We start from the raw sequence: 57,671 nt of genomic DNA on the forward strand, positions 1-57,671 counted from the left end.
CCTGATAGCTCAGTTGGTAGAGCACTCGACTGTTAATCGAGTTGTCACAGGTTCGAGTCCTGTTCGGGGAGCCATTTGCTCTCATAGCTCAGTAGGTAGAGTGCATCCATGGTAAGGATGAGGTCACCGGTTCGATCCCGGTTGAGAGCTCTGCAAATGGGGCCCGTTGGTCAAGGGGTTAAGACACCTCCCTTTCACGGAGGTAACAGGGGTTCGAATCCCCTACGGGTCATAGTTTTATCTAATGTTTTAATTAGGGATGAACATCCCAAAGATGGAGGCTTAGCTCAGCTGGGAGAGCATCTGCCTTACAAGCAGAGGGTCGGGGGTTCGATCCCCTCAGCCTCCACCATCTATTTTTGGGGATTAGCCAAGCGGTAAGGCAACGGACTTTGACTCCGTCATGCATAGGTTCAAATCCTATATCCCCAGCCATCTTAATATGAGTCATTAGCTCAGTTGGTAGAGCACCTGACTTTTAATCAGGGTGTCGAAGGTTCGAATCCTTCATGACTCACTTTTACTACATGCGCGTGTGGCGGAATTGGCAGACGCACTAGACTTAGGATCTAGCGTCTTTGACGTGGGGGTTCAAGTCCCTCCACGCGCATCCCTTATTTTGCGGAAGTGGCTCAGCGGTAGAGCATCGCCTTGCCAAGGCGAGGGTCGCGGGTTCGATTCCCGTCTTCCGCTCCAATATTTGCGCCCTTAGCTCAGCTGGATAGAGCGTTTGACTACGAATCAAAAGGCCGGGAGTTCGAATCTCTCAGGGCGCGCCATGATTACCTTTCATATCGGGATGTAGCTCAGCTTGGTAGAGCACCTGGTTTGGGACCAGGGGGTCGCATGTTCAAATCGTGTCATCCCGATTTTTGTTTATGCGGGTGTAGTTCAATGGTAGAACTTTAGCCTTCCAAGCTAATAGCGTGGGTTCGATTCCCATCACCCGCTTACTGATTCAAATTAAAGTCACTGCACTTAGTGCAGTGACTTTTTTGCATATTTCGATAACGAATCTGAAATGTCGATATATCGTGTTAGGGGGCGATCTAAGGCACAGATCGCCTTATATGTATTCAAGAGCCGAACCCGTTGTGTGTTGCTTCACACAATGGGTTCGGCTCTTTTATAGTTGCTTTACGCTAAAGGTCAGTGATGACCAGCTTGGGAGCGGAGGTCCTTTTTTTACAAAAATACAATCAATTAACGCTCGTGATGATCAGTTGCTCTCTTACGCATACCGGCCAGTCCCAGCAATCCTAGCAAACCAAGCCATCCCCAGTCCATTCCGTTGTCGCGGTCTGTTGTTGTAGCTGCATTTGTACGTACACTGTTAGTGCGGTAATCCCCATTGTTTCGGTAATCACCATTCGTACGATAGTTACCATCCATATTCATGTTCAAGTTGCTGTTTGTACGGTCCATGTAGTTGCTATTCTGATAAGACTTGACACGTGAACCGTTGGTATCCATTCCGTTGGTCATATGGCCTTCAGCACCTGCAGAACCAGCCATTGCGGCAACGACTAACATGGAAGCAATAATGGTTGTGGCTTTTTTCATGATGTGAACTCCTCCTTTATGTTGTACGAACTATCAAGTAATCTGCCCAAATACACAAGAACATTATGTAGCAGGAGGAGTGTTAAGTTATGGGGGACAAACAAATTTACTATAAAATACATAAGAAATAAGTCAAAAGACAACGGTAAGTGTTAGAAAATCGAAATTTCTCTTTAATTCATTGCGTCAGTGTGGTAAAGTATACAAAAGCTTGCTTTGCCGGTCATGTTTCTTTGGAACGTCTGTTTATCAATGAATGCTAAAGCTGGAAAATTGAAAGCACCTTCCGTATTTTAAACCTAGAACATTCAGACTGCATAATTATGAATTTTTTAGATTAGTTATAAGATGTTCAAGGTGTAAAAAGTACGTGAAAAAGGTATCATGCGACAGCATATGGCTATTCGTAGAAGCAGAACAAGAAAATGAATAAAAAAGCGTGTTTTTGTGATGTATTTCGGGGATAATCCCCATTTTTACTAGTAGAAAAATAAAGATTTTCGTACCATTTTATTGTATGATGTTATGAAGGTGTCAAATTTACGTGTACGAATGGAACGATCAGATGGGAGGATAAGCATGACTGAAACTATGGTAACCGCCAGCAAAAGCCAATCCAACAACCTGCTTCGGCGAGACGTGCGGTTCCTGGGCAATATACTCGGAGAAGTTCTTGTCCATCAAGGAGGCACGGAGCTTCTAGATGTCGTTGAGAAGATTCGGGAAACGAGCAAATCGTTGCGTGCAGAGTTTTTGCCAGAACTGTATGAAGAGTTCAAAACGATGATCCAGGAATTAGACTCGGACAATCGTCATCAGGTTATTCGAGCTTTCGCTATTTATTTTCAATTAGTTAATATTGCTGAACAAAACCATCGGATTCGGCGTAAACGGGATTATGAGCGTTCCGCGGGAGATGCTGTACAGCCAGGTTCGATTGAAAAGGCCGTGCAGGACCTAAAAGAACGTGGATTGTCTCATACCGAAGTAGAGGAGATTCTGGATGATCTATCACTGGAACTCGTGATGACAGCTCACCCGACAGAAGCGATGCGCCGGGTTATTCTGGATATCCATAAACGGATTTCTGAAGATGTCATGCTACTGGACAATCCTACGCTGACGTTGCGTGAACGTGAACAACTGCGTGAGAAACTGTTGAATGAGGTTATTACGCTCTGGCAGACAGATGAGCTTCGCGATCGCAAACCGACTGTACTCGACGAAGTGCGGAACGGAATGTATTACTTTCATGAAACGTTGTTCCACGTACTTCCGGATGTATATCAGGAACTGGAACGTTGCCTGAATAAATTTTATCCAGACCATGACTGGCATGTGCCGACGTATTTGCGTTTCGGTTCCTGGATTGGTGGAGACCGGGATGGAAATCCATCGGTAACTTCAGATGTAACATGGCAAACACTTCTGATGCAACGCAAGCTCGCTTTGCGTGAGTATCAGCGGATTATGATTGAACTTATGGGTCACCTCAGCTTCAGCACCAACATCATTCGTATCTCGGATGAACTGGCGCAGTCGATTGAGCAGGATCGCAACTGTGTTACTTTGAAAAAAGTGGACATTTGGCGTAATGAAAAAGAGCCGTATCGCATTAAACTGGCTTACATGATTGCCAAACTGAACAATGTTCTTGATGAGAACAAGGTTGGTCAGCCGGATCGCTACCAGAACGCTCAAGGCCTGATTGACGATCTGTTGATTATCGACCGTAGCTTGCGTCATCATTTTGCTGACTATGTAGCGGATACAACGGTTCGTAAAATGATTCGTCAGGTTGAACTGTTCGGATTCCATACGGCTTCTCTCGATGTGCGTCAGCATAGCAAGGAGCATGAAAGTGCAATGTCGGAAATTTTGGCAAAAATGAATATTGTAGATGATTACGCCCGTCTGACAGAAGACGGCAAAATCGACCTGCTTTCTCGTTTGCTGGATGATCCAAGACCACTTACTTCTCCTTACCATCAGTACACGGAAGGAACGAGAGAGTGTCTGGATGTCTTCCGGGCAATCAAGCGCGCACAGAATGAGTTCGGTACAGGCTGTATCACGAGTTACTTGATCAGTATGACACAGGGAGCAAGTGATTTACTTGAAGTAATGGTATTTGCCAAAGAGGTTGGTTTGTTCTCCAAAGGGGCAAACGGTGAAGTGATCTCTACATTGCAAGCTGTTCCATTGTTTGAAACGATTGACGACCTTCATGCAGCATCGGACATTATGCAACGGTTGTTTAACTTACCTATATATCGTGCAAGTGTGACTGGACGTAATGAGTTACACGAAATTATGCTTGGATACTCCGACAGTAATAAAGATGGCGGTGTAGTTACGGCAAACTGGGAACTGCGCGTAGCGATGAACGCGATTACGGCTGTGGGCAATGAGCATGGCGTGAAGCTCAAGTTCTTCCACGGACGCGGTGGAGCATTGGGACGTGGCGGTATGCCACTGAACCGTAGTATTCTAGCGCAACCTCCCCATACGATTGGCGGCGGGATCAAGATTACCGAACAAGGTGAAGTTATTTCTTCTCGTTATTCTCTCCAAGGGATTGCTTACCGCAGCTTGGAGCAGGCGACTTCGGCGCTGATCACAGCTGCTCTGAACGGTCTGGAGCCGCAAGAGTCGGCGTCTGAGCAAGCTTGGGATGAGATTATTAAAGACATCTCGGAAGTGTCATTGACGAAGTATCAGGATCTCATTTTCCGTGACCCGGACTTCTTCACGTTCTTTAAGGAGTCTACGCCGCTTCCGGAGGTTGGTGAGCTCAATATTGGTTCAAGACCATCCAAACGGAAGGGCAGTGACAAGTTTGAAGACTTGCGTGCGATTCCTTGGGTATTTGCCTGGACGCAAAGCCGTTACCTGCTTCCGGCATGGTATGCGGCAGGTACGGGGTTGCAAAGTTACTATCAGGGCAAAGAGGAAAACCTGAACGTCCTGAAAGACATGTATGCTAACTTCCCGTTCTTCCGTACGCTGATTGATACGGTACAGATGGCGGTTGCCAAAGCAGATCTAGTGATCGCTAAAGAGTATTCGGCCATGACTTCCAATAAAGAAGCTCGTGACCGTATCTTCGGTCAGATCGAATCGGAGTTTAAGCTTACCAAAGAGCTGATTCTGAAAATTACAGGCGAAGCTGAAATTCTGGATGATGTGCCTGTGATTCAGGAATCGATTCGTTTGCGTAATCCGTATGTTGATCCACTTTCCTACATGCAAGTACAGTTGCTCAGTGAACTGCGTGATATGCGTGAACGTGGTGAGGATGATACCGAACTACTTCGGGAAGTATTGTTGACCATTAATGGTATTGCAGCAGGACTACGGAATACAGGTTGATGTATGATCAGAGATCATTCACAATACTCATATGATGAATGATTTATGTAATAAACTAAATATCCATCTCTTCTTATGAGAGGAGAGATTAGACGGGACTCCTCAGGGAGTTCCCGTTTTTACTGTTTTTGGAGGATATTTGTCATACAGTCTTGATTTTTGACCAAAGTTGATTTACGATTTGATTGGTGAATTACAAGTGTGGACGGGTATCAGAAGACGGAAGACCCATCAGCATGTCTGGGGGAATCAGGGTGGACAATTTGGAGAACAGGCTTGTGAAGCTGGTACTCAAGGGAGACCAGAGAGCCTTCGCAGAAATCGTTGAACTATACAAGGACAAGCTGTTTCATTTGGCATATCGGATGCTGAGCAACCGTCACGAAGCGGAGGATGTTGTTCAGGAGACGTTTTTGCGTGTGTTTCGAAATATGGAAAAGTATGATCCGAATCAGAAATTCTCGACCTGGATCTATCGGATTGCAACGAATTTGTGCATCGACCGGTTACGTAGAAAGAAACCTTCCTACTCGCTAGATGCTGAGCTGAATGATCAGGAAGGATCTGATGGTTACGCGATGCTTCCGAGTGATGATCGAACACCAGAGAGTGAAGCACTGCTTTCCGAAACACAAACCCTCATCCGTGAGGCGATTGATAGCTTACCAGCCAAGTATAAGTCTGTTATGGTATTGAGATACTTACAGGACTTGTCATTACAGGAGATCAGTGATGTCACAGGTATGCCCGTAACAACGATTAAGACAAGGGTGCACCGGGGCCGTGATTTTCTGCGCAAAAAACTGGAATATAAGCTATAATCACAAACACCCGAAATTTTGGGCAAAATTATTTGAAACATATCCGAAACGGATGCGTATGAAATGTATGCAAGTCTTATGCATGCTTTTTGCAGGTGCATGGACTAAGTGTCTAAGGAAAGGATTGGCTCTCATATGGATTGCAACTCGGCCGTCTCTTTAATGCATGAATGTTTGGATGAGTCGTTGTCCCCGGAACAGAAGACTGAATTGAAAAGCCATTTGTTGATCTGTCCGGATTGTCGCATGCGCTTTAAAGAGTTGGAACAGACGGAAATGCTACTCTTTGCCATGAAACATTATTCACCGTCTGCCTCGGATGAGCTGACCAATCGAATTATGAATGCTCTGCCACAGCCCAAGAGACAGCAAGTATGGCTCAGATGGGTCAAAGGACATCCCGCGCTGACGGCGGCAGCCTTCTTTTTGGTCGTGATGCTCTTTAGCGCCTTCAATTTCTGGAATCAGAACAACGAAATGGTCGTTAAGGGGAACAGTCTGGATCAGCTCGTGATTCAAGGCAACACGGTTATTGTTCCAGAAGGTAAGTCAGTTGCTGGCGATCTTACGATAGAGAATGGAACCGCTCAGGTGTATGGTGATGTGAATGGCAATCTGACGGTCATCGACGGACAACTGTTTCAAGCTTCTACAGCGCACGTGTCAGGTCAGGTAAAAAGTATTGATCAGGCGCTGGATTGGTTTTGGTACAAAATAACCAATATGGTAAATGAAGTAGCATACCGCTAAGTCAGGGTATAGCTTCACGGGTATATACCAAGCAGGGTACCTCCAAATTGCGTGGGGTACTCTTTTTTTATTGCCTGAATGACAGAAAAAGTGCGAAAAGGAAGCTTGTATGCAGTTTGTGACTGGAGTAACTTGCAACATGAACGGTAACGTTATAACCTAGATAGTAATGAGAACATACTACATATAGATAAGCATTGAATAAATGCGAAGAAGGGATTATGTAAAATCCCAAATGGTTAATATGAGATCAGAGTTTACTCATCAATGGGGATAGCGGGGGCTGGCTTATGAATTATTTTGCTGACTTAACGTGGAAAGAGTCCATTAAGGACGTTATCGATATATTGATCGTTACCTATATTATGTACAAACTGATTTTGCTTGTGCGGGGTACACGTGCGGTTCAGCTTCTGAAAGGAATTTTGTTCCTTGTGTTGATCTGGGCGTTAAGCACATGGCTAAATCTGTATACACTTAAATGGCTAATGAACCAGATGTTTACGTTTGGGGTTGTTGCGGTATTTATCATATTCCAGCCGGAACTCCGTCGTGGTTTGGAACAATTGGGTCGAGGTAAGCTGTTTGGGCGCTCGGCCGCTGCAAGTGATGAAGAGTTAACCGTGTTAATTGGTGAGATTATTAAGTCCGTTAACTATTTGTCTCGCCGTAAAATTGGTGCACTTGTCGTCTTCGAGCGTGAAACAGGGCTGAATGACTACACGGAATCCGGGATCAAGATGCAATCTCTTGTCAGTTCTGAACTAATGATTAACATTTTTATTCCCAACACGCCGCTCCATGATGGGGCAGTCATCATTCAAGGGAAACAAATATCTGCAGCAGCCTGTTATCTGCCATTATCCGAGAATCCGTTTATCAGTAAGGAATTGGGAACGCGCCATCGCGCGGCAATCGGAATAACGGAGGTGGCCGATGCAATCTGTCTGGTTGTTTCGGAGGAGACAGGGCAAGTTTCTCTGGCGATGAACGGACAGGTAGTTCGTGATATTAAGGAAGAGTCGCTGATTGCCAAGCTGTATGAGGAATTGCGTCCGACCTCCAATCTGAGCAAAAAGAATGCATGGTCAACCTTCTGGAAACGGAAGGGGGGACGTAACAATGGATAAATGGTTTAATAACAATAACTTTGCGAAAATACTTGCACTGGCGGTAAGCCTGCTTCTCTGGTTCATGATTCATCTGGATGAGGTACCCACTACGCCAACCATCACAACGGGGATATCGAGCAAGGTTGTGGAGCGTACTGTGCCTGTTCAGCCATATGGGCTGGATAGTAATGCTTATGTTCTTACTTCACTTAGCACAGATGAGGTGCGGCTGGAGATCAAAGGACAGCGTTCGATGCTGACGTCCATTTTTACCAATGATGATTATAAGGTTCTGGTTGATTTGAGTCAGGTTAAGGATGGTTCGAATACACTGCCGCTTGTCCCTGATCTGCCTTCAGGCGTTGAAGTCGTCAGTATGGAACCGTCCATGGTGACAGTGAATGTAGAGAAGTTGGGCACCAAATCGTTTAACGTGAATATTGTACCCGAAGGAGAGCCTTCGGCTGGATATACGGCTGGAACGCCTGTGGTTGAACCATCCGCTCCAGTTAAGGTAACTCTGCCGGAAGGACAGCTTGATGCTGTAGTGAGTGTTCAGGGCAGTGTCAGTGTGAAAGATGCGAAGGAAGATGTCATCCAGAAAAAAGTGAAGCTTCAGGCATATGATGCTGAGGGTAAAGTGATCGAAAATGCAACCATATCACCTCAAACGGTCGAAGTTCGAGTACCAGTCAATCAGCCCTACACAAAAGTTCCCTTGAGGATCAAATATTCAGGACAGTTACCAGAGGGCCTGGTGCTCTCCTCGGTCGAGCCTAGCGTGAAAGAAGTCTCGATTTATGGGAGTGAGGGAGCACTTGCAGGTATACAGTCCTACGACCAAGCTACTCTTGATCTTGCGCAATTCACGGAGTCTGGTACCTCTACAGTTAACGTGGACTTGACGCCGCCCTCTGGTTCTGAGAAAATCGAGCCTAGTTCGATTCAGATCAAGGTAACGGTGTCCACATATGATGAGGTCGAAACAACGACCAAAGTCTTTCCCAACGTGCCGATTCATTTAACTGGTGCGGGGAACGGGTTGGAAGGTGAGTTGGTTACTCCTAAAAGTGGTGGACAGAACATTACACTAAGTGGGTCAAGAACCATGCTTGAAGGTCTCAGTGGTGATGACATCAAACTTACAGCCAATCTCCAGGGACTTGGTGTGGGCACACATGAGATTAAACTGGAAGCTGATTTGCCCAGGTTTGCCAAGCTGGATGAGGCGTCTAATAATTTAAGTGCCACGGTGAAAATCAGTGAAAAAGCCGAGGATGCGACTGCTCCTCCAGAGCAAAACTCTGGTGAGGATAATCCATCGGGACCAGATCCATCACCAGCCGAAGTTGAGAATGGGCAACCCAACGCGGATCCTGTAGAAGAGCAAAACGAATCGAATACGGAACAGCAGGATCAAAGCCAGCAGGGAAGTCCTGCAACAAATCGCGGTAGTGTAAACAACGGTTCAAATAATAACAACAACGGGAGTAAATCAGGCTCTAATCCGTAATGAAGCCATTTTTTATCTATTTTCAATTTTAAAATTATACTGATGTGCTCATATATGATGCAAATAGAAGGAGTTAGATCATGGGTAAATATTTTGGTACAGATGGTGTAAGAGGGGTTGCGAATAAAGAGTTGACGGCGGAGCTTGCGTACAGCATCGGACGCTGTGGTGGTTACATGCTTGCAGGTGGTGTAGAAAGACCCAAAGTAGTTATTGGCATGGATACACGCATTTCCGGGCTTATGCTGGAATCAGCGCTTGTAGCGGGTCTGTTGTCTATTGGAGCGGACGTGATTCGTTTGGGTGTTGTGTCTACTCCAGGTGTCGCTTATATTACTCGTTTGCTCAAAGCGGACGCGGGTGTAATGATCTCGGCTTCCCACAATCCTGTTGAGGATAACGGTATAAAATTTTTCGGTGGAGATGGCTTCAAGCTATCGGATGAGACGGAGAACCGGATCGAAGAACTGATGGATGCGGTAAAAGATGAATTGCCACGCCCCGTTGGTGCAGGTCTTGGAACCGTGACGATGGATGAGCAATCTCGCTATCGTTATCTGGATTATCTGAAAACAACTGTGTCTGAATCGTTCTCTGGTCTCAAAATTGTACTCGACTGTGCCAATGGTGCGGCATATGAACTGGCGCCAAAATTATTCCGTGAACTTGGGGCTGAAGTTATTGCCATTGGCGCTGAGCCCAACGGTCTGAACATTAACGAACAGTGCGGTTCGACTCATCCAGAGCATCTAAAGCAAGAGGTGCTGAAACATCAAGCGGATCTTGGTCTTGCTTTTGACGGGGATGCCGATCGTCTGATTGCTATTGATGAAACGGGTGCTGAAGTCGATGGTGACTTTATTCTGTGTATTTGCGGAGACGCGATGAATCGGGCAGGCAAGCTGAAAGATAGCACGGTGGTGTCTACCGTAATGAGTAATATTGGCTTCTACAAAGCAACAGAGAAACTTGCGCTGAAAACAGCCAAAACGGCTGTTGGTGACCGCTACGTGATGGAAGAAATGCGTCGTGGTGGATATAATCTGGGCGGCGAGCAGTCGGGTCACGTTATTTTCCTGGACTACAATACAACGGGAGATGGCATGCTAACGGCGATTCAACTCGTCGACACACTGAAAGCTTCAGGTAAAAAGCTGAGTGAGTTGAAGGCAATCATGACACAGTATCCGCAAGTGCTGGTTAACGTTCGCGTTGAAGACAAGAGCAAATACGAAGGCAATGTTGCCATCGGAGAAGCGATCGCCGCAGTAGAAGAAAAACTGGGGGATAATGGTCGTGTGCTTGTTCGTGCATCGGGCACCGAGTCCCTGATCCGTGTTATGGCTGAAGGGCCAGATAAGGATGAGCTGGAGCAGTTTGTATCCCAGATTGCTGATGTTGTGCAGAAAGAACTGGTATAGTCTCCGGAGAAAAACTTGTTGTCATGCGATTTGAGTGTTATTTTTCACAAAATTGATTTCTTGGCATATGGTTATACAGAGACTGCTTTAATTCCATATATTAACGATTCATTCATTGTTCCTGCGTCCTGGCCAGATAAGACTATGGGTCTGATTATTTGGCCAGGAGCGTGGGTAAATATGCTGAAATGGTTACAGGTACTTTGCTCCATTGCAAAATGGACTTAAGGTGCATATAATGAGTGGAGTCGTCATTCAGACACGGAAAGTGAGGATTGTAAGGTTACAGTTTACACAAGCGCCAGAGCTTGGAGTTGCGCGGGACGCATGTTGATCAATGTCTCTTTTGCTAATCAGGAGAGAATATGGTCAACATGGACGGCAATCAAGCTGACGAGGTGGAGGTGTTCGGATTGTTCGGCGGGGACCTCCCGGTGATGCACCAGAGCCGTAAACCGGATTGCGGAAAATGGATGGGTGACTGTCCACACAACGCGCCGGTAGGTGCAGAGGATCAGATAAAATTTAAAATGAATGTGCGCGAAGAGCGTAAACAGTGCGCGGACGGGAAAATGATGTACATTCATGATTGCATTCGTAATAGAGCATGAACACAACAGGGCGGCAGAAGGCCTTCTGATCATTGATAACTGAATAGGAAATGATATTCATGATACGGTAAGCAATCTATCATTTTCCAATACGTCCACCTCTGCCTGTTTCTCTTCCAGACACAGTATTCATATACAAACGGAGGAACTAAATTATGTGCGGTATTGTTGGATATATTGGTAATAAGAACACTCAATCGGTATTGGTCGAGGGATTGAAAAAGCTCGAGTATCGTGGTTATGACTCTGCAGGGATCGCTGTATTTACACCGCAAGGTCTGCAAATTACGAAAGCTCTTGGACGTTTGGCGAACCTTGAAGCAAAGTTGGATGGTGCTCCGCTGGTAGGTAATGCCGGAATCGGACACACTCGCTGGGCTACGCATGGTAAACCATCGGACGAGAATTCCCATCCACATACGGATGGAAGCCAGAAGTTCTCCGTTGTGCATAACGGGATTATCGAGAATTATCTGGAGCTGAAGGATGAGCTGATCTCCCAAGGTCACACGTTTACTTCCGAGACGGATACTGAAGTCATTTCTCACCTGGTTGCACGTGAATACAATGGTGACATTGTTAAAACTGTGCAAAAAGTGATTACGTTGTTGCGTGGTGCATTCGCACTGGGTGTATTGACAGAGCATGAGCCTGAGAAACTCGTTGCTGTGCGTCAAGCTAGCCCATTGATTATTGGTGTTGGTGAAGGCGAGAACTTCATTGGTTCCGATATCCCGGCAATTCTGGAACATACACGTAATGTGTACATTCTGAATGATGGTGAAATGGCTGTATTGACACATGATGCTGTCGAATTGATGACGATTGAGGGCAATTTTATTTCTCGGGAAATGATTCGTGTCGATTGGGACGCGGTAACCGCGGAAAAAGGCGGATTTGAGCACTTTATGTTGAAAGAGATTCATGAGCAACCAAAAGCATATCGTGATACAATGCTGGGCCGCATCGACAATGAAGGCAAGAAAGTGCAACTTCCTGAGCTCAAAATGACAGAAGAGCAAATTAAAAATATTCGTAACATTCAGATTATTGCATGTGGTACGGCGTACCATGCAGGTCTGGTTGGACGTACAGTGATTGAGCAATTGGTGCGTATTCCGGTTGAAACGGATGTAGCCTCCGAGTATCGTTACCGTTCACCAATTGTAAACAAAGATACACTTGTTATTGTAGTGAGCCAATCCGGTGAAACAGCAGATACGCTGGCAGCACTGCGTGAAGCTCAATCTAACGGTGCGCATGTACTGGCGATTACAAATGTTGTGGGTAGCTCGATCGCACGTGACGCAGACGATGTAATTGCTACATTGGCTGGACCAGAGATCGCAGTGGCTTCCACTAAGGCTTACACTTCCCAGTTGATCGCGTTCAACCTGCTTGGTCTGTACCTTGCACAAGTACGTGGTACACAAACACAGGATGAGATTGCACATACTTTGGCAGCGATGCAAGCACTGCCTGAGCAAGTGGAATCCATGCTGAAGCAGGCAGATGCAATCAAAGGATATGCGGAGCAAATCTCTAAACATCAACATCTCTTCTTCATCGGCCGTGGTCTTGATTACGCGGTAGCTCAAGAAGGATCGTTGAAACTGAAAGAGATCTCTTATATTCACTCTGAAGCTTATGCTGCAGGTGAGTTGAAACACGGTACACTCGCGTTGATCGAAGACGGTATCCCTGTTATTGCCTTGGCAACACAGGAGAACGTACTGGAGAAAACGGTAAGTAACATCAAAGAAGTAAAAGCACGTGGCGCAGACGTACTGGCGATTACGTACGAAGAGCACGTAGCTCCGTTGCTTAAATCCGTTGACCAGGCGTTTGCGATTCCTAAGACATTGCCACTTCTAAGCCCAGCTCTGTCTGTTGTTGCGTTGCAATTGCTGGCATATTACGCTTCCCTCGCTTTGGGTCACGATGTCGATAAACCGCGTAACTTGGCGAAAAGTGTAACGGTTGAGTAAAATCCTGGCTTGAATGAACAAACAAGAGTGTCAGGATCGAAAGGTATGAACCAGTAAAAGAGATTTGAATCGTATGGTATGATAAATGGTTTTAGTATCGAAAAGGGAGCCCGAGAGATTGACTCGTGGCTTCCTTTTTTAGTTCTCAAAAATACACTATACAGCCTTAATTATTCGTTGTAGTGAAAATGAAAGAAGGAGACAAAGCCAGAAGAAGAAGAGGGAGCCTTCCACGTATGGAAATCGCAAGTAAATGCACTTCGTAAAATAGTTGTTAAAGCGACATCAATGTAATTTTTAGATCTGCTAATCTTTACAAAACAAAAGCAAATTAAAATGAAAAGTATAACTTCTTACATTCTTCTGTTTACATAAGGTAACGAGATCAATTTAGGACAATCATGTTAAATTTTTGTAAAGTGAAAGGATTCGGAGTTTTGATAGAGAACATGTAGGTAATATATACCATTATTACCATTCGTGAAATTGGTAAATTACTCCTGTTAAATTCCTCGATTGATGACAAACTCTGCTTATTTCCCTCCTAATTGTGTTAATTTAAGGCAAAATATTAACGATTTATACTTCAAAGATCTAATTTAACCAAAATTTTACTATACATTCTTTGGAAATTTGATATAATTCTACGCAGGTCGACCTTCCAATTATTGAAAAAAATAGAATTGGTGGGTTTTTATACATACCTAAGCTGTGTGCGAGAGACCAGTCTACTGGATACCCAGCAAGCCGGCATGCGAGGACCGACAATTGTGGTAACGACAGCCAAGAATTTTTTGCTCGATGACGCCAGAAGTTTCAGAAAGAATGAAGCTAACCTTATCCCAATTACGATGGAGGATGAAGCGCGTGAGCATTTTTGAAAAGCTGGAATCTAACGTAAGATCTTACTGCAGAAGCTTTCCGGTAGTATTCGACCGGGCCAAGGAAGACCTGTTATATGCTGAGGATGGAAGAGCATACATTGATTTTTTTGCAGGTGCTGGAGCACTGAACTATGGTCATAACAACGATTATATTAAAGGTCGGATTCTAGATTATCTGACCTCCGATCGGATTATGCATGGTCTCGATATGTACACAATGGCCAAGCGCGAATTCATCCAGAGCTTCTCGGAACGGATCTTGGAGCCAAAGAAGCTGAATTACAAGCTTCAATTCTGCGGTCCGACGGGTACAAATGCGGTGGAAGCGGCACTCAAGCTTGCACGCAAGGCGAAGAAAAGAACCGGCATCTTTGCATTCATGGGTGGTTTCCACGGTATGTCACTTGGCAGCCTCTCGGCAACAAGCTCTAAGTCGATGAGGGAAGGAGCGGGGCTTCCTCTGGATGGAGTTACATTCATACCACATCCGAGTGGAGCTTTCGCAGAGATAGATACACTTGGTTATATTGAAAATATTCTAACGGATTCCCACTCCGGAGTTGATAAACCGGCTGCCATTCTGCTGGAAACAGTTCAAGCTGAAGGTGGCATTCATGTCGCTGAAGCACAGTGGCTACGTGGATTGCAACAGATTTGCCGCAAGCACGATATCCTGCTCATTACCGATGAGATTCAAGTCGGTTGCGGCCGAACTGGAGAATTCTTCTCCTTCGAACGTGCGGGGATTGAGCCGGATCTGGTTACACTGTCAAAGTCGATCAGCGGGTACGGCCTGCCAATGTCCCTCCTGCTCCTGAAGCCTGAACTGGATCTCTGGACGCCAGGGGAACACAATGGTACCTTCCGCGGCAACCAGCTTGCTTTTGTGGCTGCCAAGGCTGCTCTTGAGTTTCGGGATAGAACATCTTTGGAAGAACAAGTGAAGCAGAAGGAAGAGTTCGTGCGCTCTTTCCTTGATAAAGAAATCAAACCTCTACATCCATCCATCACTATCCGCGGGATCGGCCTGATCTGGGGCATTGACGTTTCCGGCTTTACGGATGAAGCAGGGGCGAAGCGGATGTCGGAGATCAGTTTCGAGAACGGACTGATTATTGAAAGGGCTGGCAGAGGGGACCTCGTCCTGAAGATTATGCCTCCGCTGACGGTTTCCATGGAGAATCTGGCTGCTGGTTGCGATATTATCAAATCTAGTATTCAGCAGGTGATCTCACAAGAGACCCAGCGTTTGCTGGTAACGACCTAAGCTTAATCAGACTGACAGCTGCCCTGGCAAAGGAATAGTACTTCTGCCGGGGGCGGCGCTTAATCTGGTGTTGAAGATGAATTTTGTTCCCATAGGAATATTTCAATCGAAAATTCCTTGGCACCGTCAGGTAACAGGGGAATTTACTGCTGATTCTAGAGCTAACCCATTCATCTAATACAAAGCATTTTTGAGAGCAACATGAAACACCATCTTCACATGTAATCGCCCGGGAAAAGATCACTACCCCGCAGCCTGATCTTGACTTATCCACATTAGGGCTGCGGGGAATGCACTAATCGTACATAGAGTGTATCCATGCCCTTTAACATAGGTTTCAATCAAGGCAACTCCGTTGCAAAATGCGAAGGTACGGCTGAATTCTTACTGGCCTACTGGAATCCTGCAGCACGTCTTACATCAATGGGAGGAGCCTCCCTTGTCCACCTCTAATCCCAATTCCGAATCCAAGGTTAAATTCAAGGTCCGTTTTCGGGCATCTGTATTCACAGTAAAGTTGTCACATTTTGAAAAGGCGGGGAGCATTGCTGCGGCATAGGCTCTGCCGGATTGCTTTTACCGATGAAGAGAGGGGAACGATCCAGGTGGCTTTTGAAAAAGAAACGTTGTTTTGGAATGAAAAACTCGGTAGTGATGATGATATTTTGACGCGCTTGCCTTACAGCAAAACTCAAAGCCCTTTAAGTCCCATAATGACAACCGTTAGTGGTTCGCTTTCAGAGAAAGCGTCGCAACGTATCCTTCAAATGAGTAAGGGAGCTCCGCTGGCGACGTTTATGATTATGCTTGCTGGTGTTCAGTCACTTTTATATAAATATACAGGCGCTTCCGACATTTTGGTTGGTATGCCAATCGTACCGAAAAAGACGGAACAGCGCCGATCCATTAATCATACTGTCATATTAAAAAACTCGTTTTCGGCGGGCACGACGTTTAAAACACTTCTGAGTGAACTCAGGACTTCCTTACCGGAAGCGATTCAGCATCAACATATTCCGTTCTCGAAAATGACGGAGAAGCTGGGTCTACAATATGCGGACGGGAAGCCCATCATTCATACATCAGTCTCTCTCAAGGAGCTACATACGGATGAAATCGCACAATATGCGGTTACGGATTGTTCTTTTGAGTTCAGCATAACCGGCGGGAACATACAGCTAGACCTGTTATACAACGAGCATTTATATGATTCTAAATTCATGACTCGGGTTGTTGGTCATCTCAACAGCCTGCTAAATGTAGGTCTTCACGAGCTGGAACTGGACATCGTGAAGATTGATATGTTGTCTGAAGAAGAGAGATTTCAATTGCTCCAAAGCTTTAACGATACCAAGCGGGACTATGCCCGGGAATGGACAATTCATCAACTCGTAGAAGAACAGGTACAGCGGGTGCCAGAAGCGACGGCAGTTGTTTTTGAGAATCAGCAACTTTCCTACGCGGAGTTGAATGAACGGGCCAACCGGCTGGCGAGAACGCTACGATCCGTCGGTGTGTTACCCAATCAATTGGTCGGATTGATGGTAAGGAGATCCCTGGAGACGGTAGTTGGTATTCTGGCGGTTCTAAAAGCTGGCGGTGCTTACGTGCCCATTGATCCCGAATACCCCGAAGAACGAATCCGTTACATTCTGGAGGACTCTAACGCGCAGCTGCTGCTGACTCAAAGGGAACTGATGCACCAAGTACCTTTCAAAGGGACTGTTCTTGCACTGGATGACGAGAACTCCTATGACAACGATGGGGCGGATCTTGAGCTCGCTAGTGGCCCGAATGACCTCGCTTATGTCATCTATACGTCAGGTACAACAGGCAAACCCAAAGGGGTCATGCTGGAGCATCGGGGCTTGGTAAGCTTGAAATTGATGTTTGCGGACAGGCTTGGTATTACGGAGCGAGACCGAATTGTTCAATTCGCCAGCCTGTCATTCGATGCATCCTGCTGGGAAATGTTCAAAGCGCTTTACTTTGGTGCGACTTTGTACATTCCCACAGCCGAAACGATTCTCGACACTCGTTTGTTCGAGAATTATATGAATGAGCATGCAATTACAGCGGCGATTTTGCCGCCAACGTATAGCGCTTATTTGCAACCGGAACGGCTCCCTAGTTTAACGAAACTCGTAACGGGAGGCTCGGCGGTATCAGCCGAATTTGTGCAACAGTGGAAAACGAAGGTTCACTATTTCAATGCTTATGGCCCTACTGAAGCATCCATTGTTACGACGCTTTGGGATGCAAATGAGGAGCAACCGGAACACAGAGTGATTCCGATCGGGCGGCCACTGGCGAATCACCAGATTTTTATTTTGGATGCTCAACTGCAACTTGTACCTCCAGGAGTGGACGGCGAGTTGTGCGTGGCAGGAGTCGGGCTTGCAAGAGGTTATCTGAACCAACCAGAGCTAACGAAAGAGAAGTTCGTGGAACATCCGTTTGCACCAGGAGAACGCCTTTACCGGACGGGAGATCTGGCCCGCTGGCTTCCAGACGGAAATATGGAGTATTTGGGGCGGATAGACCATCAGGTGAAAATACGTGGATTCCGAATTGAAATTGGGGAGATTGAAGATCAACTTCTGAAGATTGACTCCGTGCAGGAGACAATCGTGATAGCTCGGGAAGGTAAAAGTGGCCAAGAACTGTGCGCATACCTGGTCGCAAGCCAACCGCTTACATTAGGTGAATTGAGAAGCACGCTGGCGCAAAACTTGCCGAATTACATGATTCCTGCACATTTCGTTCAGCTTCCACGGATGCCTCTTACACCGAACGACAAAATTGACCGCAAGGCTTTGCCTGCCCCAGAAGGAAATGCACTGATTGGAGGCGAGTACGTAGCTCCCCGAAATGAAGTGGAGCGGACTCTTGCTGATGTATGGCAGGCCGTATTGAACGCTGATCGCGTTGGGGTAACGGATCACTTCTTTGAGCTTGGTGGAGACTCGATTAAGTCCATTCAAGTATCTTCGCGTCTTCATCAAGCCGGGTACAAGCTGGAAATCCGGGATTTGTTCAAATATCCGACGATCTCACAGCTCAGTCTGCATGTGAAACCGATTGGACGTACCATCGATCAAGGAGAAGTTACGGGTGAAACAGTACTGACGCCGATCCAGCAATGGTTTTTCGAGAGCTCCTTTGTGGATTCCCATCATTTCAATCAGTCGGTGATGCTGTACCGAAAGGACCGATTCGACGAAGAAACGGTAGGACATGTACTGCAAAAGCTGGCCGAACATCATGACGCTTTGCGAATGGTATTCCGTAAGACGGAACAAGGGTTCAGCGCCCGGAACCGAGCAATTCAGGAAGGCGGGTTGTTCACGCTGGATGTGTTCGACTTCAAGGATGAGCAACACACCGGGCAGGTTGTGGAAGCGAAGGCAACGGACATTCAAGCAGGTATTGATCTGGAGAATGGGCCTCTTATGAAAGCAGGACTGTTTCAGTGTGCGGATGGGGATCATCTGTTACTGACGGTTCACCATGCCGTGGTGGACGGTGTGTCTTGGCGTATTTTGATGGAGGATTTCGCACTGGGTTACGAGCAGGCCGTCAAAAACGAGAACATTCGTTTCCCGGCGAAAACGGATGCGTACCGCACTTGGTCAGAACAATTGGCCGCTTACGCACAAAGTGCAGAGCTTGCGAAGGAGCGAGCCTACTGGCAGGACGTGGAGCTCATTGAGGTTCCGGCCATACCGAAGGATATGGAGACGGATATGACGACACAACAAGACAGCGAATCACTATTCGTCCGTTTAACTCCCGAAGAAACAGAGCTGTTACTGAAGCGGGTTCACCGAGCTTATAACACGGAAATGAATGATATTTTAATTACGGCGCTCGGCATAGCCATTCGCAAGTGGACAGGACACGAACGTGTGCGGATCAATCTCGAAGGACATGGACGTGAATCCATCGGAACTGATATCGACATTAATCGCACAGTTGGCTGGTTTACGACCAAATTCCCAGTGGTCCTGGAGCCGGAAAGCGATCGGGATTTGGCCTACCAGATTAAACAGGTCAAGGAACGCTTGCGCCGCATTCCTAACAAAGGTCTTGGCTATGGCGTATGCCGTTATCTCTCCAAGTTGGAGGATAGCTTGGTTTGGGGCGCAGAGCCGGAAATTAATTTTAATTACCTCGGTCAGTTCGACGATGATGTCAATCAAGATGAGATCGGCATATCTGCTTATTCCAGTGGTAGCCCGGCTAGTAATCGGCAGGCCCGCAGCTTTGTGCTGGATATTAACGGCATGGTGCTGGACGGAGCTCTATCGCTTGATCTTAGCTACAGTCGGAAGCAGTATCGGAAGGAAACGATGGAATTTTTCGCTCAAGGCCTTGAGCAAAGTCTCCGAGAACTCATAGCGCACTGCATAGGGAAAGAACATACCGAACTGACACCAAGCGACGTACAATTTAAGGGTTTGACCATTACAGCATTGGAGCAAATCGCTCAGCGTTCCGGTCATCTCGGGGAAATCGAAAATATTTACTCGCTTACTCCGATGCAAAAGGGTATGTGGTTCCACAGCGCGCTTGATCAGCAAACAGCCGCTTACTTCGAGCAGACACGATTTACGATGCGGGGAGCACTCAATGTGCAGCTTTTCAAGAGAAGCTGGATGGAGCTTGCAAAACGACATCTGGTGTTGCGGGCGAATTTTGTGAAAGGTCCGACAGGGGAGCCTTTGCAAATTGTGTACCGTGATAAACCAGTTGGCTTCGAATATGAAGAGTTGCTTCATTTGAAAATGGAGGAAAAACAGGCCTATCTGGACAAAAAGGCTGAGGATGACAAACTTCGCGGCTTCGACATGGAACATGATGCACTTGTTCGCTTTACGATCCTGCGTACTGAAGAGCAAAGCTACCATGTATTGTGGAGTTTCCAGCATATTTTAATGGATGGTTGGTGTCTGTCTCAGCTGACACAGGAGCTGTTCGAGATGTATTCTGTTTTGGTCTCTGGTGAGCAACCGGTGGTAGATCAAGGAGCAGATTACGGTACTTATATCGAATGGTTGGAGAAGCAGGACGATAAGGCAGCATCCGATTATTGGACGGCATTCTTGGCAGGTTATGAGGGGCAAACGGTACTCCCCGGGCAAAAGGAATCAGCGCCGCATAACAGATTTAAAGCCGATCACGTCACAGCTCTGCTGGGCAAGGATTTAAGCGAACGGATGGATCAGGTAGCGAAACAGCACCTGGTTACGGTAAATACACTTTTGCAGGCTGCATGGGGTGTGATGTTGCAAAAATATAACGGAACCCACGATGCCGTATTCGGTAGCGTTGTAGCCGGAAGACCGGTGGAGATTCCAGGCGTCGAGTCCATGATCGGTCTGTTTATCAATACAGTTCCGGTTCGCGTCACGAGTGAAGCCGACACCGTATTTGCCAACCTGATGGTGAAGCTTCAGGAGCGAGCACTGGAGTCCGGGAGTTATGATTACTATCCGCTGTATGAGATTCAAGCCCTCAGCTTGCAAAAGCAGAACCTGATCAACCATATCATCGCTTTCGAGAATTATCCTGTAGATGAACAGATGGAGCAAGCGGGCGACCAGAACCATGGGGAACTGACGATCGCGGACGTTCAGATGGAGGAGCAGACGAACTATAATTTCAACGTGACCGTATCACCAGGAGCCGAGATCGAAATTCGCTTCGATTTTAATGCTGAATTGTTCGACAAAGATAGTATCGAGCGGCTGAAGGGGCATCTCGTACATCTGCTGGAGCAGGTGACGGCTAATCCGAAAATTGCGGTGGGTGAGTTGGAACTTGTGACGGAGACTGAAAAGACGGACCTACTCGAACGTTTTAACGATACCACCACAGCGTTCCCTCGCGATAAGACGCTCATTCAATTGTTCCAGGAACAAGCGGAGCGCATCCCGGATGCAACGGCTGTCACCTTGAATGGACACGAGATGACCTACCGCGCTCTGAATGAACGTGTCAATCGCCTTGCCCGTACCTTGCGTACTCACGGGATAACCCGAGGAGGGCTAGTCGCTATTATGGCTGAGCGTTCCATTGAAATGGTAGTGGGTATGCTGGCGGCACACAAAGCCGGAGCAGGTTACGTACCAATTGATCCGGAATATCCCGAAGAGCGTATCCGTTTTCTGATCGAGGATTCGGGAGCTCAGGTCATGCTGACCCAAAGCCACTTGCGTGAACGTCTGGCGGATTCGGACTCCGTGATCTTATTGGATGATGAATTTTTCTATCACGAGGACAGCACTGATCTACATCCAGGCACGGAAGCGACAGATCTGGCATGCATCATCTATACGTCAGGCACAACGGGCAAGCCGAAAGGCAACCTTGTTTCACATCGTAACATCGTGCGTATCGTGCGAAATACGAATTATATCGACATCACGGAGCACGATCATGTCCTGCAGCTTTCGAGTTATTCGTTTGACGGAGCGATCTTCGATATTTTTGGTGCTTTAACCAACGGAGCACGGTTGGTTCTGGTTCCCCGTGAGACTGTGCTGGAGATTAGCCAGCTAGCGGATCTCATTCAGCGCGAGCATATCTCTGTGATGCTGATAACGACGGCGTTTTTCAACGTGCTTGTAGATGTGAACATCGACTGCTTGCGAGATGTCCGGGCAATATTGTTCGGAGGAGAGCGAGTGTCGGTTGGTCATGTGCGTAAAGCGCTCGCCCATATCGGACCGGGAAAACTTAACCACCTGTATGGCCCATCGGAAAGCACGGTGTATACCACATACCTTCCGGTCGACTTCATTGATGACGCAGCGGTTACCGTTCCCATTGGAAGACCCATAAGTAATACAACGGTATATATCGTTGACAGCCGTAACCAACTTCTGCCGATCGGTGTGGCTGGCGAACTCTGCGTTGGTGGGGAAGGTTTGGTACAGGGTTACAATAACCGCCCCGAGCTGACGGCGGAGAAATTTGTGGACAATCCTTTTGAACCGGGAGAGCGCATGTACCGGACGGGGGATTTAGCGAAATGGTTGCCGGACGGTACGATTGAATACGTTGGACGGACGGATGACCAAGTGAAAATTCGTGGCTTCCGGATTGAACTCGGCGAGATTGAAGCTCAGCTTCAGAAAGTGGAGGGGATTCGGAAAACAACGGTATTCGCCAGAGAGAGTGCTTCCGGCGAAAAGCAGCTTTGTGCGTATTATGAAGCTGACGTTGAGCTTCCAGCGGCTGAGGTGAAGAGTGTACTTTCCCAGGAGCTACCGGCCTATATGATTCCGTCGTACTTGATCCAGCTAGAGCAACTCCCGCTGACAACGAACGGCAAGGTTGACCGCAGGTCTCTCCCGGCACCAGAGGAGAGCTTGCAGGTAGGCGAAGATGGGACTCCACCACGGACTCCACTTGAAGCTAGCCTGGCTGATATTTGGAAAAGTGTGCTCGGACTCGCGCACATTGGCGTTCATGATAATTTCTTCGACCTTGGCGGACATTCACTTCGGGCGACAACACTGGTAAGTAAGGTGCACCAGGAGTTGAACGTTGAGTTGCCTCTGCGGGACGTATTTCGCTATTCGACAATTGAAGAGATGGCCCTAGCCATATCCCGGATCGGAGAGCAGACGTTCTCGTCGATTCCGTTGGCAGACAGAAGAGCATATTATCCACTTTCATCAGCTCAGAAGCGGTTGTATATCCTGAATCAGCTGGAAGGTGCAGATCAGAGCTACAACATGCCTGGTGTGTTACTGGTGGAAGGAACGATCGATCGGAGTCTGCTGGAAAAGGCTTTCCGCGGACTGATTGCACGGCACGAAACGCTGCGAACCGGCTTCGAGATCGTGCAAGGCGAAGCAGTACAGCGCATTTACGAGAGTGCCCACTTTGCTGTGGAGTACTGCCATGCGAACGAGGAAGAAGCGCCAGACGTTGTACAGGCCTTCATCCAGCCTTTCGATTTGGCGAAGCCTCCACTGCTGCGAGCGAAACTCGTAGAGCTGGCGACCGAACGTTATTTACTGATGTTTGACATGCACCATATCATCTCCGACGGAGTTTCGATGGACGTATTCGTCGATGAACTCGTTCATCTATACAGCGACGAGTCATTAGAGCCTTTACGCATTCAATACAAGGACTATGCGGTATGGCAACAGTCAGACGAGCATAAGGAGCAGTTGAAACGGGAGGAAAGCTATTGGTTGGAACGTTACCAAGGCGATTTTCCGGTGCTGGAAATGCCGACCGATTACCCGCGTCCTGCCGTGCAAAGTTTTGAAGGACAGACGTTAACGTCTTTCGTAGATGAGAAGACAAACGAAGGTTTGAAGAAACTGGCCGCTCAAAGAGGAACGACGCTGTATATGGTGTTACTTGCGGCATATACCGTGCTTTTGCATAAATACACAGGCCAGGACGATTTGATTGTCGGAACGTCGATTGCGGGCAGAACACATGCAGATACGCAGCCTTTAATCGGAATGTTCGTTAATACGCTGGCGCTTCGCAATTATCCGACTTCGGACAAAAGCTTCCTATCGTATTTGGAAGAAGTGAAAGAAACGACTTTAGGGGCTTACGAGCATCAGAACTATCCGTTCGAGGAGCTCGTCGATAAAGTGCAGGTTGCCCGGGATCTGAGCCGTAACCCGCTCTTTGATACCATGTTCTCCTTGCAAAACTTGGAGGATAAAAAGATAGAACTGAAAGGAATGAAGTTATCACCGTACCCTAGCGACTACGGCTCGGCCAAGTTCGATTTGAGCGTAGATGTTACAGAAGAAGACGGCGTGTTGGAGTGCAACTTTGAATTCGCAACGGCTCTTTATAAAGAAAGCACGATTCGAAGACTGCAGGCTCATTTCGGACATTTGCTTGCGGCGATCGTAAGCCGCCCGGATGCGAAGATTGCTGAGCTACATCTGTTGACCACAGCGGAAAAAGAAAAAATGATCCTTGCGTTTAATCCGGCACAACCGGAAGCAGAAACGACTCCTGCGGCTGCGTTCCACCGTCTGTTCGAGGAACAAGCCGAACGCACGCCTGAATCCGAGGCTGTCGTGTACGAAAATGATCGGCTGACGTATGTGGAGCTGAACGAGCGGGCGAACCGTTTGGCGGCTACGCTACGTGTAAGCGGCATTGGCCGGGAATCCATCGTCGGTATTCTCGCCGAACGTTCGGTGGATTTGCTGGTAGCCGTATTGGCTGTCTGGAAAGCAGGCGGCGCCTATGTACCGCTCGACCCGGATTACCCGGCAGACCGTGTGCGGTTCATGCTCGAAGACAGCGGAGCGAAGGTGCTACTCACCCAAGAGCCCCTGCGAGAATATGTCGAAGCTTGGCTCGTTGAAAAGGAGCTGGCGTTGTCGGTAGTGTGGTACCTCGACGACGAAGCATCCTACAGCGAGGAGCGGGCCAATGCGCCGATGAGTTCTGGCATGCATGATTTCCACGAAGCCCGACCGGAGGATCTGGCCTACGTAATCTATACGTCGGGAACGACAGGACAGCCCAAAGGCGTCATGATCGAGCACCGCAGTCTGGTGAATACGGCGGCAGGATACCGAAGGGAATATCGATTAGATCAGTTCCCGGTGCGGCTGTTACAGCTTGCCAGCTTCTCGTTTGACGTGTTCGTGGGCGATATTGCACGCACGCTGTACAACGGAGGCTCCATGGTCATTGTGCCGAAGGATGACCGGATTGATCCGTCTCGTCTGCACCACTGGATCGAGCAGGAGCGGGTGACTATTTTTGAATCAACGCCAGCGCTGATTGTGCCGTTTATGGATTATGTGCATGAAAATCAGCTGGATATGAGTCAGATGGAGCTACTCATCACAAGTTCGGATAGCTGCAGCGTGGCAGATTATCGAACCTTGCAGGAGCGGTTCGGCTCTTTATTCCGTATTATCAACGCCTATGGCGTAACGGAAGCAGCGATTGACTCCAGCTTTTACGACGAGCCGCTGGAACTGCTGCCAGAGACAGGACATGTGCCTATCGGCAAAGCGTGGTTAAATGCGAAGTTTTACATTGTGGATGCACACCTGAATCCCGTGCCTGTAGGTGTGCTGGGCGAGTTGGTTATCGGCGGAGTTGGGGTCTCGCGCGGATATTTGAACCGTCCGGAGCTGACGGAAGAGAAGTTCATAGCCAGTCCGTTTGGCGCAGGTGAACGGTTGTATCGCACAGGGGACTTGGCGCGGTGGATGGAAGACGGCAACGTGGATTTCATTGGTCGAATGGACAATCAGGCTAAAATTCGGGGCTACCGGATTGAAACAGGTGAGGTCGAAGCGAAGCTGTTGCGTGTGGAAGGCGTACGGGAAGCAGCCGTTCTGGTTCGAACTGATGCGGAAGGGCAGAAGATGTTATGCGCGTATTACACACCAAGTGCAGGAACGGATCTGGCAGTAAACAATCTGCGTGGCGCGCTGGCACAGGATTTACCAGGATACATGATTCCATCGTACTTCGTGGAGATGAAGCAATTGCCTCTGACGCCGAACGGAAAGATTGACCGGAAGGCGCTACCAGCGCCGGAAGGGGAAGCAGGAAGCGGAGCAGAGTATGTTGCACCACGCAATGAGCTGGAAAGAAAATTGGCTTCGATATGGCAGGAAGTGCTGGGACTTACGAGAGAAATCGGCGTGTACGAGAATTTCTTCGACATCGGAGGTCACTCCCTGCGGGCAACGTCACTGGTCAGCAAGATTCATAAAGAGTTGAACGTGGATCTGCCACTGCGAGAGGTGTTTCGTCATTCCATGATCGAGAACATGGCGGTTGCCATTTCCCGACTAGATGAGCAGAAATTCGTTGCTATTCCGCTGGCGGAGAGACGTGAGGTGTACCCGCAATCTTTTGCTCAAAAACGCCTCTTTATCTTGAATCAACTGGAAGGTGCGGAGCTTAGTTACAACATGCCGGAAGCCATGGTGCTAGAGGGTGCTTTGGATCGTGCAAGGTTCGAAGACGCATTCCGTAAGCTTGTGGATAGACATGAAATGTTGCGTACCGGGTTCGAGATGGTGGATGGCGAAGCATCTCAACGGATTTACCAGGACTTCAATTTTGCCGTGGAGTTCTACCCGGTGGATGAGCAAGAGGTCGAAGAGATCGTTCGTCGTTTTGTCCGTCCGTTTGACTTGGCGAAACCTCCGCTACTGAGAGTAGGCCTTGTCCAGCTTAATCCGGAACGCCATATTCTAATGTACGATATGCATCATATTATTTCCGACGGTGTTTCGATGGAGATCTTTGTTGAAGAATTCGTCCGCTTGTATGGGGGAGAACAACTGGAGCCTTTACGCATTCAGTACAAAGATTATGCCGTTTGGCTACATTCTCAGGAGCAGCAGGAACGGCTTCAGCATCAGGAAACATACTGGCTGGACATGTTCCAAGGGGAACTTCCGGTGCTTGAAATGCCAACCGATTATCCGCGTCCTGCTGTGCAGAGCTACGATGGTCACACACTGGAGTTTTTCTTAGAAGCTACGAAAACGGATGCCCTGAAGCAGTTGGCTTCAGAGACGGGCACGACACTGTTCATGGTGTTGCTTGCTGCGTATAACGTGCTTCTGCACAAATATTCAGGTCAGGAAGATGTGGTCGTTGGTACGCCAATTGCCGGAAGGAATCATGGAGATGTGCAACCGTTAATCGGGATTTTCCTGAACACACTGGCGATTCGCAGTTACCCGTCTTCGGAGAAGACGTTCCTGTCATACCTGAGCGAGATTAAAGAAACGACCCTCCAAGCTTTTGAGCATCAAAACTATCCGTTCGAAGAATTGGTGGACAAGGTGCAAGTCACCCGTGATTTAAGCCGTAATCCCCTCTTTGACACATTGTTTACGATGCAGAATACGGAGAACGAGGAATTCGAGTTGGAAGGGCTCCGTTTGACTTCCTATCCGAGCGCAATGGATACCGCAAAGTTTGATATCAGCTTGGATGTGGGCGAGGAGAACGGCGGCTTGGAGTACAGCTTCGAATATGCGACGGCTCTTTATAAAAGGGAGACGATCGAACGTCTGGCCAAACATTACGAGCAACTGCTCGTCACGATTGTAAGCCGTCCGGATGCGAAGATAGCCGAGCTGAGCTTGTTAACGGCTGAGGAAAAAGAAATGCTCAGCGCATTTAACCCGGCGCAGCTGGAAGTGCAAGTTGCTCCCGCGGTTGCGTTCCACCGTCTGTTTGAAGAACAGGCGCAGCGCGCGCCTGAATCGGAGGCGGTTGTGTACGAGAATGACCGTCTAACGTATGCGGAGCTGAATGAGCGGTCGAATCGTTTGGCCGCTAGGCTGCGCGCAAGCGGCATTGGCCGAGAATCCATCGTTGGTATTCTTGCCGGACGTTCGGTGGATTTGCTGGTAGCGGTGCTTGCTGTCTGGAAAGCAGGCGGCGCGTATGTACCGCTTGACCCGGATTACCCGGCAGATCGCGTACGGTTCATGCTGGAAGACAGCGGAGCAAAGGTGCTACTCACCCAAAAGCTACTGCGAGAGCGTGCCGAAGCTTGGCTCGCAGCAGAGGAACTGGCGTTGGCGGATGTGTTGTATCTCGATGACGAAGCATCGTACAGCGAGAAACGGGCAAATGCGCCGATGCGTTCTGGCATGGATGATTTCCACGAAGCCCGACCAGAGGATCTGGCCTACGTGATCTATACGTCGGGAACGACAGGGAAGCCGAAGGGCGTCATGATTGAGCACCGTAGCCTCGTGAACACAGCGGCAGGGTACCGGCGGGAATATCGATTAGATCAGTTCCCGGTGCGGTTGTTGCAGCTGGCCAGCTTCTCGTTTGATGTGTTCGTGGGCGATATCGCACGCACGCTGTATAACGGGGGCACGATGGTGATTGTGCCGAAGGACGACCGGATCGATCCATCGCGTCTGCACCACTGGATTGAGCAAGAGCAGGTTACTATTTTTGAATCGACGCCAGCGCTGATTATTCCGTTTATGGAATATGTGTACGAGCAGGGGCTGGATATGAGCCATATGGAGCTACTCATCACCAGTTCGGACAGCTGCAGCGTAGCAGACTATCGAACCTTGCAGGAGCGTTTTGGATCATTATTCCGAATCATCAACGCTTATGGAGTGACGGAAGCAGCGATTGACTCCAGTTTCTACGACGAGACATTGGAAATGCTTCCGAAGACAGGGCATGTGCCTATCGGCAAAGCGTGGTTAAATGCGAAGTTTTATATTGTGGATGCACATTTAAATCCGGTGCCTGTCGGGGTGCTGGGTGAACTGGTTATCGGCGGAGTTGGGGTCTCGCGCGGATACTTGAATCGTCCAGAGCTGACAGAAGAGAAGTTCGTAGACAGCCCGTTCGCAGCAGGCGAACGGTTGTATCGCACGGGAGACTTGGCGAGATGGACAAAAGACGGCAACGTGGACTTCATCGGTCGGATGGATAATCAGGCGAAGATCCGGGGGTATCGGATCGAAACAGGCGAGATCGAGTCACAACTCTTGCGGGTGGAAAATGTACGCGAAGCCGTGGTGCTGGTTCGAAATGACGCAAATGGACAGAAAGTGCTATGTGCATATTACACAGCGGATACGGGAATGGATTTGGCAGTAAACGATCTGCGCGGAGCATTGGCACAGGAGTTGCCAGGGTACATGATCCCATCTTACTTTGTAGGGATGGAGCGTCTGCCTCTGACGCCAAACGGCAAGATTGACCGGAAGGCGTTGCCAGCACCGGAAGGGGAGGCAGGAAGCGGAACGGAGTATGTCGCACCGCGCAATGAACTGGAAATAAAGTTGGCCTCGATTTGGCAACAGGTGCTGGGGCTAACGAAGGAAATCGGCGTGTACGAGAACTTCTTTGACATTGGTGGTCACTCTCTACGGGCAACGTCATTGGCAGGCAAGATATTTAAGAAATTAAATGTCAATCTGCCGCTACGCGACGTATTCCGCCACTCGACCATTGCAACGATGGCTGAGGTAATTGCGCAGATGGAGCGACGTGAACATGAGGCTATTCCTCAAGCGGATGTGAGAGAGTATTACCCTCTCTCCTCTGCACAGAAGCGATTGTACATCCAGCATACGCTGGATGGAGCAGATCAGCTTTATAACATGCCGGAACTGGTGCGGTTGGAAGGTGAGTTTGATTTAGAACGTTTTGAAGTTGCCTTGCGCAAACTGATAACACGTCATGAATCACTGCGCACAAGTTTTGAAGTTGTGAAGGGTGAAGCGGTTCAGCGCATTTACCAGCAGGTTGATTTTGCTATCGAGCACCATCAATCAGATCCAGAGGATGTGGCCCAAATCGAGCAGATCATCCGCAGCTTCGTTCGCCCGTTCGACCTTGGCAAGGCGCCGCTTCTGCGCACTGGAGTCATAGAATTGGAACCGGACCTGCATATTCTCCTTTTTGATATGCATCATATTGTGTCCGACGGTGTATCGATGGCGATTGTGATGGATGAGTTCTCGAGTTTATACGCCGGTGAAGAACTGCCTCCACTACGGATTCAATACAAAGATTACGCTGTCTGGCAACAGTCTAAGGACTACCAAGACCGGATCGCGCGGCAGGAAGCGTACTGGCTGAAAACCTTTGAAGGCGAACTGCCGAGGACCGATTTACCGATGGACTATGAACGGTCTGCGATTCGCGATTACGAGGGCATGCACCTGGATTTCGACGTTGATGCCTCTCTCTCTGAGGGGCTGCGTCAATTAGCGGCTGAGCAAGAAAGCACGCTGTACATGGTACTGCTAGCGGCGTATACCGTTCTGCTGTGCAAGTACAGCGGGCAAGAGGATATCATCGTGGGTACCCCGGTGGCGGGAAGAACAAATGCCGATTTGGAGCCGGTCGTCGGAATGTTTGTCAATACGTTGGCACTCCGCAATCGTCCGTCGGGCGACAAAACGTTTTTGTCCTACCTTGAAGAAGTGAAGGAGACCGCATTGGGTGCTTTTGAGAACCAGGATTATCCGTTCGAAGAGCTCGTAGAGCGTTTGAATGTGAAGCGGGAACCGGGCCGTTTTCCATTATTCGATGCGGTTTTCGACTTGCAAAATATCGAAGAACAAGACGTCGAACTGGAAGGGGTCAACCTGAAAAATGTTGAACTCGACCAGCTTGAAGAAGCCAAGTTTGATCTAACCCTGTTTATGTATGAAAACAACGGCTCGCTAAGCGGGGGCTTCTTCTATGCCACCAAGCTGTTCAAAGAGACGATGATTCGCACATTGACCGAGGATTACCTGCGGGTGCTGTCTCAAATCGTGGAAAATCCGCACCTTGAGCTAAAACGGATTGAATGTCATAAACCAAAGACAGACGGAAAGAATGCAGTTGATACAATCGAGTTTGCGTTTTAACGTTGCAATCGTGCCTTTGATGTCTGGTAAAATCTGCACGCGTCCCAAGTAAGATGGCGAACAACATGCAAGCCCATACATGCACAGATCCGAAAACAAACGTTTTTGGATCTGCGCGGGGCATGCGGTCACTTCATTTTAGGGGAGGTATCCATGAAATCTTTATTTGAAAAGGAAGAACGATACTGGAGCAGCAAGTTTGATGCCGGTGATAGCCTGAGCTTCCTTCCTTACAGTCAATCCTCCAAATTATCGGCAAGTGGGGAAGTCCAGGCCAAACCGGGCTTGCTTGACCGAACTCTGCCAAGCGAACTCTCGGAGAGAATGATTGGCCTAGCGAGTGGTTCCGATTTGGCGATATACATGGTTGTTTTGGCAGGAGTAAAAGGCCTGCTGTTCAAATATACAGGCCAGGGTCAAGTACTGGTCGGTATGCCTTCCTATCAAGCAGAACCGGATGGGGCGAAGCCGCCGCATGAAATCCTGATCATCAAAACGGCTGTAAGCCATCAGACGACGCTTAAAACGCTGCTTGGGGGAATCAAAACCTCTATCGGCGAGGCAATGGAGCATCAGCACCTGCCTTTTCGGAAAATGGTGGAGCCGCTCCATCTGGGTTACACGAAGGATGGCTTTCCAGTCATTAATACGGTAGTCTCCTTCGCCCCGATTCATCCCGAACCGCCGGGCAACCGGATGGTGAACGATATGACTTTTCGCTTCGACCGCGAAGACAGTTCGATCAAGTTGGAGATAAGCTATGACGGGCAGCGCTATGATCATGCGTTTGTGGAACAGGCAGCCGACCATCTGGTTCGACTACTATCCTTCCTTTTATTTCAGCCGGATCTGGAACTTGGACAAGCTGATGTACTGTCTCCAGATGAGAGGGAAACGCTCCTGAATCAATTTAATGACACCGAAACCGGATTTAATCGTGCGCAAACCATCCACGGCTTGTTTGAAGAACGGGCAGCGCTTTACCCGGACAACGTAGCCGTTGTCATGAATAATGCGCAGCTGACTTACCGCGAATTAAACGAACGTTCCAACCGCCTTGCGCGGAAGCTGCGGGAGACAGGAGTCAAAGCCGACCAACTGGTCGCGATTCTAGCTGAACGCTCGATTGATATGGTTGTTGGCATCCTAGCGATTCTCAAAGCCGGCGGGGCTTACGTGCCTGTTGATCCCGATTATCCAGAGGAGCGCATCCGCTTCATGATTGAAGATTCAGGCGCACCGTTATTACTGATTCAGAAGCATTTGCATGAAAAGACCGATTTTGCAGGGACTCGGCTTGAATTAGATCATTTTGTTTGGGAAGAGAATGGGTTCAGCTCCGAAGCTACACGGGACTCTTCGAACTTAGAACCGATATCTGGATCGGGAAACTTGGCCTATGTTATATACACGTCTGGAACGACCGGTAAACCTAAAGGAACCCTAATTGAGCATAAAAACGTCGTGCGCCTTCTGTTTAACGACAAGAACTTGTTTGACTTCGGGCCAGCCGACACATGGACACTGTTCCACTCCTTCTGCTTTGATTTCTCTGTTTGGGAAATGTACGGAGCGTTGCTGAATGGAGGTAAGCTGGTTATCGTACCACCGCTTACGGCGAAAAGTCCCGCTGATTTTCTGGCGCTGCTAAGCAGCGAACAAGTCACGATTTTGAATCAGACGCCAACGTATTTTTACCAGCTGCTCCGTAAGGTTTTGGTCGATCATGCATATCATCTACGGATTCGTAACGTCATCTTCGGAGGCGAAGCGCTCAGTCCGTTGTTACTCAAGGGTTACAAGACGAAGTACCCGGAGACAAAGCTGATCAACATGTACGGCATTACGGAAACGACCGTTCATGTGACATATAAGGAAATTACGTGGATCGAAATAGACGCGGCGAAGAGTAATATCGGCAAGCCTATTCCTACGCTTCGTGTATATGTCCTGGATGTAAACCGTCAACCCGTTCCAATGGGTGTAGCGGGCGAAATGTTCGTGGCTGGTGAAGGCCTTGCGAGAGGATACCTGAACCGTCCGGACCTAACAGAGGAGAAGTTCGTGGATTCCCCGTTTGTGAAGGGGGAGAAACTGTACCGCACGGGTGATTTGGCAACTTGGTTGCCGGATGGCAATATCGAATATCTGGGCCGGATCGATCATCAGGTGAAAATTCGTGGGTACCGGATTGAGTTGGATGAGATCGAGAACCAGATGCTGAAGATGGAAGCTGTGCAGGAAGCCAAGGTGCTTGATCGCGAAGATGCGAACGGTAATAAGCTTCTTGTTGCTTATTACGTCGCAGAAACAAGGCTTTCGGCGCATGAACTCAAGGAGGGACTCTCCAAGCAGCTTCCGGGGTATATGATTCCTTCGCACTTCGTGCAGCTTTCGCAGATGCCGCTGACCTCGAACGGGAAAATTGACCGCAAAGCATTGCCCGCGCCAGGGGAAGCCGCGGCCAGGGAAGCCGAATATGTCGCGCCGAGAACGCTGCTTGAGATGAAAATCGCCCGTGTGTGGCAAGATACGCTTGGCGTTCCGCAGGTCGGAGTAAAGGATAACTTTTTTGAGCTCGGTGGCAATTCGTTAAGCCTGATGAGGCTCGTTCAAGCTGTTTACGATGAAACAGGAATTGAGATCCCGCTGAACCGCGAGTTCCATCATTTCACCGTTGAAGCCATGGCTTTTGGAGAGGGAGATCTGGGGCTGGATCAAGGGGGAGACTCTTTCATTAAGTTGAATAAAACAGGTGATCTTAACGTATTCTGCTTCCCTCCCGGTAGCGGCTTCGGCATAGGTTACCGAGAACTCGCAAGTAGGCTCGATGGACGATTCATGCTCTACGGCATTGATTTTATCGACGATGCCACCGGTTACGAGTCCATGCTAAACCGCTATGTCGATGAAATTGTTCGCATCCAGCCAGAAGGGCCTTACGTGTTACTCGGTTATTGCTTCGGAGGCAACCTGACGTTTGAGGTAGCTAAAGCGATGGAGAAAAGAGGGCATGTCGTAGCGGATGTGCTTATGGTGGACTCGTGGATTAAGGAAACGCTGACACCAGCTGAAAGGTCAGAGAAAGAGGCTGAAGAAATGCTTGCTGAATTTGACGAAGAGGAGAAGGAATTAATGAGTAACTCACTCGTACGGGAGAGGGTTCATCGGAAGGTCAAAGCGACCTTGATGTATGAGGCACAGCTTATTAATACTGGAATGATCTCGGCCCGGATTTATGAACTGATTGCGAAGGACAGCGAGGCGTTTCGTCTGGAGCACCAATTACCGTCCTGGCGGCGTGCGACAAAGCAAGCTTACACCGATTATCGTCTCGAAGGCGCGCACGAGGAATTATTAGAGCTTTCCCGTGTGGACGAAACAGCTGATGTTATCCGGGATATTTTAGAGCAAGTTAAGCGGCAGATTGAGGCGGAGGCTGGAGTACTGCATGGAAGCTGACCAGCAGCCATTTGTTCGAGAACAAGTTACCGCGGAACCTTCCAAGCGTCAAACCGCTTACGCGACATGGAAAGCGTTCCGCTGGCTGATGTCCTATGTAAGCCGTCATAAGGGCTGGATGATCGTCGGCACATTGTCCGCCATTGCTGCGGCTGTCATTGAGATATGGACGGGAAGTTTGATTGAGCAACTGACCACGCAGGCCGAGAAAGGGGCAGGGCCAATCGTACTGCAGATCGTTTACGCGGTCTTTGTGGTCATCCTGATCGGTGTACCAGCGAAGTTTTTCATGAGTTTTGGCGTGGAGCGAAGCAGTGCTTCCGCGGTTCAGGATGTCCGTAACGATGTCATGCGTCATATTGGCAAACTTCGGGTCTCCGATTTGGAAAAGCAGCACTCCGGTGACATGCTGTCGCGAATCAACAATGATCTGCAACTCATCCAGCAGTTTATGATTCGGGATTTTGCCCAGTGGTTTTATCACCCGCTATTGTTTATTGGCTGTTTCGCATATTTGATCTACCTCCAATGGGAGCTGATGCTGTACAGTCTGCTGTTATTTCCGGTAGCGTTGCTGGTTTCTCAATGGATTGGCAAGCAATTGGAGCGGTTGACGGAGGAAGCTCAGACCAATATGGGTCGAATGAACGTGAACCTCCAGGATACGCTTGGGGGGATGCCTATTGTAAAAAGCTACCTGTTATCCGGGATGTTATCTCGATCCTACCAAGTGTTGTTGCAATTGACAGCTCAAAAAAAACTGGCCGTGAAAAAGCGGGAAGCCTGGGTTAACCCGTTGCTTTCTACACTGATGATCAGTCCGATCATTTTCGCAGTCAGTTACGGAAGTTATTTGATCTATCAAGGGCAGTTAGGCGCGGGAGAACTCGTTGCCTTCTTATACTTGCTGAATCTGTGTCTTGAACCGCTGGAACATATTCCCGAGCTTATCACGCGTACGTTCGAAATGGCCGGTGCCTTAAGAAGGGTTTCCGACATCGTTGAGCAACCAACTGAAACAGAAAATGGCCGTTTCCTTCCGAAAGCGAACGCAACGCCTATTGAATTCAAGAACGTAACCTTTGGATATGAAGATCACTCTCCGATCCTGCGGAATGTGAGCTTCTCTGTACCGGAAGGCAAGACGATTGCTCTTGTCGGAGCGAGCGGTGGAGGGAAGAGCACGGTGTTTAAGCTGATTTGCGGCTTTTATCCACTACCAGAGAAAAGCCAAGGTGAAATTCGCGTGTTCGGCAGCCGGATTGATGGTGCCGATCCGGAGCAACTGCGGTCACATTTTTCCGTGGTCACTCAGGATTCGTATTTGTTTAGCGGTACGGTTGCCGAAAATATTGGCTACGGGCAGGAGGGAGCATCGATGGAAGCGATTATTGAAGCTGCCAAAGTTGCTCAGGCGCATTCCTTCATTATGAAGCTCTCTGATGGATACCAAACGTATGTCGGAGAGCGCGGCGGATTTTTGTCCGGTGGGCAACGTCAGCGTATCGCCATGGCTCGGGCTTTTTTAAAGGATGCTCCTGTGCTGTTGTTGGACGAGCCTACGTCGGCCCTTGATCCGGAGTCGGAAAGTGCGGTTCAGAAAGCACTGGGTGTATTGATGGAACAGAGAACAACGATGGTTATTGCTCACCGACTTTCTACGGTACAAAGTGTCGACGAGATTTGGGTCATGGAACAGGGGAATATTGTGGAGAAGGGCACTCATGAACAATTGCTGGGGATGAATGGGTTGTATGCCCAGTCTTACTACCAGGAGTTTACCGAGTCCGCCGAACGCAGGGAGGTGGCGCACACATGAAAAAGGGCGGATGGCTCTCACAAGTTAAAGAACTTGGCTATTTGCTGACATTTATGAACCGCAAGCAAAAAACGCAGTACGCCACTGGCCTGGCTGTAACGGCGCTCACCCAAACATTGTTTCTGATCGCATTCAGTTTGGTCGTACATAATTTGGTTGATTTCGCCGTGTCCCGAGATACGTCCCTGATGGTGAATGCTTTTATCATTTTGGGCACGGCGCTGTTTCTGGAAAATATTATTTCACCCTGGTTCATTTACTTGTACCAGCGGAGTGTTGAGTTGACTGTACTGAACATCCGAAAGCGACTTTATGACAAGCTGTGCCGGGTCCGTCCGAAATTCCTGGAGCAAACCCACCATGGGGACTTGTTGTCACGGGTGAACAATGACGTAACGACAGTTGAGTTTACATTTTCACAGGTTTACTTCGTTTTGTTGCTACAAATTGTTTTTTGCATCGGCTCTATTGTTTCCATGGTGCTAATTGACTGGCGGTTTGCTGGCGTATCTTTCGTTATTCTACTATTGTCCTCCGCGGTCAGCCTGAAATTTGCACGAGATATTCGTGTCTTGTCCGAACAAGGATTGCAAACGCTCGGTAAAATGACTGAAAAATTCAAAGATTTCATGGGTGGCATTCAAATGGTGAAACTGTTCCGCATCCGTTCGATTTATAGCCAGTATGAGGCGTTGAACGAACAGATGACCCAGACGCTTCGGCAAACTGCGCAGAAGAACGGCATGCAGGCTGCGGTGAATCATTTTATTAGCTACGTTACGTTCTGCGGCATTATCGTCATCGGTAGTCTTCTCTATGCCTACGGACTGATGGGAATGGGGAGTGTTGCTGCTCTGGCCGTTTTGCAAGTGAATCTGACACACGCTTTGTTGAACCTGGGGATGGTTCTGTCCATGACCCAGAATTCGCTCGCGGGGGCTCACCGGATTCAAGAGGTACTTGCAGAGGAAGAGGAACCGGAGCGACTGGGATCTCCAGACAGCAAACATTTTTCGGATGCTGCGGTGGAGTTTCGCGATGTGGAATTTTCCTATCAGATGGATAAAAAGGTGCTTGAAGGCATGTCCATGAAGGTATTTCCCGGCCAAGTTGCAGCAATTGTGGGAGCCAGCGGCAGCGGCAAAAGCACACTGATCAAGCTGTTGCTCGGTTTTTATCCGGTGGACAGCGGAGAAATCTTGCTCCAAGGCAAAGCGTTTGGCCATTACACGCTGGATGAAATCCGCAGGCAGATTGCTTACGTTCCGCAGGAACCGTTCTTGTTTACAGGCACAATCGAGGAAAATATCCGCTATGGCAAGCCGGAAGCTACGGATGAAGAAGTTGTGGAAGCTGCCAAAGCGGCATACGCTCATCATTTTATTCAGGAACTTCCTGAGCAGTATCAAACGTCGGTGGGAGAGAGAGGCGCATCGTTGTCAGGCGGACAAAGACAGCGCATTGCGATTGCGCGAGCGATTCTTAAGAATGCACCGATTCTCCTGCTGGACGAAGCAACCTCTGCACTGGATAACGAATCCCAGCATTGGGTACAGCAGGCTCTGAACGTATTGATGAAGGGACGTACGACGATTCTTATCGCGCACCGTCTCAGCACCGTGGAACATGCGGATTTGATTACGGTTATGAACCAAGGAACAGTCGTTGAGCGGGGCCGTCATCAGGAGCTGCTCGCACTCGGAGGTTATTACGCCCGGCTGTACGGTTAGCTTATCTACAAACAATCTCTAAAACGGGAGTGTGTCGATGTGAGAGAAAATACCAACAAGCAATACGGATTAACGCAAGCCCAGCGCCGAATATGGTTTATGGAAATTATGAATCCGGGTACGTCCATCACGAAGCTTTCTGCGACCTACCAAATCACGGGTCAGATCGACACATCAATTCTGGAGCAAGCGGCGGTAGAGATCGTCAAAACCTATGACGCATTCCGAATCCGTCTTAGTGGGGATTTACAACATCCAACACAGTGGTTTGAAGAACTGGAGAATGTGCAAGCCAGAATAAGCCACCTCGAATTAGATACGACTGAACAATTTTATACATGGGTAAACGAAATAAGCGAAAAACCGGTAAGCGTGTTTGACGAAAACCTTTACCAATTTACAATTATTCATTTTGCTAACGGTCAGGTATGGCTTAATTTGACGATAAATCATATCATTGCCGACGGTTTGTCCGTAAATGCTTTGTTGCATGCCGTGATGGAAAAATATCTGAAACTGCGTAAAGAAAAACGCAAGGAAAAAGGCAAAGAGAATGAGAATGGCAGAGATAAAGACATCTCAGGTAATGACCAGGCTCCCTCCTATTTGGATTATATTTCTGCTGAGCAAGAGTATGAGCAATCACAACGTTATCAAAAAGGCAAGGAATATTGGCTGTCAAAGTACAGCACGTTGCCTGAAACGACGGGCATTAAATCGGTGCCATCATTCTCCGTTGGCAGTGAGTCCAATAAACTCGCCATCACTTTGGATGGTTCCCGGTATGAACACATTCTGGCCTTCAGTGAGCGATATCAGGTCAGCTTATATACGTTATTTTTGTCCACCATGTACGCCCTGCTGTACAAGCTGACGGACAGCACCGATGTGCCCGTCGGCACGGTTTTCGCCAATCGTACCAGCAAAAAGGAAAAAGAAACCATAGGCATGTTCGTCAGCACCGTGGCCACACGGATTCATCTTGATCCAGACGCTCACCTGCTGTCCCTGATCCAGACCGTTTCCAAGGAAAATACGGCGGATTTGCGGTATCAGAAATATCCGTATAACCAATTGATCCAGGATTTACGTGAGCAACATGGACGCAACGATCTTTCGGAGTTGTTCCGCACATCTCTGGAATATTTGCCTCTAGAAATTGAGGAGTACGAAGAAATTAAAGTACGCCTGGAGGCTCATTTTGCCAGACATGAGATGGACGATCTGCTCTTACGCTTCGACCATATGCTGAATGAAGGACATGTTATTCTGCATGCTTCTTACCGTACTGGCCTGTTCGAAGAGGCCGAGATCGATCGGATTATGGAACAGTATGTAACTGTTCTGGATCAGTTTCTTCAGACTCCCGAATTACGGGTACGTGAACTTTCTCTGCTCAGTGATGAGGAGAGACATCGCATTCTGGACGTTTTTAATCCACCGGTGGCAGAGCTGGGCGAGGGAGAAGCGTTTCATCGATATATTGAAAAGTTTTCGCGGGAAATACCGGATCATCCGGCAGTCATCTATATGGACCAACAGCTGACGTATGGCGAATTGAACGAGCGTGCAGAACGGCTGGCTTCTCTCCTTCGTGAACAAGGCGTGGGAAGGGAGAGCATTACAGGGATCTGGGCGGAACGTTCTGTCGAACTGCTGGTTGGTGTACTCGCTGTTTGGAAAGCGGGCGGAGCCTATGTGCCGCTAGATCCTGATTATCCGGCGGAGCGAATCGAGTATATGTTAAGTGACAGCGAAGCATCGGTGTTGCTCACACAGCGTCATTTGTTGGAGCGGGCCGGAGGATGGCTGGCTGATGACAGGCTGAAGCTTCAAGCAGTTTATGCCATGGACGATGAGCAGATTTATACCGGGGATGCGGGTGGAATGGGATTTAAATCTGCCGACAGTGCTCCGCAAGACTTGGCTTATGTGATTTACACCTCGGGTACAACGGGACATCCTAAAGGTGTCATGGTTGAGCATGGTAGTCTCGTAAATACGGCGGATGCATACCGCCTTGAGTACCGATTGGATCAGTTCCCGGTACGGTTGTTGCAACTGGCGAGTTTCTCGTTTGACGTATTCGTCGGAGATATCGCACGCACGCTGTACAACGGGGGTACGATGGTGATTGTGCCGAAGGATGACCGGATTGATCCAAACCGTTTATACGGCTGGATTCGGGATCAAAACATTACGGTATTTGAATCGACGCCTGCGCTTATTTTGCCGTTCATGCAACATATCTATGAAGAAAAGCTGGACGTTAGCTCCATGCAGTTGCTGATTACCAGCTCGGATGCTTGCAGTGTCAACGACTATCGATTGTTACAGGAAAGATTCGGCGGACAATTCCGCATTATTAACAGCTATGGCGTGACGGAAGCGGCGATTGACAGCAGCTTTTACGATGAGCCTTTGGACAAACTGCCGACGTCGGGCCATGTTCCAATTGGCAAAGCTTGGCTGAACGCCAGATTTTATATTGTTGATGTTGCATTAAAGCCAGTGCCTATAGGGGTTCCGGGAGAACTTGTTATTGGTGGTGCCGGGGTAGCCCGCGGGTACTGGAACCGTCCCGACTTAACCGCAGAGAAGTTTGTAGAGAGCCCGTTTGTGCCGGGCGAACGTCTGTACCGGACAGGGGACTTGGCCCGCTGGCTGGAAGACGGAAACGTGGAATTCATCGGCCGGATCGACTATCAGGTGAAAATTCGCGGGTTCCGAATCGAACTTGGGGAAATTGAAACGGCTCTGTTACGTTATCCTGGCATTAAGCAGGCTGTAGTGATCGACCGAACGGATGAGCAGGGGCAGAAGTATTTGTGTGGTTACGTGGCTGGCGATGTTTCTTTGCAGATAAGCGATCTGCTGTCTCAATTGAAGGAAGAGCTGCCTGTCCATATGATCCCGGCTCGATTTGTATCACTCGATAAGCTTCCCCTGACGCCGAACGGTAAAATTGATCGTAAAGGGTTGCCTGAACCGAGCGGTGAGGTAGAAGCAGGACATGAGTATGTAGCGCCTCGCACCTTGCTTGAAACAAGGATTGCTCTCATTTGGCAACAGGTGCTGGGTATTGCACGAGTTGGCGTTCAAGATGATTTCTTCGACCTGGGAGGCCATTCCTTGCGGGCCTCCTCGCTGGTTTCAAAAATTAGAAAGGAACTGCAAGTCGAGGTTCCGTTGCGGGACGTGTTTCGCTACACCACGATTGAACAGCTGGCCCAGAGAATCGGTAGCTTAAAGCAGCAGGAAACATACGAGATTACAAAGGCAGCCCAGGCAGGGTATTATCCGGTTTCATCTGAACAAAAGCGTTTGTACATCCTGCGCCAGCTTGACGGAGCCGAGCGCAGCTACAATATGTCGGCGGCGCTTCTTCTCGAAGGTGCTTTGGATCATATGCGTGTCCAGCAAGCATTTCGGGCACTGATTCAGCGCCATGAGACGCTGCGCACCGGGATCGAGCAGGTTCAGGGCGAGCTTGTGCAGCGCATCTATGATGAGGTTCAGTTTGCCGTGGATTATTTCCGGGCGAACGAGCAGGAATTAGGTCAAGTGGTGGAGGCTTATTATCGCCCGTTTGATCTGACCAAGCCGCCACTTCTACGTATTGGCCTGATCCAAGTCGCCGAGGATCGCCACATTCTGTTGTTTGATATGCATCATATCGTCTCCGATGGCATTTCGACTGCGTTGCTTTTCGACGAGTTCAGCCGCTTGTATCGGGGTGAGACGCTGGTTCCGCTAGACATTCAATACAAAGACTATGCTGTTTGGCAGCATTCCGAAGCCTATGGGCTGATGCTTGAGCCGCAGAAGAAGTACTGGCTGGAACAGTTGTCGGGTGAATTGCCTGTTTTGGAGCTACCGACGGATTACCCTCGCCCTGCGGTGCAGAGCTTTGACGGCCGGACTGTAAAGTTTTATATCGGACAAGAACGAACGGAGAAGCTGAAAGAACTTGCGGCACGGACGGGAACGACGCTGTATATGGTGCTACTGTCGGCGTATTCCATCCTGATGCATAAATATTCGGGTCAGGAAGATCTGATCGTAGGAACGCCGATTGCCGGAAGAACGCAAGAAGAAGTGCAACCTATCGTGGGCATGTTTATCAACACATTGGCCATTCGTAGCCGTCCAGAGCGTTCCAAGCCGTACCTTTCGTACCTTGATGAAGTTAAGGACATCACACTCGGGGCTTTTGAAAATCAAAATTATTTATTTGAGGACTTGGTGGAAAGTCTGCACATTGCGCGCGCGACTGGCCGGAATCCGCTCTTTGATACGTTCTTCTCCCTGCAAAATACGGAGAACGAGCGCATTGTCATCGAGGGGCTGGAGCAATCGTTTTATCCGCTGGAAAACCGGACATCCAAGTTCGAGCTGCTGCTTGATATTTCGGAGTTGGACGGTCAGCTTGAATGTCGGTTGGAGTACGCTACGGCTTTGTACAAACAGGAAACTGCGGAGCGATTCGCCAGACATTATGGCAAGTTGCTCGAAACCATCGTAGCGGAACCGGACGGGGACATTGCATCACTGGAGATGCTTACGGGGGAGGAAGTCCACGAGCTGATGCACGGGTTTAACGATTCGGAAGCGGACTACCCACGCCAGCAAACCATTCACGGACTGTTCGAAGAACAGGCAGAACTCTATCCGAATAATGTGGCTGCTGTGATGAATGAGAAGCAATTGACCTACCGCGAGTTAAATGAACAATCGAACCGCCTCGGACGAAAACTGCGGGAAACCGGAGTCGAAGCAGATCAGTTGGTGGCCATTCTGGCCGAACGTTCCATTGATATGGTCGTCGGCATTCTGGCGATTCTCAAAGCGGGCGGAGCTTATGTGCCTGTCGATCCCGACTATCCGGAAGAGCGTATTCGTTTCATGATCGAAGATTCCGGCGCATCATTATTGCTGATCCAAAAGCATTTGCATGAGAAGACGGACTTTGCTGGAACTCGGCTCGAATTGCATGATTATGTTTGGGGAGATGTCAAGGCAGACTTGGGGAATGCGCTGGATGTTTCGAACTTGGAACCAATATCTGGCCCGGACAATCTGGCCTATGTCATCTACACATCGGGAACGACGGGTAAACCGAAAGGAACGTTGATCGAGCATAAAAACGTTGTGCGCCTCCTGTTTAATGACAAAAACCTGTTCGACTTTGGGCCGTCTGATACGTGGACGCTGTTCCATTCGTTCTGCTTTGACTTCTCTGTTTGGGAAATGTACGGAGCACTATTGTACGGAGGTAAGCTGGTCATTGTACCACCGCTCACAGCGAAAAATCCAGCCGATTTTCTGGCACTGTTAGGCCGCGAACAAGTCACCATTCTGAACCAGACGCCAACGTACTTTTATCAACTGTTGCGGGAGGTCTTGGCAGATCATGTATACGATCTGCGGATTCGCAACGTCATTTTTGGGGGAGAAGCGCTCAGTCCTTTGCTACTCAAGGGCTTCAAGACGAAATACCCTGATACGAAGCTGATCAACATGTATGGTATTACGGAGACAACGGTTCATGTGACATATAAGGAAATTACGTGGGTCGAGATAGAGGCAGCCAAAAGTAATATCGGTAAACCGATTCCGACACTGAGCGTATACGTTCTGGATGAGAACCGCCGTCCTGTGCCGATTGGTGTGGCGGGCGAAATGTATGTGGCCGGGGAAGGATTGGCCAGAGGATATCTGAACCGTCCGGATCTGACAGCGGAGAAGTTCGTCGATTCCCCTTTTGCGGAGGGAGAGAAACTGTATCGCTCGGGTGACTTGGCCGCCTGGCTGCCGGATGGCAACATCGAATATCTGGGACGGATCGACCATCAGGTGAAAATCCGTGGTTACCGGATCGAGCTGGACGAAATCGAGACTCAGCTTCTAAATGTTAAAGGCGTGGAAGAGGCAGTAGTGCTTGCTCGTGAGGACAGCGGAGGCGAGAAGGCGCTTGTCGCTTACTTTGTGGCGGATCGTACGCTGACAGTCAGTGAAATGAGAACTTCGCTGGCTCAGGAAATGCCGGGTTATATGATCCCGTCATACTTCGTGCAGCTGGAGCGTATGCCGCTGACGTCCAACGGTAAAGTCGATCGCAAAGCACTGCCTGAGCCGCAAGGTGGCATGGACACAGGCGTTGAATACGTAGCACCGCGTAACCATTTGGAGGCTCAACTCGTGAAAATTTGGGAGGAAGTGCTGGGTTTTTCCGGCATTGGAGTCTTGAACAATTTCTTCGAGCTCGGAGGGCACTCCTTGCGGGCAACAAACCTTGTCAGCAAAATTCGGAAGGAAATGAACGTCGAACTCCCGCTACGCGATGTATTCCGCTATATGACGGTAGAGTCGATGGCCGAGGTTATTGCCAGCTTGGGAGAAACGAAACATACCTCCATTCCAAAAGCAGAGGAAAAAGCATACTATCCGGTTTCTTCTGCGCAAAAAAGGCTGTATGTCCTGAATCAACTGGATAGCTTGGAGTTGAATTACAACCTCCCAAGCGCCTTGCGATTGGAAGGTGCTTTGGATGAGACCAAAGTGGAACGCGCACTGGACACTTTGGTAGCCCGTCATGATATGCTGCGCACCGGTTTTGAAATCGTAGATGGAGAGCCAGTTCAACGTATCCATCCACATGCAGGTTTCAAGATCGAGAAGCTTCAAGCAAGTGAAGATCAGATTGCGTCCATTCTTGAAGGCTTTATTCAGCCTTTTGACTTGAGCGCGCCGCCTTTGCTACGTGCCCTGCTGATCCAACTGGGAGAAGAGCAGTTCCTGCTCGCACTGGATATTCATCATATTGGTTCCGACGGCCTTTCCATGGACGTAATACTGCGTGAATTCGTGCGGCTTTACAATGGGGAAGAGTTACCGGAGATGCAGATTCAATACAAGGATTACGCTGTTTGGCAACAATCCGAGGAGCAACGGCAACGTATTGAGCGGCAGGAGGAATACTGGCGCGGGGTATTTAGCTCCGAGCTTCCGGTTCTTGAGCTACCATCTGACTTCTCGCGTCCAGCTGTTCAACAGTTTGACGGTCAAACGCTTACGTTTACACTGGATGCAGCCAAAAGTGAAGCACTTAAACGTCTTGCAGATGATACGGGCTCAACGCTGTACATGCTTTTGCTGGCCGCATACTCCGTATTGCTTCATAAATATGCGGGCCAGGAGGATATCGTGGTCGGCACGCCGATTGCCGCCCGTTCACACGCAGACCTGCAACCGATTATCGGCATGTTTGTCAACACGCTGGCTCTTCGTTTGGGTCCGGCGGCAGAGCGAACGTTCATGGAATACTTGCAGGAAGTGAAGGAAACGACGCTTGGAGCCTATGAGCATCAGGACTATCCGTTTGAGGAACTGGTGGAAACACTTCAGGTGAACCGGGATTTAAGCCGGAATCCGCTGTTTGATACGATGTTTTCTTTACAAAAGCACGAGAGCCTGGATTTAACGATGGAAGGTTTGCAATGGTCGTTGTTTGATATCGAGGAAAAGACAGCAAAGTTTGATCTTAGCTTGGATATTGTGGAAGCGGGGAGAGAGTTGGTTTGCAAGATTGAGTATGCCACCTCGTTATTCAGACCGGAAACCATCGTACGGCTCGCAGGGCATTACGAGCATCTTCTGGAGTCGATCCTGGCTCAGCCGGGAGCGCGGATTGCGGATCTGGATTTCCTGACGGATAACGAAAAGCATGATTTGCTGGTTGGGTTTGACGTGTCCTCTCTGGCTCTCGCGAAACAGTCTTCCGAAGAGGAAGAGAGTACGGGCTTGGAAGCGGATGAAGCATGGAGGGAGAGAACGTTCCACGAGCAATTTGAGCAACAGGTGGCGCGTACGCCAGAAGCGCTGGCCGTTGTCTACGAAGACAGCAAGCTGACGTATGCGGAGCTGAACGCCAAAGCAAATCGTTTGGCATATATACTACGGACGCACGGAGTGAAGCCTGAGCAGGTGGTTGGTATTCTGGCTGGTCGTTCCACGGAGCTATTGATTGGGGTGCTTGCCGTATGGAAGGCAGGCGGCGCTTATGTACCGCTTGACCCGGATTATCCAGCGGAACGGATCGAGTATATGCTCGCGGACAGTGGTGCATCTGTCCTGCTCACGCAGACTTGCCTGCTGGAGCAAGCAGAAGTCTGGCGTACTGATGCAAATCTGATGCTGCAAACGGTGCTTGCGCTTGACGACGCGACAACGTACCAACTTGGAGGGAAAGAAGGGGCTGTAGGTACACAAACTTGGGATGAAACAGGCACTGAAGAGGGCGCTATGGTACAGGCGGAAGTGAAAGTAGCTGTTGCCGAAACCTCTGCCACAGCAGAAGCCGAGAAGAGCACACAAGCGGCAGATCCGATATCCAATCCTGCAAATGTGAACAAGGCGGGTGATTTGGCTTACGTCATTTACACCTCAGGTACAACGGGCCGGCCGAAGGGCGTGGCAGTGGAACATCGCAGCTTGGTGAACACGGCATCTGGTTACCGGCGGGAATACCGTCTGGATCAGTTTCCGGTCCGGTTATTACAGCTCGCCAGCTTTTCGTTCGACGTGTTTGTCGGTGATATTGCGCGCACGCTGTACAATGGCGGCACCATGGTCATCGTACCGAAGGATGACCGAATTGATCCAAACCGTCTGTACGGCTGGATTCGTGACTATGCCATAACGGTGTTTGAATCGACTCCGGCGTTAATCATACCGTTCATGGAACATGTGTATGCCGAAGGTCTCGATGTCAGTTCGATGCAGTTACTGATCACAAGTTCCGATGCGTGTAGCGTAGCAGATTACCGCACCTTGCAGGAGCGCTTCGGATCGCAGTTCCGTATTATTAACAGCTACGGCGTAACGGAAGCCGCGATTGACTCCAGCTTCTATGATGAGCCGATGGAGAAACTGCCGAAGACGGGTAGTGTGCCGATCGGCATGGCGTGGCTGAATGCCAAGTTCTATATCGTGGATGCGAATTTGAAGCCGGTGCCGATCGGCGTACTCGGGGAGCTTGTTATTGGCGGCGTGGGTGTGGCCCGCGGTTATTTAAACCGCCCGGATTTGACGGCGGAAAAATTCGTAGATAGCCCGTTCACCGCTGGGGAGCGGTTGTACCGGACGGGTGACCTGGCCCGCTGGATGCCGGATGGCAATGTAGATTTCATCGGTCGGATCGACAACCAGGTGAAAATTCGCGGCTATCGGATCGAGCTTGGCGAAATCGAAGCAGCTATGAATAATGTGGCTGGTGTGCGTCAAGCGCTTGTCATGGATCGGATGGATGAGCGAGGACAGAAATACTTGTGCGCGTATGTCGTAGCGGATTCAAGCTTTGATCTGGAAGGGCTGGTGGCTCATCTGGACACAGCCCTGCCTTCCCATATGGTGCCTGCGCGCATGATGCGTCTGGATCAGATGCCGCTTACGCCGAACGGGAAGGTAGACCGAAAAGCGTTACCTGTACCGGAAGGAAGTGTTCGCGCCGAGGTTGCATACACGGCACCTCGTACTGCTGCCGAGCAAGCTCTTGCGTTAGTCTGGCAGTCTGTACTTGGTGTGGATCAGGTCGGCACAAAGGACAATTTCTTTGCGCTTGGCGGCGATTCGATTAAGGCTTTGCAGGTATCGTCCCGTCTTTTGCAAACGGGCTACAAGCTGGTCATGAAAGATTTGTTCCATTACCCGACCATTTCCGCCCTGAGTTTAAGATTGCAAACGGTGGAAAAAACGGCTAGCCAGGCCGAAGTGACGGGTGAGGTTATTTTGACCCCGATTCAGCGCTGGTTCTTTGAGCAAAATCCGGCTGATGTGCATCATAGCAACCAGGCGTTTATGCAATTTTCCAAGCAAGGCTTTGACGAGGAAGTTTTACGCCAAGCGATGCATCAGCTGGTTGTGCATCATGATGCTCTCCGCACGGTTTACCGCCAAAGCGAGAACGGTTATACGGCTTGGAACCGTGGCGTCCTGGAGAATGAAGCGTTGTTCGATCTGGAAGTTGTCGATCTCAAAGGAGTCCGCGACCTGAAAGAAACCGTAGAGGCTAAGGCGAATGACATTCAAGCGAGCATCGATCTGGAAAAAGGCCCCTTGGTGAAACTCGGTTTGTTCCGCTGTGACGACGGCGACCATCTGCTTATTGCCATTCATCATCTGGTTGTAGATGGCGTATCCTGGCGAATTCTGCTTGAGGATTTAGCTACTGGCTATGAGCAGGCGTTGCAAGGGCAACACATTCGTCTACCGCTCAAAACGGATTCATTCCAAACGTGGGCAAAACAGCTTGCTGATTATGCCAACAGCCCGGCAATAGAAAGCGAAAGAGCGTACTGGCAACAAGTCGAGCAATTGACCTATGAATCACTTCCGAAAGATTTTGAACAAGGCAGATCCAAGCTGAAGGACAGCGGGCTTGTGACGGTTTGCTGGTCAGCAGAGGAAACGGAACAGCTGTTGAAGCAGGCACACCGTGCATACCATACGGAAATGAATGATCTGCTGCTGACCGCGCTTGGCCTTGCGGTACAAGCTTGGAGCGGTCAGAAACGTGTGCTGGTGAATCTCGAAGGCCACGGCCGGGAAGAACTTTTGCCAGATGTGGATATTACCCGTACAGTAGGCTGGTTTACAAGTCAATTCCCAGTTGTACTGGAGCTGAGTCATGTTCAGGCTCTCGGTCATCAGGTGAAACAGGTGAAGGAAGGCTTGCGCCGGATTCCAAACAAAGGAATCGGTTATGGCATTCTGCGTTATTTGTCGGTGCCGCGTGAAGGTGAATTCTTCGCTTTGGAACCAGAGATCAGCTTTAACTATTTGGGTCAGTTCGACCAGGATGTCGAAAGCAACGGCATGCAATCTTCTCCGTTCAGTGCCGGCGAGGATTCAAGCCCGAATGCAGTGATGGATTTTGTCCTCGATATCAATGGTATGGTGTCAGAAGGCACGCTGGAATTCACGATCCGTTACGGGGAGACCCAGTATAAACGGGAAACGATAGAGAAATTAGGCAGCCTGCTTCAATCGAGTTTACGCGAAGTCATCCGTCATTGTGTTTCCATAGAGCGACCAGAGCTTACACCTAGTGATGTACTGCTTCAAGATGTGACCTTGGAGGATTTGGATCAGTTAGCTGAACAGGTGGCGGCGATTGGCGAACTGGAGAATGTGTATACCCTGACTCCGCTACAAAAAGGGATGTTGTTCCACAGCTTGCTGGATGCTGATTCGGAGGCTTATTTCGAACAGGTGACCTTCGATCTGCACGGAAACTTGAATGTCGAAGCTTTTGCTAGAGGATTGGATACGTTGGTGCAACGGAATGAGGCGCTACGAACCAACTTTATTACAGGCTGGAGAGACGAGCCGATTCAAGTGGTATTCCGTGAGCGAAAGTGTGAAGTGTACTTTGAAGATATTCGCTTGGCAAGCGGTGAAGACCTGGAGAAAACCATGGCCGATTTCGTTAGCGCGGATAAAGCGAACAAGTTCGATTTGGCTCAAGGCTCTTTGATGCGAGTGACCGTATTGCGTACAGGCGACGAGTCCTACCATGTGATCTGGAGCCACCATCATATTTTGATGGATGGCTGGTGCATGTCTTTTATGATCAAGGAAGTGTTCGACACCTACTTCGCGTTGCAAGAGAATCGGGAGCCGGAGCTTCCACCGGTTACTTCGTACTCACGGTATATCGAATGGCTGGAAACGCAAGACGTTGCACAAGCTTCACATTACTGGTCCGAGTATTTGGCGGGTTACGACGAGCAGACCAGACTGCCTCAGGAAAAAATGAAGCTGAAACAGCATGCTTTTGAGATGGCAGAAATGGATGTGGAACTCAGCAAGGAATTGACCAGGAAAATTGAACGGGTGTCACGCCAGCAACAGGTGACGCTTAATACATTCATGCAAACCGTATGGGGACTGGTTCTGCAAATATACAACAACAGTGAGGATGTCGTATTCGGCTCGGTCGTATCCGGGCGTCCGGCTGAAATTCCAGGTATCGAAAGTATGATTGGCTTATTTATTAACACCATTCCGGTTCGTATTCAAAGCAAAGCATCGGAAAGGGTAGCTGATATTTTGAGAAAAACTCAGGATCAGGCACTGACATCGGGACCTTATGAGACATATCCGTTGTTCGAAATACAGTCGCTGAGTAAGCAAAAGCGCGACTTGATCAACCATATCATGGTCTTTGAAAACTATCCGATGGAAGAACAGATCGAGCAGGTCGTTGGCGGGGACAAAGAAGCGTTGAAAATCGCCAATATCCAGTCACCTGAGCAAACAAACTACGACCTGGACATTACCGTCATTCCGGAAGAACATATTTGGCTACGTTTCACGTACAATGCACTGACCTTCAGAGAAGAAGATATCAGGTCGATCCACGGTCATTTTGCCCGGGCACTGGAGCAGGTTGCAGCTAATCCAAATATTCGTGTGAATCAGTTGGAACTGTTGACTGCGGCGGAAAAAGAGCAAATTCTCGGTGGCTTTAACCCTGCACAACCGGAAGCAGAAACGCTTCCTGCGCTTGCATTCCACCGATTGTTTGAGGAACAGGCGCAGCGCGCGCCTGACTCGGAGGCCGTCGTGTACGAGAACGACCATCTCACGTATGCGGAGCTAAATGAGCGGGCGAACCGTTTGGCGGCTACACTTCGCGCAACCGGCATCGGCCGGGAATCCATCGTCGGCATTCTTGCCGAACGTTCGGTGGATTTGCTGGTAGCTGTGCTAGCTGTCTGGAAAGCAGGCGGCGCATATGTACCACTCGATCCGGATTACCCGGCAGACCGCGTGCGGTTCATGCTCGAAGATAGCGGAGCGAAGGTACTATTAACGCAAACGCCACTGCGAGAGCGTGCCGAAGCCTGGCTGGACGAAGAGGACCTGGCGCTGGGTGCGGTGCTGTACCTCGATGATGAAGCAACCTACAGCGGGGAGTCAGCCAATGCACCGATTGGCTCTGGTATGCCATCGGGCTTCGACTCCGGCAAGCTGTTAGGTGCTGTGGACGGTGGTGATTTAGGCCATCCGAATGGTGTTGGCATGGATGATTTCCACGAAGCCCGTCCGGAGGATCTGGCTTACGTAATCTATACGTCGGGAACGACAGGACAGCCTAAAGGCGTCATGATCGAGCATCGTAGTCTGGTGAATACGGCGGCAGCATACCGACGGGAATACCGATTAGATCAGTTCCCGGTACGGCTGCTACAGCTTGCCAGCTTCTCGTTTGACGTGTTCGTGGGCGATATTGCGCGCACGCTGTACAACGGAGGCATGATGGTGATTGTGCCGAAGGATGACCGGATCGATCCGTCGCGTCTGCACCACTGGATTGAGCAAGAGCGGGTAACTATTTTTGAATCGACGCCAGCGCTGATCGTGCCGTTTATGGAATATGTGCATGAGCATCGGCTGGATATGAGCCAGATGGAGCTACTCATCACAAGTTCGGATAGCTGCAGCGTGGCAGATTATCGAACCTTGCAGGAATGCTTCGGATCATTATTCCGAATCATCAACGCTTATGGGGTGACGGAAGCGGCAATTGACTCCAGTTTCTACGACGAGTCACTGGAAATGTTGCCAGAGGCAGGTCATGTGCCTATCGGCAAGGCGTGGTTAAATGCGAAGTTTTATATTGTGGATGCGCACCTGAATCCGGTGCCTGTCGGGGTGCTGGGCGAACTGGTTATCGGCGGGATTGGGGTCGCGCGCGGATACTTGAACCGTCCAGAGTTGACGGAAGAGAAGTTCGTAGATAGCCCGTTCGCCTTAGGTGAGCGCTTGTATCGCACGGGAGACTTGGCGAGATGGACGAAAGACGGCAACGTGGATTTCATTGGCCGAATGGACAACCAGGCTAAGATTCGAGGATACAGGATTGAAACAGGCGAAGTCGAAGCGAAATTACTGGGTGTAACGGGCATGAAGGAAGTCATCGTCGTTGTAAGGGAAGATCAAGAAGGCCAGAAAGCGTTGTGTGCCTATTATACTGCCGAAGAAGGCTTGACCGTGGCAGATCTGAAACGGGCTATCTCAAGCGAGTTACCAGGATACATGATTCCGTCGTACTTCGTAGAACTGGAGCAGCTACCTCTGACGCCGAATGGGAAAATCGACCGGAAGGCGCTGCCGGCACCGGAAGCGGGTGAAGGTCGTGTATATGTGGCTCCGCGAACCGAACTGGAGGCCAAGCTGGCTGTTATCTGGCAAGATGTGCTTGTTCGGGAGAAGGCAGTGGGTGTAACTGACAATTTCTTCGATCTGGGTGGACACTCCCTGCGGGCGACAACTCTGGTCAGCAAAATGCATAAAGAGCTAGGCGTGCAATTCCCACTTCGCGACGTATTCCGCTATTCCACGGTCGAGGAAATGGCCACGGCTATGGAGCAGCTGGAAAACAGCTCGTTCACAGCTATTCCGGTTGCGGAACCGAGCGCGTATTATCCGCTCTCTTCCGCCCAGAAACGTCTTTATATTTTGAACCAGCTGGAAGGAGCCGAGCTGAGTTACAACATACCGGGAACTATGTTGCTCGAAGGTGAGCTTGACCGACAGCGGTTTGAAGAAGCGTTCCGTGGGCTCATAGCTCGTCATGAAACGCTACGTACTGGCTTTGAAGTGGTGAAAGGCGAAGCGATTCAGCGGATTCATGATGAAGTTGTCTTCCAGGTGGAATATGTGCAGATCAACGCGGAGCAAGCGGAAGAAACGGTACGCCGATTCGTTCGTCCGTTTGATCTTGCGAAGCCGCCACTGCTGCGTGTAGGTCTTGCCGAACTGGCGCCGGACCGGCATATTCTGATGTTTGATACGCATCATATCGTATCTGACGGCGTTTCAATAGACGTATTAATTGAAGAATTCGTGCATTTGTACAGCGGTAAGTCACTCGATCCGCTCCGTATTCAATACAAAGATTATGCGGTATGGCAGCAATCGGGTGAGCAGAAGACGCAGCTTGCCAAACAGGAAGATTACTGGCTGGGCATGTTCCGCGGAGAGCTGCCGGTTTTGGAATTGCCGACAGACTATCCGCGCCCGGCAATGCAAAGTTACGAGGGCCGCACGCTTCAATTGTTTATGAATAACGAACAAAGTGAGGGTCTAAAACGGCTTGCAACCGAGAACGGTGCAACACTTTACATGGTTCTACTTGCTGGTTATACGATATTGTTGCAGAAATACACAGGACAAGAAGACGTGGTCGTCGGTACGCCGATTGCGGGAAGAAATCACAGTGACGTTCAGCCATTGATCGGCATGTTCGTCAATACTTTGGCTATTCGCAGTTATCCTGCTGCCGATAAAACGTTCCTTGACTACTTGGAGGAAATCAAGGAGACAACGCTGGGTGCTTTTGAACATCAGAATTATCCGTTTGAAGAACTGGTGGATAAGGTGGGCGTGGCTCGTGATCTAAGCCGTAATCCGTTGTTTGATACGATGTTTGCTTTGCAGAATACAGAGAACGTGGAAATCCAGCTTCCTGGACTTCATTTATCGACGTATGACAGCGAAGAGATTGTTTCTAAATTCGATCTAAGTCTAGACGTTACGGAGATGGAGGAAGGGTTGGAATATCTGTTTGAATATGCCACAGCTCTTTATAAAACCGAAACGGTGGAGAAAATGGCATCTCATTACTTGCAACTGCTCGAATCCATTCTCCGTAACCCGTCAAGGACCATTGCCGAATTGGATATCTTAACAACTGTGGAAAAAGAACAAATTCTCGGTGGCTTTAATCCTGCACAACCGGAAGCAGAAACAGCTCCTGCGCTTGCATTTCACCGATTGTTTGAGGAACAGGCGCAACGCGTGGCTGAATCGGAGGCCGTTGTGTACGAAAACGACCGACTAACGTATGCGGAGCTAAATGAGCGGGCGAACCGTTTGGCGGCTACACTTCGCGCAACCGGCATCGGCCGGGAATCCATCGTCGGCATTCTTGCGGAACGTTCGGTGGATTTGCTGGTAGCCGTGCTGGCTGTCTGGAAAGCAGGCGGCGCGTATGTACCGCTCGACCCGGATTACCCGGCAGATCGCGTGCGGTTCATGCTCCAAGACAGTGGAGCGAAGGTACTATTAACGCAAACGCCACTGCGAGAGCGTGCCGAAGCTTGGCTGGGTGAAGAGGAACTAGCGTTGTCTGCAGTGTTGTATCTCGATGACAAAGCATCGTACAGCGAGGAGCGGGCCAATGCGCCGATGAGTTCTGGCATGGACAGCTTCCACGAAGCCCGTCCAGAGGATCTGGCCTACGTAATCTACACGTCGGGAACGACAGGACAGCCCAAAGGCGTCATGATCGAGCACCGTAGTCTGGTCAATACGGCGGCAGGATACCGACGGGAATACCGATTAGATCGTTTCCCGGTACGGTTGCTACAGCTTGCCAGCTTTTCGTTTGACGTGTTCGTGGGCGATATTGCGCGCACGCTGTATAACGGAGGCACGATGGTGATTGTGCCGAAGGACGACCGGATCGATCCATCGCGTCTGCACCACTGGATTGAACAAGAGCGGGTAACTATTTTTGAATCGACGCCAGCGCTGATCGTGCCGTTTATGGAATATGTGCATGAACATCGGCTGGATATGAGCCAGATGGAGCTACTCATCACAAGTTCGGATAGCTGCAGCGTGGCAGATTATCGAACCTTGCAGGAACGCTTTGGCACGCAATTCCGAATTATCAATGCTTATGGTGTAACGGAAGCAGCCATTGACTCCAGTTTCTACGACGAGCGACTGGAAATGTTGCCAGAGACAGGACATGTGCCTATCGGCAAGGCGTGGTTAAATGCGAAGTTTTACATTGTGAATGCCCACCTGAATCCGGTGCCCGTCGGGGTGCTAGGCGAGTTGGTTATTGGCGGGATTGGTGTCGCGCGCGGATACTTGAACCGTCCAGAGCTGACGGAAGAAAAGTTCGTAGACAGCCCGTTCGCTTTAGGTGAGCGGTTGTATCGCACGGGTGACTTGGCGAGATGGACGAAAGACGGCAACGTGGACTTCATTGGTCGGATGGACAACCAGGCAAAAATTCGGGGCTACCGGATCGAAACAGGCGAAGTCGAAGCGAAGTTGCTACAGGTGGAAGGTGTGCGCGAAACCGTGGTGCTGGTTCGAGATGACGCAAATGGACAGAAAGTTCTATGTGCATATTACACAGCGGATACGGGAATGGATCTGGTAGTGAAAGATCTGCGTAGCGCGCTGGCCCAGGAGTTGCCGGGGTACATGATCCCATCGTACTTTGTAGAACTGGAAAACTTGCCACTAACGCCGAATGGGAAAGTTGACCGGAAGGCATTGCCAGCGCCAGAAGAAGGAGCTGGAGGTGGACATGAATACGTGGCGCCGCGCACTGAGCTAGAGACGAAACTGGTCGCCATCTGGCAGGACGTGCTCGGACCAATAACAATAGGTGTGACGGATAACTTCTTTGATCTTGGCGGGCACTCCTTACGGGCGACAATGCTGGTTAGCAAGGTGCACAAGGAGTTGAGTGTAGACTTGCCGTTGCGCGAAGTGTTCCGGCACTCGACGATTGAATCGATGGCTGAAATCATCAGTCAATTGGAGTGGCAGGAATATCGCTCCATTCCGGTGCTGGACCAGAAGGATTACTATCCGCTTTCCTCCGTGCAAAAACGGTTGTACATCCAGCAACAGATGGAGGGCGCGGAGCTTAGTTACAACATGTCCGGCATGACGGTTCTCGTCGGGCGTCTGGAACGGAATCAATTCGAGTCCGCACTCCAAGGATTAATCGCTCGTCATGAAGTTTTGCGAACTGGCTTCGAAATGGTGGACGGTGAACCCGTACAACGAATTTATCCGAACTTGGAGTTTGCCGTCGAGTATACGAAAGCAACAGAAAGTGAAACGAAAAATATCGCAGATGGATTTGTGCGAGTCTTTGATTTGGAGCGGCCGCCGCTGCTACGTGCGGGCTTAGTTGAATGGGAAGCGGAACGGCACTTGCTTATGCTGGACATCCATCATATCATCACGGATGGCATGTCGATGGGCATCTTCGTCGAAGAGCTGTTGCGCTTGTATAACGGTGAGACTCTTGAACCGCTTCGGATTCAATACAAGGAATATGCCGCTTGGCAACAGTCTGAGCCTGTAAAAGAACAGCTGAAACGACAGGAAGCCTATTGGCTGGACGTGCTGGAAGGCGAGTTGCAAATACTTGAACTGCCTACGGACTTTGTCAGACCTGCTACTCGCAGCTTTGAGGGAGATGTGCTTTCTTTCCCTATCGACCAGCAGATGACGGAAAGCTTGGAACGCATCGCCAGTCAGAACGGTGCTACTCTTTATATGGTGTTATCGGCGGCCTATTCCATCCTGCTCAGCAAATACTCGGGGCAAGAAGACTTCATTGTAGGCACACCGGTTGCGGGTCGCACGAATACCGACTTGGAGCCACTTATCGGAATGTTTGTCAACACGTTGGCCATTCGCCATTATCCTTCGGGGGAGAAGACATTCCTTGCTTACTTGAACGAAGTCAAAGAAACGATGCTCGGAGCTTACGATCACCAGGATTATCCGTTTGAGGAGCTTGTGAAGAAACTTCAGGTACCGCGAGACCTAAGCCGCAATCCTGTATTCGATGTCATGTTTGCTCTGGAAACGAAGGAAGATAACGTTCACAGCTTCGGAGAGATCCAGATCGAATCGTATCCGGAAAAACATACGGTTGCTCAATTCGATCTGACCTTGGTCATTTCGATGCTGGATGAGGGAATGACCGGGCAGTTTGAATATGCGACCAAGTTGTTTACACGCAATCTGATCGATAATTTTGCTCAGGATCTGCTCTTCATCATCAGCCAGATTGGTGAACAGCCTTCGATGTTGCTGAAGGATATTTCCCTGAACGGACAATCCGAACAGGAACAGGATGAGCTAGAGGCCATTGATATTATGTTCTAATCTTTTACCCGGCTTGGGTGTATGCCGTTTTTCTTTCGGCATGCACCCTGCCGGGTGTTTTTTTATTAGCATTAAATATACTCCAGCAAATTTAAATAATATTGTCTCAACGATTCCTTCAACATCTCAGGCTCAACAATCTTAATGGAAGTACCGTAACCTGCAAGGTAGCTCACAATGAACTCCAGTTCATGAGGTTCATAGGTTCCGACGAGCAGATAGAATCCGTCATGTTCTTCAAGGCGCATGGATGGGTAGTGATTTTGTTGAAATTGCCATGCCCAAATCGCTGATCTTACATTGAAACGAGATAGCTTGTTCGGAAGGTTTCCATAGGGATTGGAGATGTTCACTATGTATTTCAGCAAGGTGATTGACAGGTTCCATATCCGTCAGCACAGCCGAAATGATTCGATCACAGCGAAATACACGATACGCTTTTTTCTCCAGGTCGTATGCCTGGCAGTACCAGTACCCTTTACTGGCATTTAGCGCAATGGGCTGTATAACACGGATGCTGGTTTTTGTTTTGGAAACTGCTTCTGACTGATCATGAGTAGCGTTTTTGTCAGGATACGTAATGCGAATAACCAATTGCTGCACGGCGGCCTTCAACAATAGCTCCAGATGCGAGCTGTTCTTGATCTGTTCGGTATGTTTAAAGGTGACGCGCTGCTGCATGTTAAAAATATTTTCCTGTTGTCGATCGGATAACGCCGCCATGAATTTCGCATGAACTGAAGCAAATGTTGTCTGAAAGGGTAGATCCGAGAAGCTGCGAAGCGCCTGCATAGCGAAATACAAGGCATGGAGCTCATCGGTATTAAACGAGATCGGAGGCAGCTGCATCTGCTGGAGCAGACGGTAACCGCCGTAACGTCCATACTCCGCATAGATGGGCGCACCCATCTCTTCCAAAGACGCAATATCGCGTAATGCGGTTCGTTTGGATATTTGAAACTCT

At 49.3% G+C, this 57,671-nt stretch carries 18 protein-coding genes and 10 tRNA genes (1 of these 28 running past the window's edge); 25 read left to right on the plus strand and 3 right to left on the minus strand.

Going from position 1 to position 57,671, the window contains the following annotated elements:
- The first annotated feature begins 77 nt into the window (after nucleotides 1-77).
- From FS818_RS21730 to FS818_RS21775, 10 genes are all read left to right on the plus strand, one after another.
- A tRNA-Thr gene (locus FS818_RS21730) sits at nucleotides 78-150 on the plus strand.
- Between the two features lie 10 nt (nucleotides 151-160).
- A tRNA-Glu gene (locus FS818_RS21735) sits at nucleotides 161-232 on the plus strand.
- A 44-nt stretch (nucleotides 233-276) separates the two neighbouring features.
- Nucleotides 277-352: transfer RNA gene (locus tag FS818_RS21740), tRNA-Val, on the plus strand.
- An 8-nt stretch (nucleotides 353-360) separates the two neighbouring features.
- Nucleotides 361-435 (plus strand) — tRNA-Gln (locus FS818_RS21745).
- 9 nt (nucleotides 436-444) lie between these two features.
- Nucleotides 445-517 (plus strand) — tRNA-Lys (locus FS818_RS21750).
- Between the two features lie 12 nt (nucleotides 518-529).
- Nucleotides 530-610, plus strand: a tRNA-Leu gene (locus FS818_RS21755).
- 11 nt (nucleotides 611-621) lie between these two features.
- Nucleotides 622-696: transfer RNA gene (locus tag FS818_RS21760), tRNA-Gly, on the plus strand.
- Nucleotides 697-702: 6 nt separating this feature from the next.
- A tRNA-Arg gene (locus tag FS818_RS21765) sits at nucleotides 703-779 on the plus strand.
- A 16-nt stretch (nucleotides 780-795) separates the two neighbouring features.
- Nucleotides 796-869 (plus strand) — tRNA-Pro (locus FS818_RS21770).
- An 11-nt stretch (nucleotides 870-880) separates the two neighbouring features.
- Nucleotides 881-951: transfer RNA gene (locus FS818_RS21775), tRNA-Gly, on the plus strand.
- Nucleotides 952-1,203: 252 nt separating this feature from the next.
- On the opposite strand, the gene FS818_RS21780 is transcribed toward FS818_RS21775, so the two are convergent.
- Nucleotides 1,204-1,563: a WGxxGxxG family protein gene (locus tag FS818_RS21780; protein WP_145334652.1), complete on the minus strand. Its 360-nt coding sequence runs from the start codon at nucleotides 1,561-1,563 to the stop codon at nucleotides 1,204-1,206.
- 579 nt (nucleotides 1,564-2,142) lie between these two features.
- Between FS818_RS21780 and ppc the strand changes: the two genes are divergently transcribed.
- From ppc to FS818_RS21855, 15 genes are all read left to right on the plus strand, one after another.
- Nucleotides 2,143-4,935: a phosphoenolpyruvate carboxylase gene (gene ppc / locus FS818_RS21785; protein WP_145334654.1), complete on the plus strand. Its 2,793-nt coding sequence runs from the start codon at nucleotides 2,143-2,145 to the stop codon at nucleotides 4,933-4,935.
- A gap of 254 nt (nucleotides 4,936-5,189) precedes the next feature.
- The gene (gene sigW, locus FS818_RS21790; RefSeq protein ID WP_090924356.1) at nucleotides 5,190-5,756 is read left to right on the plus strand and encodes an RNA polymerase sigma factor SigW; all 567 of its coding nucleotides are present in this window, start codon (nucleotides 5,190-5,192) and stop codon (nucleotides 5,754-5,756) included.
- Between the two features lie 135 nt (nucleotides 5,757-5,891).
- The gene (locus tag FS818_RS21795; RefSeq protein WP_123065969.1) at nucleotides 5,892-6,506 is read left to right on the plus strand and encodes a zf-HC2 domain-containing protein; all 615 of its coding nucleotides are present in this window, start codon (nucleotides 5,892-5,894) and stop codon (nucleotides 6,504-6,506) included.
- A 290-nt stretch (nucleotides 6,507-6,796) separates the two neighbouring features.
- Nucleotides 6,797-7,636, plus strand: a complete 840-nt coding sequence (gene cdaA, locus FS818_RS21800) for a diadenylate cyclase CdaA (protein ID WP_090924354.1) — start codon at nucleotides 6,797-6,799, stop codon at nucleotides 7,634-7,636.
- Nucleotides 7,629-9,131, plus strand: coding sequence for a CdaR family protein (locus tag FS818_RS21805; protein ID WP_186375566.1), 1,503 nt, complete (start codon nucleotides 7,629-7,631; stop codon nucleotides 9,129-9,131). Before cdaA ends, FS818_RS21805 begins: the two co-directional genes overlap by 8 nt.
- An 80-nt stretch (nucleotides 9,132-9,211) precedes the next feature.
- Complete coding sequence (glmM, locus tag FS818_RS21810) at nucleotides 9,212-10,552, plus strand: phosphoglucosamine mutase (protein ID WP_145334658.1); 1,341 nt, start codon at nucleotides 9,212-9,214, stop codon at nucleotides 10,550-10,552.
- A 374-nt stretch (nucleotides 10,553-10,926) separates the two neighbouring features.
- Nucleotides 10,927-11,163: a hypothetical protein gene (locus FS818_RS21815; RefSeq protein ID WP_145334660.1), complete on the plus strand. Its 237-nt coding sequence runs from the start codon at nucleotides 10,927-10,929 to the stop codon at nucleotides 11,161-11,163.
- A 155-nt stretch (nucleotides 11,164-11,318) separates the two neighbouring features.
- A complete protein-coding gene (gene glmS, locus FS818_RS21820) occupies nucleotides 11,319-13,151 on the plus strand; it encodes a glutamine--fructose-6-phosphate transaminase (isomerizing) (RefSeq protein ID WP_145334662.1) in 1,833 nt (610 codons plus the stop codon).
- A gap of 713 nt (nucleotides 13,152-13,864) precedes the next feature.
- Nucleotides 13,865-14,032 carry a hypothetical protein gene (locus FS818_RS21825; protein WP_260989943.1) on the plus strand — a complete coding sequence of 56 codons (168 nt, stop codon included), beginning with the start codon at nucleotides 13,865-13,867 and terminating at the stop codon, nucleotides 14,030-14,032.
- Entirely contained in the window at nucleotides 14,019-15,302 is a 1,284-nt protein-coding gene (gene ectB, locus FS818_RS21830) for a diaminobutyrate--2-oxoglutarate transaminase (protein WP_145334664.1), read from the plus strand. Before FS818_RS21825 ends, ectB begins: the two co-directional genes overlap by 14 nt.
- Nucleotides 15,303-15,847: 545 nt before the next feature.
- A complete protein-coding gene (locus FS818_RS21835; protein ID WP_145334666.1) occupies nucleotides 15,848-30,694 on the plus strand; it encodes a non-ribosomal peptide synthetase in 14,847 nt (4,948 codons plus the stop codon).
- Nucleotides 30,695-30,847: 153 nt separating this feature from the next.
- Entirely contained in the window at nucleotides 30,848-34,156 is a 3,309-nt protein-coding gene (locus tag FS818_RS21840; protein WP_145334668.1) for a non-ribosomal peptide synthetase, read from the plus strand.
- Nucleotides 34,146-35,975, plus strand: a complete 1,830-nt coding sequence (locus tag FS818_RS21845) for an ABC transporter ATP-binding protein (protein WP_145334670.1) — start codon at nucleotides 34,146-34,148, stop codon at nucleotides 35,973-35,975. Before FS818_RS21840 ends, FS818_RS21845 begins: the two co-directional genes overlap by 11 nt.
- Nucleotides 35,972-37,705: an ABC transporter ATP-binding protein gene (locus tag FS818_RS21850; protein WP_145334672.1), complete on the plus strand. Its 1,734-nt coding sequence runs from the start codon at nucleotides 35,972-35,974 to the stop codon at nucleotides 37,703-37,705. Before FS818_RS21845 ends, FS818_RS21850 begins: the two co-directional genes overlap by 4 nt.
- Nucleotides 37,706-37,744: 39 nt before the next feature.
- Nucleotides 37,745-56,707 (plus strand): non-ribosomal peptide synthetase, encoded by an 18,963-nt coding sequence (locus FS818_RS21855; RefSeq protein ID WP_145334674.1) that lies wholly within the window; start codon nucleotides 37,745-37,747, stop codon nucleotides 56,705-56,707.
- Between the two features lie 71 nt (nucleotides 56,708-56,778).
- On the opposite strand, the gene FS818_RS29410 is transcribed toward FS818_RS21855, so the two are convergent.
- Together FS818_RS29410 and FS818_RS21860 are read right to left on the minus strand one after the other, a co-directional pair.
- Nucleotides 56,779-56,955, minus strand: coding sequence for a WYL domain-containing protein (locus FS818_RS29410; RefSeq protein ID WP_260989944.1), 177 nt, complete (start codon nucleotides 56,953-56,955; stop codon nucleotides 56,779-56,781).
- A protein-coding gene (locus tag FS818_RS21860; protein ID WP_260989945.1) for a helix-turn-helix transcriptional regulator crosses the window boundary here: on the minus strand, nucleotides 56,945-57,671 show its 3' portion. The gene runs 80 nt beyond the window's last position; 727 of the gene's 807 nt are visible here — the last part of the coding sequence; the start codon falls outside the window, past its right edge — the gene reads right to left on this strand; its stop codon occupies nucleotides 56,945-56,947. The genes FS818_RS29410 and FS818_RS21860 overlap by 11 nt, the downstream gene beginning before the upstream one ends.

It is taken from the genome of Paenibacillus xylanexedens (genome assembly GCF_007680605.1).
In the GTDB taxonomy this organism is placed as follows: Bacteria; Bacillota; Bacilli; order Paenibacillales; family Paenibacillaceae; genus Paenibacillus; species Paenibacillus xylanexedens_B.

What these genes read in the sequence shown, in the direction of transcription:
- ppc (WP_145334654.1), top strand. Translation starts at nt 2,143, where the DNA reads ATGACTGAAACTATGGTAACCGCCAGCAAAAGCCAATCCAACAACCTG.
- cdaA (WP_090924354.1), top strand. Translation starts at nt 6,797, where the DNA reads ATGAATTATTTTGCTGACTTAACGTGGAAAGAGTCCATTAAGGACGTT.
- FS818_RS21845 (WP_145334670.1), top strand. Translation starts at nt 34,146, where the DNA reads ATGGAAGCTGACCAGCAGCCATTTGTTCGAGAACAAGTTACCGCGGAA.
- FS818_RS21805 (WP_186375566.1), top strand. Translation starts at nt 7,629, where the DNA reads ATGGATAAATGGTTTAATAACAATAACTTTGCGAAAATACTTGCACTG.
- glmM (WP_145334658.1), top strand. Translation starts at nt 9,212, where the DNA reads ATGGGTAAATATTTTGGTACAGATGGTGTAAGAGGGGTTGCGAATAAA.
- FS818_RS29410 (WP_260989944.1), bottom strand. Translation starts at nt 56,955, where the DNA reads ATGCGCCTTGAAGAACATGACGGATTCTATCTGCTCGTCGGAACCTAT.
- FS818_RS21815 (WP_145334660.1), top strand. Translation starts at nt 10,927, where the DNA reads ATGGACGGCAATCAAGCTGACGAGGTGGAGGTGTTCGGATTGTTCGGC.
- FS818_RS21850 (WP_145334672.1), top strand. Translation starts at nt 35,972, where the DNA reads ATGAAAAAGGGCGGATGGCTCTCACAAGTTAAAGAACTTGGCTATTTG.
- FS818_RS21795 (WP_123065969.1), top strand. Translation starts at nt 5,892, where the DNA reads ATGGATTGCAACTCGGCCGTCTCTTTAATGCATGAATGTTTGGATGAG.
- glmS (WP_145334662.1), top strand. Translation starts at nt 11,319, where the DNA reads ATGTGCGGTATTGTTGGATATATTGGTAATAAGAACACTCAATCGGTA.
- FS818_RS21840 (WP_145334668.1), top strand. Translation starts at nt 30,848, where the DNA reads ATGAAATCTTTATTTGAAAAGGAAGAACGATACTGGAGCAGCAAGTTT.
- FS818_RS21780 (WP_145334652.1), bottom strand. Translation starts at nt 1,563, where the DNA reads ATGAAAAAAGCCACAACCATTATTGCTTCCATGTTAGTCGTTGCCGCA.